This window comes from Enterococcus alishanensis (assembly GCF_019218635.1).
GTDB lineage: Bacteria > Bacillota > Bacilli > Lactobacillales > Enterococcaceae > Enterococcus_A > Enterococcus_A alishanensis.
The window spans coordinates 57,672-115,342 of the sequence record NZ_JAHUZB010000005.1 but is presented as its reverse complement, the minus strand read 5'-3'; the positions used below and the strand labels follow the sequence as shown (position 1 = coordinate 115,342).

60 protein-coding genes, 1 riboswitch and 2 other annotated features (2 of these 63 cut by a window edge) are annotated in these 57,671 nt (G+C 35.4%); of the genes, 49 read left to right on the top strand and 11 right to left on the bottom strand.

The features are described 5' to 3' along the window. The 7 genes from KUA55_RS13135 to KUA55_RS13105 all read left to right on the top strand — a co-directional run. Positions 1-812, top strand: the 3' portion of a protein-coding gene (locus KUA55_RS13135) for an ABC transporter ATP-binding protein (protein ID WP_218326837.1). 181 nt of this gene lie to the left of the window's left edge; the window shows 812 of its 993 coding nt (coding positions 182-993); its start codon lies off the left edge, out of view; it ends in the stop codon at positions 810-812. Next, positions 809-1,498 (top strand): TIGR04283 family arsenosugar biosynthesis glycosyltransferase, encoded by a 690-nt coding sequence (locus KUA55_RS13130; RefSeq protein WP_246601524.1) that lies wholly within the window; start codon positions 809-811, stop codon positions 1,496-1,498. The genes KUA55_RS13135 and KUA55_RS13130 overlap by 4 nt, the downstream gene beginning before the upstream one ends. Positions 1,499-1,500: 2 nt before the next feature. After that, complete coding sequence (locus KUA55_RS13125; RefSeq protein ID WP_218326836.1) at positions 1,501-2,502, top strand: phosphotransferase family protein; 1,002 nt, start codon at positions 1,501-1,503, stop codon at positions 2,500-2,502. Next, positions 2,495-3,154 (top strand): TIGR04282 family arsenosugar biosynthesis glycosyltransferase, encoded by a 660-nt coding sequence (locus KUA55_RS13120; RefSeq protein ID WP_218326835.1) that lies wholly within the window; start codon positions 2,495-2,497, stop codon positions 3,152-3,154. The genes KUA55_RS13125 and KUA55_RS13120 overlap by 8 nt, the downstream gene beginning before the upstream one ends. Further along, entirely contained in the window at positions 3,151-4,032 is an 882-nt protein-coding gene (locus tag KUA55_RS13115; RefSeq protein WP_218326834.1) for a nucleoside hydrolase, read from the top strand. The genes KUA55_RS13120 and KUA55_RS13115 overlap by 4 nt, the downstream gene beginning before the upstream one ends. 1 nt (position 4,033) lies before the next feature. Then, positions 4,034-4,711 (top strand): TVP38/TMEM64 family protein, encoded by a 678-nt coding sequence (locus KUA55_RS13110; protein WP_218326833.1) that lies wholly within the window; start codon positions 4,034-4,036, stop codon positions 4,709-4,711. Positions 4,712-4,798: 87 nt separating this feature from the next. After that, the gene (locus KUA55_RS13105; protein WP_218326832.1) at positions 4,799-5,812 is read left to right on the top strand and encodes a zinc-binding dehydrogenase; all 1,014 of its coding nucleotides are present in this window, start codon (positions 4,799-4,801) and stop codon (positions 5,810-5,812) included. 177 nt (positions 5,813-5,989) lie between these two features. Here the strand turns inward: KUA55_RS13105 and ahpF are convergent, their stop codons facing one another. The 4 genes from ahpF to proB all read right to left on the bottom strand — a co-directional run bounded on the left by ahpF (position 5,990) and on the right by proB (position 10,319). After that, positions 5,990-7,516, bottom strand: a complete 1,527-nt coding sequence (gene ahpF, locus KUA55_RS13100; RefSeq protein WP_218326831.1) for an alkyl hydroperoxide reductase subunit F — start codon at positions 7,514-7,516, stop codon at positions 5,990-5,992. A gap of 9 nt (positions 7,517-7,525) precedes the next feature. Next, on the bottom strand, positions 7,526-8,089 hold the full coding sequence (ahpC, locus tag KUA55_RS13095) for an alkyl hydroperoxide reductase subunit C (protein WP_218326830.1): 564 nt from the start codon (positions 8,087-8,089) through the stop codon (positions 7,526-7,528). 177 nt (positions 8,090-8,266) lie between these two features. Beyond that, positions 8,267-9,517, bottom strand: coding sequence for a glutamate-5-semialdehyde dehydrogenase (locus KUA55_RS13090; protein ID WP_218326829.1), 1,251 nt, complete (start codon positions 9,515-9,517; stop codon positions 8,267-8,269). After that, a complete protein-coding gene (proB, locus tag KUA55_RS13085) occupies positions 9,510-10,319 on the bottom strand; it encodes a glutamate 5-kinase (RefSeq protein ID WP_218326828.1) in 810 nt (269 codons plus the stop codon). Before proB ends, KUA55_RS13090 begins: the two co-directional genes overlap by 8 nt. 153 nt (positions 10,320-10,472) lie before the next feature. Between proB and KUA55_RS13080 the strand changes: the two genes are divergently transcribed. Together KUA55_RS13080 and KUA55_RS13075 are read left to right on the top strand one after the other, a co-directional pair. Beyond that, positions 10,473-11,165: an N-acetylmannosamine-6-phosphate 2-epimerase gene (locus tag KUA55_RS13080; protein WP_218326827.1), complete on the top strand. Its 693-nt coding sequence runs from the start codon at positions 10,473-10,475 to the stop codon at positions 11,163-11,165. A gap of 69 nt (positions 11,166-11,234) precedes the next feature. Continuing rightward, a complete protein-coding gene (locus KUA55_RS13075; RefSeq protein ID WP_218326826.1) occupies positions 11,235-11,948 on the top strand; it encodes a transaldolase in 714 nt (237 codons plus the stop codon). Between the two features lie 39 nt (positions 11,949-11,987). Here the strand turns inward: KUA55_RS13075 and KUA55_RS13070 are convergent, their stop codons facing one another. Beyond that, positions 11,988-13,175: a metal-dependent hydrolase family protein gene (locus tag KUA55_RS13070; RefSeq protein ID WP_218326825.1), complete on the bottom strand. Its 1,188-nt coding sequence runs from the start codon at positions 13,173-13,175 to the stop codon at positions 11,988-11,990. Positions 13,176-13,436: 261 nt separating this feature from the next. Between KUA55_RS13070 and KUA55_RS13065 the strand changes: the two genes are divergently transcribed. Together KUA55_RS13065 and KUA55_RS13060 are read left to right on the top strand one after the other, a co-directional pair. After that, positions 13,437-14,612, top strand: coding sequence for a double-cubane-cluster-containing anaerobic reductase (locus KUA55_RS13065; RefSeq protein WP_218326824.1), 1,176 nt, complete (start codon positions 13,437-13,439; stop codon positions 14,610-14,612). Then, positions 14,603-15,367, top strand: a complete 765-nt coding sequence (locus KUA55_RS13060; RefSeq protein ID WP_218326823.1) for an acyl-CoA dehydratase activase — start codon at positions 14,603-14,605, stop codon at positions 15,365-15,367. Before KUA55_RS13065 ends, KUA55_RS13060 begins: the two co-directional genes overlap by 10 nt. A gap of 29 nt (positions 15,368-15,396) precedes the next feature. Here KUA55_RS13060 and KUA55_RS13055 read toward each other — a convergent pair whose 3' ends face one another. Beyond that, a complete protein-coding gene (locus KUA55_RS13055) occupies positions 15,397-16,035 on the bottom strand; it encodes a DUF998 domain-containing protein (RefSeq protein ID WP_218326822.1) in 639 nt (212 codons plus the stop codon). A gap of 119 nt (positions 16,036-16,154) precedes the next feature. Between KUA55_RS13055 and KUA55_RS13050 the strand changes: the two genes are divergently transcribed. Together KUA55_RS13050 and KUA55_RS13045 are read left to right on the top strand one after the other, a co-directional pair. Continuing rightward, entirely contained in the window at positions 16,155-17,060 is a 906-nt protein-coding gene (locus tag KUA55_RS13050; protein WP_218326821.1) for an ABC transporter ATP-binding protein, read from the top strand. Next, positions 17,053-18,660 carry an ABC transporter permease gene (locus KUA55_RS13045; protein WP_218326820.1) on the top strand — a complete coding sequence of 536 codons (1,608 nt, stop codon included), beginning with the start codon at positions 17,053-17,055 and terminating at the stop codon, positions 18,658-18,660. The genes KUA55_RS13050 and KUA55_RS13045 overlap by 8 nt, the downstream gene beginning before the upstream one ends. 55 nt (positions 18,661-18,715) lie before the next feature. On the opposite strand, the gene KUA55_RS13040 is transcribed toward KUA55_RS13045, so the two are convergent. Next, a complete protein-coding gene (locus KUA55_RS13040) occupies positions 18,716-18,922 on the bottom strand; it encodes a hypothetical protein (protein ID WP_218326819.1) in 207 nt (68 codons plus the stop codon). Between the two features lie 290 nt (positions 18,923-19,212). Between KUA55_RS13040 and KUA55_RS13035 the strand changes: the two genes are divergently transcribed. From KUA55_RS13035 to rlmN, 17 genes are all read left to right on the top strand, one after another. Next, a complete protein-coding gene (locus tag KUA55_RS13035; protein ID WP_218326818.1) occupies positions 19,213-19,584 on the top strand; it encodes a DUF1033 family protein in 372 nt (123 codons plus the stop codon). Further along, the gene (locus KUA55_RS13030; protein ID WP_218326817.1) at positions 19,523-21,595 is read left to right on the top strand and encodes a DNA topoisomerase III; all 2,073 of its coding nucleotides are present in this window, start codon (positions 19,523-19,525) and stop codon (positions 21,593-21,595) included. Before KUA55_RS13035 ends, KUA55_RS13030 begins: the two co-directional genes overlap by 62 nt. Positions 21,596-21,747: 152 nt before the next feature. After that, on the top strand, positions 21,748-22,566 hold the full coding sequence (locus KUA55_RS13025) for a hypothetical protein (RefSeq protein ID WP_218326816.1): 819 nt from the start codon (positions 21,748-21,750) through the stop codon (positions 22,564-22,566). A 176-nt stretch (positions 22,567-22,742) separates the two neighbouring features. After that, complete coding sequence (locus tag KUA55_RS13020) at positions 22,743-25,418, top strand: sigma-54-dependent transcriptional regulator (protein ID WP_218326815.1); 2,676 nt, start codon at positions 22,743-22,745, stop codon at positions 25,416-25,418. Between the two features lie 115 nt (positions 25,419-25,533). Then, complete coding sequence (locus KUA55_RS13015) at positions 25,534-25,863, top strand: PTS sugar transporter subunit IIB (RefSeq protein WP_218326814.1); 330 nt, start codon at positions 25,534-25,536, stop codon at positions 25,861-25,863. Between the two features lie 21 nt (positions 25,864-25,884). Next, positions 25,885-26,202: a PTS lactose/cellobiose transporter subunit IIA gene (locus KUA55_RS13010; RefSeq protein ID WP_343214730.1), complete on the top strand. Its 318-nt coding sequence runs from the start codon at positions 25,885-25,887 to the stop codon at positions 26,200-26,202. A gap of 5 nt (positions 26,203-26,207) precedes the next feature. Next, the gene (locus tag KUA55_RS13005) at positions 26,208-27,341 is read left to right on the top strand and encodes a GNAT family N-acetyltransferase (RefSeq protein WP_218326812.1); all 1,134 of its coding nucleotides are present in this window, start codon (positions 26,208-26,210) and stop codon (positions 27,339-27,341) included. Between the two features lie 28 nt (positions 27,342-27,369). Beyond that, positions 27,370-28,620, top strand: a complete 1,251-nt coding sequence (locus KUA55_RS13000) for a PTS sugar transporter subunit IIC (RefSeq protein WP_218326811.1) — start codon at positions 27,370-27,372, stop codon at positions 28,618-28,620. 68 nt (positions 28,621-28,688) lie between these two features. Next, complete coding sequence (locus tag KUA55_RS12995; protein ID WP_218326810.1) at positions 28,689-30,077, top strand: glycoside hydrolase family 1 protein; 1,389 nt, start codon at positions 28,689-28,691, stop codon at positions 30,075-30,077. Between the two features lies 1 nt (position 30,078). Then, positions 30,079-31,170 (top strand): DUF871 domain-containing protein, encoded by a 1,092-nt coding sequence (locus KUA55_RS12990; RefSeq protein WP_218326809.1) that lies wholly within the window; start codon positions 30,079-30,081, stop codon positions 31,168-31,170. A gap of 79 nt (positions 31,171-31,249) precedes the next feature. Then, positions 31,250-31,476: a binding site (T-box leader), on the top strand. A gap of 157 nt (positions 31,477-31,633) precedes the next feature. Further along, on the top strand, positions 31,634-32,275 hold the full coding sequence (locus KUA55_RS12985) for an amino acid ABC transporter permease (protein ID WP_218326808.1): 642 nt from the start codon (positions 31,634-31,636) through the stop codon (positions 32,273-32,275). A 12-nt stretch (positions 32,276-32,287) separates the two neighbouring features. Further along, positions 32,288-32,920: an amino acid ABC transporter ATP-binding protein gene (locus KUA55_RS12980; protein WP_218326807.1), complete on the top strand. Its 633-nt coding sequence runs from the start codon at positions 32,288-32,290 to the stop codon at positions 32,918-32,920. Positions 32,921-32,949: 29 nt separating this feature from the next. Continuing rightward, complete coding sequence (locus KUA55_RS12975) at positions 32,950-33,786, top strand: amino acid ABC transporter substrate-binding protein (RefSeq protein ID WP_218326949.1); 837 nt, start codon at positions 32,950-32,952, stop codon at positions 33,784-33,786. Between the two features lie 75 nt (positions 33,787-33,861). Then, entirely contained in the window at positions 33,862-36,207 is a 2,346-nt protein-coding gene (locus KUA55_RS12970; protein WP_218326806.1) for a DNA translocase FtsK, read from the top strand. A gap of 125 nt (positions 36,208-36,332) precedes the next feature. Then, positions 36,333-36,653, top strand: coding sequence for a PadR family transcriptional regulator (locus KUA55_RS12965; protein ID WP_218326805.1), 321 nt, complete (start codon positions 36,333-36,335; stop codon positions 36,651-36,653). A 1-nt stretch (position 36,654) separates the two neighbouring features. Further along, positions 36,655-37,491 carry a DUF1129 family protein gene (locus tag KUA55_RS12960; protein WP_218326804.1) on the top strand — a complete coding sequence of 279 codons (837 nt, stop codon included), beginning with the start codon at positions 36,655-36,657 and terminating at the stop codon, positions 37,489-37,491. Positions 37,492-37,575: 84 nt separating this feature from the next. Continuing rightward, positions 37,576-38,646 (top strand): dual-specificity RNA methyltransferase RlmN, encoded by a 1,071-nt coding sequence (gene rlmN, locus KUA55_RS12955; RefSeq protein WP_218326803.1) that lies wholly within the window; start codon positions 37,576-37,578, stop codon positions 38,644-38,646. 84 nt (positions 38,647-38,730) lie between these two features. On the opposite strand, the gene KUA55_RS12950 is transcribed toward rlmN, so the two are convergent. The 4 genes from KUA55_RS12950 to KUA55_RS12935 form a co-directional block, all read right to left on the bottom strand. After that, a complete protein-coding gene (locus KUA55_RS12950; RefSeq protein ID WP_218326802.1) occupies positions 38,731-39,564 on the bottom strand; it encodes an NUDIX hydrolase in 834 nt (277 codons plus the stop codon). Between the two features lie 106 nt (positions 39,565-39,670). Then, complete coding sequence (locus KUA55_RS12945) at positions 39,671-40,705, bottom strand: peptidylprolyl isomerase (protein ID WP_218326801.1); 1,035 nt, start codon at positions 40,703-40,705, stop codon at positions 39,671-39,673. 195 nt (positions 40,706-40,900) lie between these two features. After that, positions 40,901-41,215: a YtxH domain-containing protein gene (locus KUA55_RS12940; protein WP_218326800.1), complete on the bottom strand. Its 315-nt coding sequence runs from the start codon at positions 41,213-41,215 to the stop codon at positions 40,901-40,903. Continuing rightward, on the bottom strand, positions 41,216-41,665 hold the full coding sequence (locus tag KUA55_RS12935; RefSeq protein WP_343214729.1) for an HIT family protein: 450 nt from the start codon (positions 41,663-41,665) through the stop codon (positions 41,216-41,218). 182 nt (positions 41,666-41,847) lie between these two features. On the opposite strand from KUA55_RS12935, the gene KUA55_RS12930 reads away from it, so the two are divergent. The 19 genes from KUA55_RS12930 to KUA55_RS12840 form a co-directional block, all read left to right on the top strand. Next, positions 41,848-42,585, top strand: a complete 738-nt coding sequence (locus tag KUA55_RS12930) for an ABC transporter ATP-binding protein (protein ID WP_218326798.1) — start codon at positions 41,848-41,850, stop codon at positions 42,583-42,585. Further along, positions 42,578-43,786, top strand: a complete 1,209-nt coding sequence (locus KUA55_RS12925) for an ABC transporter permease (protein WP_218326797.1) — start codon at positions 42,578-42,580, stop codon at positions 43,784-43,786. The genes KUA55_RS12930 and KUA55_RS12925 overlap by 8 nt, the downstream gene beginning before the upstream one ends. 2 nt (positions 43,787-43,788) lie before the next feature. After that, on the top strand, positions 43,789-44,658 hold the full coding sequence (dat, locus tag KUA55_RS12920) for a D-amino-acid transaminase (RefSeq protein ID WP_218326796.1): 870 nt from the start codon (positions 43,789-43,791) through the stop codon (positions 44,656-44,658). Positions 44,659-44,740: 82 nt separating this feature from the next. Beyond that, the gene (locus tag KUA55_RS12915) at positions 44,741-45,523 is read left to right on the top strand and encodes a phosphotransferase family protein (protein ID WP_218326795.1); all 783 of its coding nucleotides are present in this window, start codon (positions 44,741-44,743) and stop codon (positions 45,521-45,523) included. A 54-nt stretch (positions 45,524-45,577) separates the two neighbouring features. Then, entirely contained in the window at positions 45,578-46,231 is a 654-nt protein-coding gene (gene trmB, locus KUA55_RS12910; protein ID WP_218326794.1) for a tRNA (guanosine(46)-N7)-methyltransferase TrmB, read from the top strand. 51 nt (positions 46,232-46,282) lie between these two features. Next, positions 46,283-47,194, top strand: a complete 912-nt coding sequence (comGA, locus tag KUA55_RS12905) for a competence type IV pilus ATPase ComGA (protein ID WP_218326793.1) — start codon at positions 46,283-46,285, stop codon at positions 47,192-47,194. Then, a complete protein-coding gene (comGB, locus tag KUA55_RS12900; protein ID WP_246601522.1) occupies positions 47,175-48,182 on the top strand; it encodes a competence type IV pilus assembly protein ComGB in 1,008 nt (335 codons plus the stop codon). The genes comGA and comGB overlap by 20 nt, the downstream gene beginning before the upstream one ends. Next, complete coding sequence (gene comGC / locus KUA55_RS12895) at positions 48,182-48,451, top strand: competence type IV pilus major pilin ComGC (protein WP_218326792.1); 270 nt, start codon at positions 48,182-48,184, stop codon at positions 48,449-48,451. Before comGB ends, comGC begins: the two co-directional genes overlap by 1 nt. Then, positions 48,448-48,900 carry a competence type IV pilus minor pilin ComGD gene (comGD, locus tag KUA55_RS12890; RefSeq protein ID WP_218326791.1) on the top strand — a complete coding sequence of 151 codons (453 nt, stop codon included), beginning with the start codon at positions 48,448-48,450 and terminating at the stop codon, positions 48,898-48,900. The genes comGC and comGD overlap by 4 nt, the downstream gene beginning before the upstream one ends. Next, positions 48,887-49,150 (top strand): competence type IV pilus minor pilin ComGE, encoded by a 264-nt coding sequence (gene comGE, locus KUA55_RS12885; RefSeq protein ID WP_218326790.1) that lies wholly within the window; start codon positions 48,887-48,889, stop codon positions 49,148-49,150. The genes comGD and comGE overlap by 14 nt, the downstream gene beginning before the upstream one ends. Then, a complete protein-coding gene (gene comGF / locus KUA55_RS12880) occupies positions 49,137-49,589 on the top strand; it encodes a competence type IV pilus minor pilin ComGF (RefSeq protein WP_218326789.1) in 453 nt (150 codons plus the stop codon). The genes comGE and comGF overlap by 14 nt, the downstream gene beginning before the upstream one ends. After that, positions 49,573-49,851, top strand: coding sequence for a competence type IV pilus minor pilin ComGG (gene comGG / locus KUA55_RS12875; RefSeq protein WP_343214728.1), 279 nt, complete (start codon positions 49,573-49,575; stop codon positions 49,849-49,851). The genes comGF and comGG overlap by 17 nt, the downstream gene beginning before the upstream one ends. Before the next feature lie 133 nt (positions 49,852-49,984). Continuing rightward, complete coding sequence (locus KUA55_RS12870) at positions 49,985-50,992, top strand: class I SAM-dependent methyltransferase (protein WP_218326788.1); 1,008 nt, start codon at positions 49,985-49,987, stop codon at positions 50,990-50,992. A 28-nt stretch (positions 50,993-51,020) separates the two neighbouring features. Beyond that, entirely contained in the window at positions 51,021-52,217 is a 1,197-nt protein-coding gene (locus KUA55_RS12865; protein ID WP_218326787.1) for an acetate kinase, read from the top strand. A 153-nt stretch (positions 52,218-52,370) separates the two neighbouring features. Continuing rightward, positions 52,371-52,940, top strand: a complete 570-nt coding sequence (locus tag KUA55_RS12860) for an NAD(P)H-dependent oxidoreductase (RefSeq protein ID WP_218326786.1) — start codon at positions 52,371-52,373, stop codon at positions 52,938-52,940. Between the two features lie 40 nt (positions 52,941-52,980). Next, a riboswitch (Fluoride riboswitch) is annotated at positions 52,981-53,041 on the top strand. An 80-nt stretch (positions 53,042-53,121) separates the two neighbouring features. Continuing rightward, positions 53,122-54,399, top strand: coding sequence for a phosphopyruvate hydratase (eno, locus tag KUA55_RS12855; RefSeq protein ID WP_218326785.1), 1,278 nt, complete (start codon positions 53,122-53,124; stop codon positions 54,397-54,399). A 102-nt stretch (positions 54,400-54,501) separates the two neighbouring features. Further along, on the top strand, positions 54,502-55,353 hold the full coding sequence (locus KUA55_RS12850; RefSeq protein ID WP_218326784.1) for a DUF368 domain-containing protein: 852 nt from the start codon (positions 54,502-54,504) through the stop codon (positions 55,351-55,353). Between the two features lie 45 nt (positions 55,354-55,398). Next, positions 55,399-55,616: a binding site (T-box leader), on the top strand. Between the two features lie 57 nt (positions 55,617-55,673). Continuing rightward, positions 55,674-57,113 carry a proline--tRNA ligase gene (gene proS / locus KUA55_RS12845; protein ID WP_218326783.1) on the top strand — a complete coding sequence of 480 codons (1,440 nt, stop codon included), beginning with the start codon at positions 55,674-55,676 and terminating at the stop codon, positions 57,111-57,113. A gap of 179 nt (positions 57,114-57,292) precedes the next feature. Beyond that, positions 57,293-57,671, top strand: the 5' portion of a protein-coding gene (locus KUA55_RS12840; RefSeq protein ID WP_218326782.1) for a D-2-hydroxyacid dehydrogenase. Its footprint extends 581 nt past the window's final position; 379 of the gene's 960 nt are visible here — the first part of the coding sequence; its start codon is at positions 57,293-57,295; the stop codon falls past the right edge of the window.

Sequence of the window (57,671 nt, the reverse complement as noted above, 5' to 3'; positions counted from 1 at the left end):
TTGATGGGTTTAAACAAGAGGAAGTTCTTTTAGTTTTTCAAGATTTTTGGTTGTTTCCTCATATGACGGTGTTGGAAAATATTGCTTTTGGTTTAAAGGTTCGCCGTAAGGATAAGCAAGTGATTGCTGAGAAAGTGGCAGAGATGCTTCAGATTTTTGATTTAAAAGAGTTGGCAAAACAATACCCTAGCCAACTTTCAGGCGGACAAAAACAACGAGTAGCATTGGCACGCGCCTTAATTTTAGCACCGCGATTATTGTTATTAGATGAACCTTTTTCAAACTTAGATAGTCATTTACGTTTAAAGATGCGCGAGTACTTGCTGAAACTGCAAAAAGAATTTCAATTTAGCGTATTACTAGTTACTCATGATCAAGAAGAAGCTTTTTTATTATCGGACAAAATGGTGATCTTATTGGATCAGGAAGTGCAACAAATTGCCTCACCAAAAGAAATATATTATCAGCCAAAAAATAAAAAAGTAGCTAATTTTATCGGTGAGATGAACTATTTATCTGGAATGATTGATGGCAATATTTTTCAAATTGGTGATCAAGAGATTTTGTTGAAAAATGAAGCAAAAATAAAAGGAATCAGCGAAATTTTAATTCCTTATGCTAGCCAAGTTGATCTTGTTGAAGTTGGTGTTGAAGCAACTGTCGGAAAAGTATTCTGGCGACCAAATGGCTATCAAGTTACGTTCAGTGTAGCAGGACAATCGTTGATTTTGAATAATTTATCTGTGGAATTAAAAGCTGGACAAACAGTTTATTTAGAATTTCCTAGAGAGTTGCAGGTCATAGCCTTATGATGATTTCCATTATTATGCCGATCTTAAACGAAGCAGAAAATTTAAAAAGAATATTGCCTCAATTAAAACAAATTAAAAGCAGTTTACCCTATGAGCTTATTATAGTGGACGGTGGCAGCCAAGATGGGTCGCAAGAGATTGCTGGGAAATATGGGACAGTTTATCATTTCCAAGAAAAAAATCGTGGCGCACAATTACGCTATGGAGTCAGCCAAGCAAAAGGAGAAATCTTGTGGTTTTTACATGCTGATAGTTGGTTTGAAGAGGATTTAACTAATCTGTTTGAAAAGATGGTTTCAATCTTAAAACAACCGAATGTCAGTGCTGGTTTTTTCCGAATTACTTTTAAAGGAAAAGGTTGGTTCTATCGGTATTTAGGTTTTTCTTCTCACCTGAGAGCCTTACATTTAGGTCTAATTTTTGGCGATCAAGGAATGTTTATTAGTCGAGAAATTTATCATCAAGTAGGTGGCTTTGAAGCGATTCCTCTAATGGAAGATTTTGATTTAAGTCGCAAGCTAGCAAAAATTGGGAAATTTGTTCCGCTTGGTTTAAGGATTTTTTCTTCAGATCGCCGCTTTGAAGGACAAAAATTTCGTGTTCACGTTAAGATGCATTGGTATCAATGGCAATATCTACATGGAAAAACCCCTGAAGAATTAGTAAAAAAGTACTATAAGGAGTAAAAATGATTGAAAAAATAGCGGACTACTTAAAACAAAAAAAGCTACTTAATCGGTTAAAATTACAAGATGATTTTACAGTCACATTTTTAGCACAAGGAGAATACAATCAAAACTTTCTCATTTCAGATGGTCAAAGAAAATATGTGTTTCGATTGAATTATGGCAGTCAATTACAATTAACTAATCAAATTAGCTATGAATATCAAGCGTTAGAATGGTTAGAAAAATCTCAACGGACACCTAAGGTTTATTATGTGGATGATCAGCGACAAGATTTTTCACAAGGCTTATTAATTATGGCTTTTTTAGAGGGAGAACCATTAGATTATCGTAAAGATTTATTGACAGCAGCTGATATTTTTAGTGATATCCATCAATTAGCAATTGATACGACGGCAGAAAAGTATTTCGTCACCGAAAAGGAAAATATACTAGCTGCTCGAATTGAAGAATGCCAGGTTTTATTGAACCCCGTCTTTAAAAGCTCGGTAATCACTGAACGTGCAAAGCATCTTTTAGCCACAGCTTTGGAAGAAAATAAAAAAAATGTTCATCAACAGGATTTTTTTGATCAACAAAAATTATGGTCAGTTAATAACACAGAAGTTAATTCTCATAACTTTATTATTGGCGAAAAGGGTTATTTAATTGATTGGGAAAAACCAGTGATTAGTCATCCGGTACAAGATATCTCCCAATTTTTAGCCAGCACAACAACATTGTGGCGGAGTAATCTAAAACTGACTTTAACGGAAAAACAGGAGTTTTTAACTCGTTATCTAATGAGAACTTCTTTTGATCCAGCAGCCTTTTTTAAAGCGTTACAGATTTATCACCCTTATTTGATGTTACGGGCCTTATCTTGGTCGGCAATGGCGTATGATAATTATTTAACAGGCGACAAAGCGTTAAAAAATCAAGAGATCTTTGAAAAAGTCAGCCAATATTTAGAACCAGAATTCTTAGCAAAGGCATTGAGAGAAGATGTGCTAAAAGATGAATAAAAAAGCTTATATTTTATTTACCCGCATTCCCACGGTTGGAAAAGTGAAAACACGTTTAGCAAAAACGCTTGGCGACCAGTTTGCTACCGAAGTACAGGCGGTGATGTTAGAAGATTTGTACCAACACTTTTCTGATCTGTCTAAATCAGGAATTGATCTTTTTATTGCCTATTCTGATGAACAGGCACCGGAAGCTTTTCTAAAACAATTACCGCCAAGTAGTCATAGTTTCTTACAATCAGGAAAGACTATCGGCGAACGAATGTGGCGAGCGATGAATCATGTTTTTGCTTTAGGTTATGAAAAAGTTATTTTAACAGGTAGTGATTTACCAGAGCTTTCAAAAGAATTAATTGAACAAGCCTTTAAACAATTAAAAGAAGTTGTGATTGGCCCGTCAAAAGATGGAGGTTACTATTTAATAGGTAGCTGCCGTAATGTTGACTTAAAGCCTATTTTTTTAAGTGATTTACAGTGGGGAAGGAACTCAGTTTTAGCGGAAACCTTACTTTTATTGAAGAATTATCAAGTGAGTCAAGTGGAAGCTTTACAAGATATTGACGAAGAAAAAGATCTACGGGAAGTCAGCCGAAGTTTAAGTAAAGCTAGTCAATTGAAAAAATGGCTAGTTGAAAATGGAGAAAATAAATGAAAAAAATTATTCTAGACTGTGACAACACTTTTGGCATGGACCAGAAGGATGTAGATGATGGTTTGACTATTCTTTACCTATTAGGACAAAAAAATCTAAAGCTTTTAGGGGTAACATTAAGTCATGGCAATGGGAGTTATGCTGAAGTATTATCAGCTACTCAAAATTTTATTCAATTGCTTGAATTGAAAATAGATATTTATCCTGGCCATCAGCAAATTGAAAAAAATCAAGCTGCGCAATTTTTAGTGGATTCTGTGAATCATTCACCAAATGAAGTGACTATTTTAGCCATCGGTGCTCTAACTAATTTAGCGCAAGCTGCTACAATCGATCCAACTTTTTTTAGTAAAGTAAAAGAAATTGTTTTAATGGGCGGAATTACTCAAGATTTAATCATCTATGGACATCAAGTGAATGAATTAAATTTTTCAGTTGATGCGAAAAGTACTGACGTGGTTTTGCATGCTAAAACACCACTGACAATTATGAACGGCCATATGACAGCCGGCGCTTTCTTTTCTTTGACTGAAAAAAATCAGTTACTTGAAGAAATCGCACCATATACTAGTCAAGCTGCCCAAAAATGGCTAGCTGATACTATCTCAAGTTGGGTGAGTGTAAATCAACACTTTACTGGAGTTGCTGGCTTCTGTAACTGGGATATGACAACAGCGATTTATTTAAATCATCCTGAATTGTTTTCAACTGAAAGCTATTATTTAGCAGAAAACTTAACTGAGTTAACAAAAGGGAAATTAACCTTTGCTGAGCATTCTGATTATCCAATTGTTATGCCAGCAAAAATTTTAGATTTAAAACGGTTTAATCAATTGATGATTCGAGGAATTGTGAAGGGGTTAAAAAAAGAGGGATAAAATGAAAAAAATTCTATTGTTTATAGCAGCCTTAATAATTGTCGGTGTTTTGGCACAACAATTTGGTTGGGTGCATTTTTTAACTGATGTTCAAAGTTTACGGCAAGTGTTAGAAGATTTTGGTTGGTGGGGCTATCTTATTTTTATTTTATTATCAATATTAGTCGCGGTTTTTTTATTGCCGGGACAATTTTTGGCAATTGTCGGTGGATTGGTTTATGGGGGTTTTTTAGGGGGGGCACTAACTGTGATTGGTGCCTCGATTGGCGCAACAATCTCCTTTATTTTAGGTAAATATATTGCTCGGGACTATGTGTTAAAAAAATTTGGTAACAGTGAGACCTTTAAAAAAATTGAAAAAGGCGTAAAAGAAAACGGGGTTTCTTTTTTAATTTTTACACGTTTGGTGCCAGTTTTTCCTTATGCGATTCAAAGCTACGCCTATGCGATGACTCCTATGACGGTAAAAAAATTTAGTCTCATTTCTTTTTTAACAATGTTACCAGCTAGTTTTATCTACGCCTTCATGGCCTCCGAAATTGCTACAAAAGGTGTTTCTATTAAATTACTATTTGAATTTACGATTGCGGGTATATTATTGGCTTTACTGGCATATTTACCAAAAAAATTCAGTCATAAAATCAATCGTTTAACTAAAGAATATAAAAAAAACGATTAAAAGATGGAGACTTTTATTTGCTAAAAATTTACGGTAAAATAAGGATGTTATCGGAAATGTTGTCATAGATGGTTAGGAGCGTTTAAGATGATCTCAGAAGCTATTGCTTTTCAAAAGAAATTTTCTTTAGCTGAAGGCAATCAATTTGAACAATATCAAATTTTGATGCCGAAGTTGAATGAAAGAGATTTATTAGTAAAAACGGTTGCGATTTCTATTACCCAAATTGATACGGTCTTAAGAGAAAAAATCAAGGGGCCAAATCGACCTTATGTTTTAGGTTTTGGCGGTGTCGGGGTGATTACTAGAAAAGGAAGCGAAGATATTCCTTTTAGCATTGGTGATCGGATTCTTTATGTCAACAAAGTAGGAAAATATGGGAGTTACAGTGATTTTCAGGTAATTGATAGTCGATCAGCGGTGAAATTACCAGAAGATTTTAGCAGCGAGGATGGCGCAGCTTTTTCTTACTGTTTTTTACTGGCTTACCATGCGTTATTCGATAAGTTTAATTTAATTCCAGAAAAAAACAAAAATCAAGGGAAGATACTGATTGTAAATCCATCAGGTGGCGTTGGATCGATTGCAATTCAACTAGCAAAGTGGTCTGGTTTAGAAGTAATCGCTGCAATTAATGAAAGCAACTCAAAAATTTGGATTGAAAAAATGGGTGCAAAAATTGTGATTAACCAACAAAATAATCTATCTAGCGAACTAAGAAAAGTTGAAGTCGATCACGTGGACTATGCGCTACATATTAGTACAGACAATAATAAAATTAAACAAACCTTTGATTTTATGGGAGACAAGGGCGATTTAGTGGCAGTGACCGTCACGAAAGATAAAAAAAATCCTAAACCAGATGCTCAATTGAAAGTTATCAATGCTGAAGAATATTTTGCTGAGTCAGCTAAAGAAGTTGAAAAAATAAGCGAAAATCAAAAACATTTGCAATTTTTATTAGACTTGTGGGCAAAAGAGGAAATTCAATCAATTATCACGGCACAAGTCAGTGAATTCACACCTAAAGTTATTTTTGGGGCACATAAATTAATCGAAACCAATCCCAATTTCAGACATATTGTGGTTTCCAACAAGTGAGAGAGTGAAAGCTTTATCTTTTTTGAGCTTGGAATGTTTTAAAAAGGATAACTAACTGTTCAATAGGTTGATTTATTTTAAATTGGCATTCAGAAATAATTTTGACATTTTAAGAGAAATATACTTTTAAAAATTAAAATGGTGCGACTAGTTGATTTAGACTAATCGCACCATTTTTTAGTTTCTAATTGAGTAATCGAAGGCTCCTAGGGCGGCTGTAGCACCAGACCCCATCGAGATAATAATTTGCTTGTAAGCACTGTCAGTGCAGTCACCTGCAGCAAAAACACCAGGAATATTTGTTGCTCCTTGTCTATCTACAATAATTTCCCCTCGAGAGTTTAAATTGACACTATCTGTTAACCATTCGGTATTTGGCATCAAACCAATTAAAATAAATACGCCAGCAACATTAATAGTAGTCTCTTTTTCGGTTGCTCGATCAACATATGTCAAAGCTTCAACTTGATCGGTACCAGTAATTTCTTTAGTAGCTGCATTTAGGATTACTGTGACATTGGTTAATGTTGCTAATTTTTGCTGTAAAATTTGGTCAGCTTTTAATTCAGGTAGAAATTCAATGACATAGACATGCTTAGCTAATCCAGCCAAATCTATAGCTGCTTCAATTCCTGAATTCCCGCCGCCAATTACAGCCACATCTTTCCCTTTAAATAAAGGTCCATCACAATGTGGACAATAAGCAATTCCTTTATTTTTGAATTCTTTTTCACCAGGAACGTTGATACTACGCCAACGAGCTCCAGTTGCTAAGATAGCAGTCTTTGATTTCAAAACAGCACCGTTTTCTAATTCAACTTCAATCAGTTCGTTGCGGCGAATATCTTTTGCTCTTTGACCTTTCATAATATCGACTTCGTATTGATTAACATGTTCCTCTACTTGATGCATCAGTTGTGGTCCTTCTGTATAAGGTGTACCAATCATGTTTTCAATTCCTAAAGTTTCCAATACTTGTCCACCAAAAGTGTCAACGACCATGCCAGTTTTAATTCCTTTTCTAGCAGCATAAATAGCTGCACTACCACCAGCTGGCCCACCACCGACAACTAAGACATCAAAAATATCTTTATTTTCAAATTGATCTGCAGATAAAGGACCAACAACTTTTTCAAGAATTTGTTCAATCGTCATGCGACCGCTGGAAAATTCTTCACCGTTTAAGAAGACTGTTGGAACAGCCATCACCTTTTTCTGATCAACTTCGTCTTGGTACATACTACCTTCAATCATAGTGTGAGAAATATGAGGATTTAAGACACTCATAATGTTTAAAGCTTGAACGACGTCTGGACAATTATGGCAAGTTAAACTGACATAAGTTTCGAAATGTGCTGATTTTGTCACTTCTTTTATCTTATCAATAATAGGTGATTCGACTTTAGGCGGTCGTCCACTAACTTGCAATAAAGCCAAGATGAAAGAAGTAAATTCATGTCCCATTGGTAAACCGGCAAATGCGATGCCACTTTTACCATCAACAGGATTAATTTCGAAGCTAGGTGTTCGTTCCAAAATAACTTTTTCTAGTGTAATTTTATCAGATAGTTCAAGGACTTCATTTAAAAATTCAGCTACTTTTTTTGAATTGTCATCTTCAGCTAGACTGGCACTGAAAATAATATCAGCTTCCATCAATTCTAAATATTGTTTTAGTTGTGCTCTGGTTTCGTTATCTAACATTGCATACTCCTAAATTTTTCCGACTAAGTCAAAACTAGGTTTTAGCGTTTCGCCATCTTCTTTCCATTTAGCAGGGCAAACTTCGCCTGGGTGAGAACGCACATACTGTCCAGCTCGGATTTTGTCTACTAGGATACTTGCGTCACGGCCGATACCATCTGCATTAATTTCAACAGCTTGAACAATACCGTCTGGATCAATGATAAAAGTTCCTCTTTGGGCTAAGCCTTGTTCTTCATCTAAAACATCGAAAGCACGAGCAATTTGATGAGAAGGATCACCAATCATTGTATATTTAATTTTTCCAATAGCATCTGAAGTGTCATGCCAAGCTTTGTGGGTAAAATGCGTATCAGTTGAGCATGAATAAACTTCTACTCCTAAGCCTTGTAAAGTATCATATTGTTCTTGTAAATCCTCTAATTCAGTTGGACAAACAAATGTAAAGTCAGCAGGATAAAAACATAAAACAGTCCATTTACCTTTAAAATCTTCATTTGTTACTTCACCAAATTCACCATTGTGATAAGTTTGGGCTTTAAATTCTGCGATTTCTTTTCCGATTAGTGACATGTACATACCTCCGTGTTGTTATTGAGAAAATCTTCTCTAATTGAAAATGATTAATAAAAAAGATTGGGAAAACTAAATGAATTTTCCTCTCAATCTATAATTATTATAAACAAAAAAGAGTAATCATGTAAAGATATTTTTAAACAAAAAAATTGATGTCCGAAGACACCAATTGATTTATTCTCTAATTTGTCCATTCCCATAAATTATATATTTGGACGACGTTAAGGCCAATAAGCCCATTGGTCCTCTGGCGTGAAGTTTTTGCGTAGAGATCCCAATCTCAGCACCAAAACCAAACATAAAGCCGTCAGTGAAACGAGTAGAAGCATTGACGTAGACAGCAGCAGCGTCAACTTCATTTAAAAACCTTTGGCTGGCTTGATAACTGTCAGTCACAATTGCTTCAGAATGTTTTGTGTTGTAATGATTAATATGATTAATGGCTTCATCTAAAGATGAAACTACACGAATTGCTAAAATATAATCTAAAAATTCCGTCTGCCAATCTGCTTCAGTTGCAAGTTGTCCATCAGAAAAATATTGTATGGCTGTCTCATCGGCATGAACTTCCACTGCATTTTTTTTCAATTCAACAGCTAACAATGGTAGAAAATCATCAGCAACTTCTGTATGAACTAAAATGGTTTCAATCGCATTGCAAACTGATGGACGTTGTGCCTTGGCATTAATCACGATTTGGACTGCCATTTCTAAATCAGCAGCGTGATCAACATAAACGTGATTATTTCCGGTACCAGTTTCGATTACTGGCACTGTTGCTGTTTGTTTTACTCGTTGAATCAGACGATCACTGCCACGAGGAATTAACACATCTAAATAATCTGTCAATTGCATCATTTGATTGGCAACTTCATGACTTGTATCTGAAACAAACTGAATGGCTTCTTTCGGTAAGTCACAAGCTAGCAATGTTTCTTGCAAAATATCGACTAAGGTTTGGTTAGAATAAAAAGCTTCCTTACCACCACGTAAAATGACACAATTACCTGTTTTAAAACATAAACTTGCCGCATCTGTTGTAACATTTGGGCGAGATTCAAAAATAATACCGATTACACCTAGAGCCACACGTTTTTGACCAATCGTTAAGCCTTCTGGTGTTTGCCACATTTTTTCGACTTCACCGATCGGGTCTGTCAAAGCCGCAACTTGTTCGATGCCAATCGCCATATCTTCAATCCGCTCTGCGGTTAACTTCAAACGGTCGATCATCGTTGGTCGAATGCCGTATTCAGGAGCTTTTTCCAAATCTTTTTGATTAGCTGCTAAAATCCGTGGAACATTATTGCGTAAAAATTCAGCCATTTTTAATAAAGCAGTATTTTTTTCAGGAGTTGATAAATTTCCTAGTTGTCGACTGACTTTTTGCGCTGCTTGACCTAAGTTGGTCATTAAATTACTCATGTGCATCCTCCTTAAATAACGTGCCCACTTCATTTCCAGCTAAAATATCAAAAATAATTCTAGGCGGTTTTCCATTAGCTAAAACCATAGCGCTTTGAGATTTTAAGATCCGTTCAGCGGCTTTTAGTTTGCTCACCATACCACCAGTACCAAAGGAGCTGACTGTGCCACCTGCTTTGGCCATCACTGCTTCGTCAATTTTATTGATACTTTTATATAGAACAGCTTTTTTATTTGTATAAGGGTTTGCTGAATAAAATCCATCAATATCTGACAACATGATTAATAAATCTGCTTCGATAATTTCAGCAACAATCGCAGATAATTGGTCATTGTCACCAAATTTTGTACTGTGATCCATCTCGTCAACTGCGACAGTATCATTTTCATTAATTATTGGAATAATACTCATCTTTAAAAGTTCTTCCAATGTATTAATGACATTTTTGCGACTTTCGGGAAACTCGACAATATCTCTGGTCATTAAAACTTGCGCGGTTTGCTGATTGTAAGCAAAAAAGCGTTGATTGTAATAATGCATTAATTCAAATTGTCCAACAGCAGCAATTGCTTGTTGCGCTGGAATCTCACTTGGTCGTTTTGATATTTGTAGTTTGTCTAAACCTACGCCAATTGCTCCCGATGAGACTAAAATAATTTCTTTGCCTTGATTAGTTAAGTCGGTCAAAACAAAAGCTAATTGATCTATCCCAGAAAAATTTACTTTGCCATTAGGATGAATCAGAGAGCTGGTCCCGATTTTTATAACGATTCTTTTGACATCTTTTAAAAATGTTCTCATACTTTCACCTCAAAATTGTGCCACCAGTTTTAAGAGTGTGATTTTTATTGTACAGGATTTTAATTTAATTTTCACTACTTTGTTATTATTTTTTTTAAAATTTATAGTCCTAACTAAGATGAACAGGTAAAATATAGGAAAAAGAGGTGACCTATGGAAGCGAAAAAATTTTTAGAAATAATCCAACAGGGTCTGATTGTTTCTTGTCAGGCTTTGCCGGGAGAACCGTTATATACTGAAGCTGGCAATATTATGCCTTATTTGGCTTTAGCGGCAAAAGAAGCCGGAGCAGTGGGGATTCGTGCCAATTCAGGTAGAGATATTTTACAAATTAAAGAACTGGTCGATTTACCGATGATTGGAATTATAAAAAGAGATTATCCGCCAGAAGCACCATTTATCACAGCGACTATGGTGGAAGTAGATCAGTTAGTGGAAACCGGGGTTGAAGTAATTGCGCTAGATGCGACTTTACGTAAACGGCATGATGGAAAAACGATTCAACAATTTATTAAGGAAATCAAAACAAAATATCCACAGCAATTATTAATGGCAGATATTGATACTTTTGCAGCAGGCATGAACGCTTATCAAGCTGGTGTGGATTTTGTGGGGACAACTTTGGCTGGTTATACCGCGGAAACGACTGGGCAAAAAGGACCAGCGATTGAATTAATGCAACAGCTGATTGCAGAAAAGATTCCCGTCATTGCTGAGGGACAAATTCACACACCAGACGAGGCTAAGCAGATTCAAGCACTGGGAGTTGCTGGAATTGTCGTCGGTGGGGCGATCACACGACCAAAAGAAATCGCAAAAAGATTTATCGATGCATTAGAAAGTTAACAAAATAATTTTCAAATGGTTATAAAAGCGTTATCATAAACTTGTAGAAAATGAAAGGAGTTTCCATTTATGACCAACCCATTTAAAATTGCGATTTACTCTGACGGTGCCCAGTTAGAAAAGATGAAAGCCAGCTTAACAACTGGTTTTGTTTCAGGATTCACAACGAATCCTTCACTAATGAAGGCAGCTGGTATTACTGATTATTGGGCATTTGCCAAAGAAGCGGTAGCAACATTTCCTGATTCTCCCTTATCTTTTGAAGTTTTTGCTGATGATTCAGCGACTATGAAGAAAGAAGCGTTGAAGTTAACTGAACTAGGTGAAAATGTTTTTGTAAAAATTCCGGTCTTGAATACAGCAGGAGAAAGTTCTGGCCCACTAATCAAAGAACTATCAGAAGCGGGTGTTCAATTAAATATTACAGCGATTACTACCACCGCACAAGTTAAGGATGCGGTTGAAAACTTTGCCGCAAATACAACTAATTTGGTGTCAATTTTTGTTGGTCGCTTAAATGATGTAGGGATTGATACAACTGCTTTTGTAAAAGAAAGCCGTAAACTATGTGATACTAAACCAGGTTCACTATTATTGTGGGCTTCTACTCGGGAAGTCTGGAATATTTTTGAAGCTGAAAAACAAGACTGTGATATTATTACAGTGCCACCTGGAATTATTGATAAGCTGGCAAAACTTGGAACCACTGCTGAAGAAGTTGCCTTAGATACAGTCAAAACTTTCCAAAAAGATATTGATGATTTAGGCTTTTCAATTTTATAAAAAATAAGCAGATCGAATAATTTCGATCTGCTTATTTATTTACTGGACAGCTTTTCCTTTTTTATAAACTTTTTTTGCTTGTTGTAACACTGTAATATCTGTTAAAGGATTGTTGTCTAAGATGATAAAATCGGCAAGTTTTCCAACTGCAATTGAGCCAGCATGATCATTTATTTTTAGTAAAGCGGCAGCGTTAATTGTCGCAGCCTGTAAAGCTTGTAAAGTTGTTAAGTGAGAATTAGCTACTAATAATTCTAACTCCTTAGTTGTTTGATTATTGAAATTATTGTAGGCCGTTCCAGAATCAGTTCCTAGGACAATCTTTACACCAGCTTGAGCTGCTTTTTCAATACTTTCAATATGGGCTGCTTGAATTTCTCGTGATTTTTTTATCATAAAATCTGGTAAATTAGTGGCGTATTTTTCCATTGACCAAGGTGCACTTAGGGTCGGTACTAGAAATGTATCATGTCTAAGTAATAGATCAATCGCTTCATCATCTAAATAAACGCCGTGTTCGATTGAATCTACACCAGCTCGAATCGCATTTTTTATTCCTTCGTTTCCTTGGGCATGGGCGGCAGCAGTTTTTCCTTTATGGTGGGCTTCTTCAATGGCTGCTCGCATTTCTATTTCAGTCAGTTGAACATCTTCTGGCCGTTCGCCGCTGAATGAGACGCCACCAGTAGCCATTAATTTAATATTGTCGACGCCTTTTTTTAAAAGAATACGGGCATATTTTCTCGTTTCATCGGGACCATCCACTTCGTAACTACCCTTATATAAATGTCCGCCAGTCATTGCCAAAGACTTTCCTGAAGCAATGATTCCTGGAGCGTCGGTTAAGTCACCTTGTCTTTCTAACTTTGCTAATTCGATATCAATATCAAACGTTGAACCAACATCGCGAATATAAGTCACACCATCTCGTAAAATTTGGGAAAGGTTTCTGAGTGCCATAAAAGTCGAAGCGGCGGCAGTGGATTCATCTGCGCCTAATTTTGAAATTTTTTCATATGGATCAGCAACAATATGCGTATGGGCATTGATTAACCCTGGGATGACAAATTTTCCAGCTAAGTCTACTTCTGTGTCAAACTGAGTGGATGGTTCCGCCGATACGTGATAGAAGTTACCTGTTTTTTCATCAACAATGAAATTTTTCTTTTCAAAAGAATCGTTGTCACCAATAAAAACTTGGGCATTTTTGTATAAAGTTTTAGTCATAAGAGGACTCCATTCGTTAAATTTTAATCATATTATAATCTTTAAGAAGCCTGATGGGTAGTCTTTTTCTGCCAAATTTAATTTGCGATGGTGTTTGTGATTGGTTATACTAATCATTGAGAACGTTTGCAAAAAAAGGGGGGAGGATATTATGCTGCGTCGATGACAAGTAAAAAACTTAGAGGCTCTAAGCAAAAAAATATCTTTCTTCCTAACTAGTCAGGTTTCTAGTGAGGCGGAAAACTAGAGGAGATTTGACTGATGAAATTAAAAACAGAATTGCCAGAGATCTTTGATGAATTTGGAGAAGCTCGTAAAAACGGTTTTATGACAGTGAAAGAATTGAAAGAAACAGGTCAACCCGTGGTGGGTGTGTATTGTACCTTTATGCCAGAGGAATTGGTCTTAGCTAGCGGAGCGGTTCAAATAAGTTTGTGCTCTACTTCAGATGAAACAATTGGAGCAGCTGAAGAAGATTTACCACGAAATCTTTGTCCATTAATTAAATCTAGCTATGGTTTTGGCAAAACCGATAAGTGTCCTTATTTTTATTTTTCAGACTTGGTTGTGGGGGAAACGACTTGTGATGGAAAGAAAAAAATGTATGAATACATGGCCGATTTTAAAGATACCTATTTGATGCAACTACCACACAATCGTGATAGCGATGCTAGCAAACAATTATGGTATTCAGAAATTAAAAGCTTCAAAGAAAAATTGGAAGATTTTTTTGGTGTAGAAATTACCGAAGAAAAAATTCATGAAGCAATTCTATTAAAAAACCGTGAGCGCAAAGCCAAACAAAATTTTTATCGTTTGGGTCAATTGAATCCACCTGCGATTACTGGAAGCGAGATTTTCCAAGTGATGTATGGTTCCCAGTATAAATTTGATAAAGAAGAAGTCATTGAGATGTTAGAAACAACGACTGCAAAAGTAAAAGAAAAATACGAAAACGGGGAAAGTTTAACTAAAAAGCCACGAATCCTAGTAACAGGTTCCCCAATGGGCGGAGTTACCGAAAAAGTGATTCGAGCGATTGAGGAAAATGGTGGTATTGTAGTGGGGTACGAAAATTGTACAGTAGCAAAAGCAGTTGAACGGCTAGTCGATGAAAATGAACAAGATGTTTATCAAGCCTTAACCGATAAATACATTAATATCGGCTGTGCTTGTATGTCTAACAATCAGCCCCGTAAGGAATTATTGAGCCAAATGATTGATGATTACCAAGTAGATGGAGTGATCGATATGGTGCTCCAAAATTGCATTCCATTTTCTGTTGAATCATCTCGGATGAAACGCTACTTAAATGATGAAAAACAAACACCTTATCTTTATCTGGAAACCGATTATTCAACCTCCGATATCGAGCAAATCAATACGCGGGTGACTGCTTTTATTGAGATGTTGGAAGAAGAACAAGTATGGATATAATTGGTTTAGATTCTGGTTCGACAACGACAAAAGGTGTATTGTTTTCCGATCATCAATTAATTGATCAATATTTATTGCCTACCGCAGGAAACCCCAGAGCTGCGATGGCTGAAGTGGTAGCTTATTTGTCCGATAATCATGATTTAAAAGAATTTAAATTAGTGACAACTGGCTATGGCAGAAAATTAATTGACAGTGATTTAGCGGTGACTGAAATTACCTGTCATGGAAAAGGTGCTGAATATATCGCCCCTGGAGTGAAAGAAGTAATTGATATCGGTGGTCAGGATTGTAAAACCATTTCTTTGAATGGAAAAGGCTCAGTCGTAGAATTTAACATGAATGATCGCTGTGCTGCCGGAACTGGTCGTTTTGTTGAAGTAATGATGAGAACTTTAGGCGAGGAAATTACGATCATTGACCAGTTTGTTGAAAATGCGCAACCGGTAAAAATCAATAGCATGTGTACGGTTTTTGCTGAATCAGAAGTGATTGGTTTGATTGCAAAAGGTGAAGAACGAGAAGATATTGCCTTAGGTGTTTTGCATTCGATTGCTAAAAGAATTAGCAGTCAATATTCTAAATTACGACCAAAAATAGGTGAAGAAATTTTATTTACCGGAGGTTTGTCTCATAGTCGAGCATTTTCTGAAGTATTATCAGAATATGTTCATGCACCAGTAAACACCAATCCGTTATCCCAATATGCGGGAGCGATTGGTGCAGCTCAAATTGGTTTAAAAAAACTAAGTTAAAAAAGCGGGTCTTATAAAAAAGACCTGCTTTATTTTTGCCGAATTTGAATCAAAGCCATAGCAATCGCTGGCAAGTATAAAAAAATCAATGAAAGTCTTTGCCATAGACCATGTGTGGAGACTAAATACTTTCCAACAATCGGTAAATAGTAAGAAGCAAATAGAATTAAAGTAATGATTGCGCCAACCAAACAAATAATAAAAAATAATACTGGAAAAAGATTACCAATAATATATGCTCGTCCAGCTAAAATTAACGGAACAAGTAGCATCCCAATCATAGCAATAGCCGTAAAGCCTGCGTGAAGTAGATAAGTAGGGTTGCGAAAGTTTTCAGCAGCCGGATCTAATTGGATTAAGCTAGATAAAATACAATCACCAATGCCATAAAGAGCAATTGCAGCAGCTAAAATTTTGGCGAACAAACTAGATTCCAGACTGAAAAATTGATAGATACCAATACTAGATAAAACAAATAGACTACCTGTTATAATTGAACCGTGGTTAAATATCTGCTGTACTGGACTAGATTTTTCTCCTAGTTGACTAATCAGCATCGTTTTTTGATTAAATCCGGGATAAGCACTGCCCAATAAATAAGGTAAAGAAAAATCTCCTAGACAAGCCAGTAATAAAAAATAAGGGGATAAAGTTTTTAGTAGATGCATATGAACAGTCCTTTCCTAATTCATTTTACCTAAATTTATAGCAATTGAAAATAATAAAGTGATAGATTGACCAAGCGATCAAAGGAGCGTATCTTTTGAAATAAAGAGGAGTGAACAAAATGCCAGCAGTAATTGAACTAAATCAAATAAGCAAAAAATTTGGGAAATTCGAAGCATTGAAAGATGTGAGCTTTACTTTAAATCAAGGGGAAGTAATGGGCTTTATTGGACCTAATGGCGCTGGTAAATCTACCACTATTCGAATTTTATTAGGAATGTTAAAGAAAACTAGTGGTGAGGCGACTATTTTTGGTGAAGATGTCTGGCATGAAGATACTAAAATACATCAACGGATTGCTTATGTGCCTGGGGATGTCTATCTATGGCCAAACTTAACTGGTGGAGAAATCATTGATTTATTATTGCGTCTAAACAATCAAGAACGGAATCAAAAAACAGCTGAATTAATTGACCTTTTTCAGTTAGATCCTAAGAAAAAAGCCCGCTCTTATTCGAAAGGCAATCGTCAAAAAGTTGCTTTAATAGCAGCTTTATCCCAAGAAGCTGATTTATATATTTTTGATGAGCCCACTTCTGGATTGGATCCCTTGAATGAAAAAACTTTTCAAAATGAAGTAATGAAATTAAAAGCGGCGGGGAAAAGTATCTTGCTTTCCAGTCATATTTTGTCAGAAGTCGAAAAAATGTGTGACCACATTACGATTATTCGTGAAGGTGAAATTATTGAATCTGGAGATTTAGCCAGTATGCGACATTTAACTTTCTTACAAATTACGGTGGAAACAAAAGAAAGTCTGGCTGATTTGAAAGATTTTACAGGTGTAGAAAAAATTTCTATTAACGAAGATGACAGAAAAGCGGTGCTATCTGTTAATAATGATCAACTCAATTTAGTGTTAGCAGAATTAACTAAAAAAGAAATTATCACTATCACAACGGCACCACCTACATTAGAAGATTTATTCCTGCAGTATTATCGAAAAGCAGGTGAATCTGATGACTAATGGAAGTCACACGATTTATTTATTGAAAGCCAATATACGTCAAAACTTATTTAGACATCTATTGTGGTTGGTTATTTTAGTAGGGATGTTTGCGGCAATGGCTGGACAGTTTAATAATTTATTCGGGACGACAGCCGAAATAACAACAATTATGACGACTTTGAAAACACCCGCGCTGGTTAGTTTATTTGGTGAAGTAACAGCCACAAAACCTTATACCACTGCCGATGTTTTTTCTTCGGAAATGGTAATCTTTATGGGAATGTTTATGATATTCATGAATATTTCGCTAGCAGTCAGAAATACTCGAAGTCAGGAAGATTCTGGGTTGTTGGAAATGATTCGATCACGAAAGGTCGGCCGAGTTGCGCCAATTTATGCCACATTGATTGAAATACTTATAATAAACAGTTTGATGGGTGGTTTATTCATTTTAAGTTTAGCAGTTGGGAAATTAAATGGGGCGACAATTGCTGGTGATGTGTTGATGGGGGTTAGTTTTGCAGTTATTGGTATTTTATTTGGTTGTATCAGTATTTTTTTAGCACAATTAACTAGTAGTAGTCGAGGAGCATATTTTTTTAGCTATGGTTTATTCGGTATTTTTTATTTACTGCGGATGCTGACTGATATGACAAACCCTAAATATACTTGGCTTTCACCAGTCGGCTGGATTCAAAAGACCGAAATTTATACTAATAATAATTGGCTACCAATTTTTGTGATGGTGTTTAGTAGTTTCATCTGTTTATTTGCTGGAATAAAAATTGCTAGTAGGAGAGATATTGGTAGTGGTATTTTTACACCTCATTCGGGTCGAAGTCAGGCTAGTTGGTTTTTAAATTCGCCTCTTCGGTTACTTTTAAAAATTGAACGAAATAGTATGCTTGGCTGGATGCTAGGGGGTCTTATTTTAGGTGCAGCTTATGGCTCGGTATTTAATTCCATTGGCGATATTATTGGAACGAATCCTACCTATAAAAAGATTTTAGGTGTTTCTGCAATCAATGATGCTAATCGGGATTTATTGCTTAATTATTTAAATATGTTGGCGTTGTTTTTCGTGGCAATTGCAGCAATCAGTGGTTTAATTGTGATATTTCGATTGAATAGTGATGAAAAAAAAGGCTATTTAGAAATTTTACATTCAAAAGCGATAAGTAAAACAAAATTAGCCAATAGTTATTTTTTAATCGGGATTGGATTGAGTAGTTGTGTCTTTATTTTAACTTTAAGTGGCGCTTTTTTTATTGGGAATGCCACCATATCTGAACCTTTAGCGCTTAAATATTTTTGGCAGATGTTAATCGGCTATTTACCAACGGTTTTATTTTTTATTGGAATTGGCATTTTCTTCTGCGGTGTAGCTCCTAAGTTATCATTAATTGCTTGGTTGTATCTATTAGCTGGTTTATTAATGAAAATGTTTGGTCCATTATTAAATCTTTCAGAAAAATTTGAGAATTTCTCTCCTTTAGGTTGGATGGGGAAAATTCCAGTGGAAGAAGTTAATTATCCTTTAACCGTTGGATTATTGGCGGCATTTCTAGTGATGATTACATTAAGCTTAATTGCTTATAATAAACGAGATGTGATTTAGATTTGCAATAAAAAGCAGTGGCAAAAGTAAGTATGCTTTTGCCACTGTTTTGTCGTTATAATAATAAAAATAAACTGTCCTCAAGCACTACACCAAAAAAAATTACCAGTGAGTCTACTAAAAGGACACCCATATTAGTGCCAAACATAATAGCTAGACGTTCTAGTTGGTCAATAATTTTTTTCTCTTTGAAATAGACTTTAAATAAATAAATATTTGCACCATATAAAATGATGGTAGCACAAATAATTCCCCAAATCATTTTAAATCCCTCCTAATCTCCTTCCTACTTATTGTACCTCTAGATGCTCTTTTTTGGAAACGTTTCATCAAAAAATATTTTGGATTAATAGTTGAATATAAAGGTAAAAAAATCATAATTTTTATGAAAAATGAATAATAAGAGCTATATTTTTTAGCAAGTGATCTATGATATAATTGATGGAAACGCAAGAATTCAAGGTTTTTTAACTGATTTTGTACTTTTCAAACAGATTTCTTGAAATTTTATTTTAAGGTGCTTATGATGAAGGTGGAAAGAAGGGATTTTTTATGTTCCAAGTTTACACTTTACATGGCGACAATGAACCGTGGTGGTTCTTTGAAGATTGGGAAGCTGATGCGACGGATCTGAAAGCTTTCGATACTTTTGAAGAAGCAGAAGGATATTATTACCAACAATTTGAAACTTTAAATTCAGATTATACATATCATAATAAAAAAAATAATTTTTTAAGTGCATTTTGGGATGAATCAGATGAACGTTGGTGTGAAGAGTGTGATGACTTTTTACAACAATATTGGGGACTTGCGTTGTTAGAAAACAAACAGCCAGTTAAACTGGAAGAACGGAAGGAACTTTATGAAACAACTAATTCTAGCGGAAAAGCCAAGTGTTGCAAGAGATCTCAGCAAAGTGCTTAACGCGAATCAAAAACATAAAAACTATTTCGAAGGTGACAAGGTAATTGTTACTTGGGCATTAGGACATTTACTTAGTCTAAAAATGCCAGAGGATTTGAAACCTGAATGGAAAACGTGGCAAATGGATACTTTGCCCATGATTCCCAAATACATTGGTATTAAACCATTACCAAAAACCCGTGGACAATTAAAAACCATCGGACAACTAGCTAAACGCAAAGACATTTCTGAAGCGGTCATCGCTACTGATGCCGGTCGAGAAGGCGAACTAGTTGCTCGATGGATTTTAGAGTACGTAAAATTTGATAAACCTGTGAAACGACTTTGGATTTCATCGCAAACCAATAAAGCAATTAAAGAAGGTTTCTCTAAGTTAAAACCAGCTAAAGAGTATGATAACCTTTATCAATCAGCTTTGGCTCGCTCAAAAGCCGATTGGTTGGTGGGTCTAAATGTGACTCGTGCATTGACAGTTAAATATGAAGATAATTTATCTGCCGGTAGGGTACAAACCCCTACGTTAGCTTTGGTGCGGCAACAAGAAAAGAAAATCGAGAAATTTCGACCACAAAATTATTTTGTGATTTCTTTGGACGTTGCTGGTCAAACAGCTAAATTAAATCAAAAAAACCCTTATGGCATCACTGAACGTGAAGACGCTGAAAAACTTGTAAAAAAAATGAGTCAGCAAAAAGGACAAGTCACCAGTATCACTGAAAAAGAAAAAACTGAGCCTGCTCCCTTGCCATATGATTTAACGGAAATTCAAAGAGAAGCCAATAGCCGTTATCAATATTCAGCTAAAAAAACATTGTCATTGGTTCAAAGTTTATATGAAGTTCATAAAATAGTGACTTATCCGCGTACCGATAGCAAATACTTAACGCAAGATATGAAGGCAACTATGAAGGAACGGTTGCAAGCCATTAGTGACTTTTCTCCTGAAGTAAAAACCTACATTAAAAATGGTGGCAAAGTGATTCAAAATAAAGTTTTTCAAGATAGTAAAGTAACGGATCATCATGCTTTAATTCCGACAGAACAACGACCTCGTTATGAAAAACTATCCAATGATGAACAGCGGATTTACACGATGATTGTTGAAAGATTTTTGGGATTATTTGCCGAGGCTCATAAAGAAAGCCAGCAAAAAGTAACGGTCGCTTTTGGAGAAGAAACGTTTACTTTCAGACAAAATAAAGTGTTGGTGGCTGGTTGGAAAAAAAGTGAAGCAGACAAACCAGCTATTTCTTGGCAAAAGGATCAACGTATTCAACCAAATTTTACGGTAGAAAAAGCATTGACTTCACCGCCGAAACCCTTGAGTGAAGGAACTTTGTTGGCAAATATGGAAAAACATAGTCTGGGCACACCGGCAACACGCGCTGAGATCATCGAAAAATTGATTAAATCAGAACTAATGGAACGAACAAATAATGGCTTACAAGTTTCTCCTAAAGGTAAACAATTGCTAGAATTGGTCAATCCCGCATTAGTAACGCCAGAATTAACTGAAAAATGGGAACGGCAATTAGAAGCAATCGCGAATGGGAAATTTTCTAGCCAATCCTTTATTAAAGAAATTGAAAAAGATACCGCATCCTTAGTTAACGAAGTGAAACAAAGCACTAAGAAGTATCAAGATTTTTCAATTACAACTAAAAAATGTCCAGTCTGCGGCTCTAGTTTAAGAGAAAAGAATACGCGAGACGGAAAAATTTATATTTGTACCAATCCTGAATGTGATTACCGTCGTCGCAAAGATCCTAAAGTTTCCAACCATCGCTGTCCACAATGTCATCGTAAAATGGAAATTATCGATGGAAAAAATGGTGCTTACTTCCGTTGTAAATATGATGGTACCACTGAAAAAATGTTAGACAAAAAAGCCCGTAGCAAAAAAATGACCAAGCATGAAGAACGTCGTTTGTTGAATAAAGTTAACCAAGAAGCTGAACCACAAGAAAGTGCGTTGGCTCAAGCGTTGAAAGCAGCGATGGAGAAAGATTAATTGATAACCAGCAAAATCTCAAAATGATTTTGCTGGTTTTTTTGTAAAAAATAGTATAATTATTATTTTTATTAAATAAAATATATTTTACATAAGTTTATTGTGTATAATTAATAAGGAGAGATTTTAATTTTATTATAGGAGGATTTATTATGAAAAAGAAATGGTTAGGGTTGATTGCTGGGGCAGGTTTATTTTTGTTTGTTGGATGCGGTGGAAATCAAGAAACAACAGAGGATACACCTGTCACGAATGATTCTGAACAAGTATCAGTAAATCAAGACGAACAGGCCGAAAAAGATGCAAAAACTTTGTTAAACTTTTTATATCAGGGGAAACGGTCTGAACAGCTGAGAGATGTAACGAATCAAAGTGCAGATAGTATTGACTCTTATTTAGTTAGTGAACTATCGAAAAAACAGGATGAAATGTTTGCTGAAAATGAAAATCGAGATGACTATTATTTAGTGATTGATGATTCAAATTATTATGCTTCAGATATTGTAAAAGACTATGCAGAGGCTTATTTAAAACAAACAAAAAGAATATCCTTCGATATTCAAAATGTAAATATTTCAGGAGATGAAGCCATAGTGGTAGCTTCTTATTATCCAATTGCTGGACTGCAAGAAGCCAATCCGATTGGGGCTGCTCGGACTGAACTATTTGGAGGAATCGATGAAGATACTTTTATTCGTAAATCTCAAAATAAAGATTTAAAAACTATTAAATCTTTAATTACTTTAAAACTGTATGCAATCTATTATGGGGAATTAGATTATGATGCAGAAAAAGTATTAAGTCCGGTTGAGTTGGAATTTACATTGACGAAAAAAGGTGATCATTTCATGGCCAATGATGATGTCATTTACCAACTAGTAAAAGAATCTCGAATTAGCACATATCAAGATAACTCATCTGATTCTGAGACGACAGAATCCTTAATTGAAGAAAGTGCTAGTGAGTACTAAATAAAGATAAACTAGCAATCATCAGAGACTGAACAATTTAAATTGTTCAGTCTCTTTTTTGATAAAGTTGGAAGTACAAAATTATACAGCGAAATGAAAACGATTTCCAAAAACTGGAATTTTGTTTTTTTATAGCGTATAATGATTTTGGTTTATACCAATTGAGAGGTGTTTGAATGAAAGCAAAAGAACAAGTGTTGGCTTTTTTGAAAGATCATCCGCAAGAATTTACAGCGCAACAATTAGCCGATGAATTAAAAAGCGACCGCACCAATATTAGTCGTTACTTAAATGAATTGACTAAATCTGGTGATGTTAAAAAAATTGATGGTCGGCCAGTCAAATTTCAAGTAATTATCAAGGCAAATGAAGAAAATATTACTTTTGAGAACTTAATTGGTCGTGATGATTCACTAAAAAGTCAAATTCAAAAATCAAAAGCGGCAATTTTATACCCGCCTCGGGGTTTACATACAATTATTTTTGGAGAAACAGGTACGGGGAAAACAATGTTTGCTGAATGCATGTATCATTTTGCAGTTTCCTCCAAAGTCTTACAACCTAGTGCCCCCTTTATTACTTTTAATTGTGCTGACTATGCTCAAAATCCGCAACTGTTATTCGGTCATATCTTTGGTGTGACAAAAGGTGCCTTCACTGGTGCTGAAGAAACGAGAGATGGTTTAGTGGCACAGGCAGACGGAGGTATTTTATTTCTAGATGAAATTCATCGACTACCACCAGAAGGTCAAGAAATGTTGTTCACTTTTATTGATAAAGGTGTCTATCGACCACTAGGTGCCAATGAAGAACAAAATGCCTCTGTTCAGATTATCGGTGCCACAACAGAAACGAGTGCTAGTTTTTTATCCACTTTTAATCGGCGGATTCCTATGCAAATTGAATTACCGCCATTAAGAGAACGATCGATAGACGAACGTTTAGCGATTATCAAAACTTTTTTACAACAAGAAGCCAATCGTTTAAATGAAGAAATTGCCATTGATAAAAGAAGCTTGCTAGGATTTTTATTATATCCAGCTGAAGGGAATATTGGGCAACTAAAACGAGATTTGAAACTGGTTTGTGCCAAAGCTTTCCTTCATTATCAAGCCAATGATGGTCATGAAAAATTGATGGTTACCGAAGAAGATTTACCGTTAAATGTTCAAAAAGGTTTGTTGTATATGAAAGATGTTCCCGATACTTTAGGCCCTTTAATGGATAATAAAAATCTATATTTAAATTTAAAACCAGGAACAGAAGAAGTTGTCTGGCGACAAGATCCCACTAAAGATATGGAGGTCTATCATTCGATTACTTATAAATTGGACAAATTGGGTCGGGAAAACCTTTCAGAAATTGATTTAGAAAGATTGATTAGTCAAGATGTGGATCGCTACTTTGAAAATTATGTGGAAGAATTATCTCATGCTAACATTTATCGGGAAATCATATCTGATGATTTATGGCAATTGACCAATCAACTATATGAAATGGCCGCAAAAAAATTAGATCGTAACTATGATGAAAAAGTCCGTTTTGCCTTTGCGTTACACATTAGTTCAACAATTGAACGAATTCGCGCTGGCCAATTCATCAGCCATCCTAATCTAAACGAGGTTCGCCGAAAGTATTCTAAAGAATTTCAATTAGCTATTGAATTTTCTATCCAAATTGAAGAAGCCTATAATGTTGAAATTTCTATGGATGAAATTGGATTTATCACTATGTTTTTAACCCAGGATGTACGAGAGAAAAATGCTTTTCAACAAAAACAAGTTGGCGTCTTTGTGGTGATGCATGGACGTTCAACTGCTTCAAGTATGTTAGAAACAGTCCAAGAATTACTGGGTACCAATGCTGGTGTTGCTTTTAATATGCCATTAACGATGAATACTTCTGAAATGTATCGTCAAATCAACTATTATTTAGCTCAAGAAAAGGCCAACTATTCAGAAGGCATTATTTTATTAACAGACATGGGCTCACCTAATAATTTCGGAAATTTAATTTATCATGAAATAGGTATTCGTACTCGAGTAATTTCAATGGCTTCTACGATGTTGGTTTTGGAATCTTTGCGTTTAGCAACGTTAGGACGCAGTTTGGAAGAAATTTATCATAGTGTGATGACGATGTTTATCAACATGGTTCAACTAGAAGAAACACCTGAAAAAGATGGGCATAAAGTAATTGTAGTGGCTTGCTTTACTGGAGAAGGTGTGTCGAAGCGCTTAAATCAAGTGGTTAGTCAAATTGTTGATCCAAAAGAGTTTGAAATTATTCAGCTGCAATCTTTGGAGCGAGAAAGTTTCAAGCATCGCTTAGATCAATTAGTGACCCATAAAAATATTGTGGCTATTGTGGGGACGTTGGAGATTCAATATCAGCATATTCCTTTTTTCCCAGCCTTAAATATGTTTCAACGAGAAAAAATCATTGAATTTCAAAATTTTTTAGGAAGTGATGTGGCTCTTCCACAAATGGCGGAATCTTTGACCCAAGACTTTTCAGCTGAAATTGACACGCAAAAGCTTTTTTTACAAATCGATGATGCGCTGCAAAATATCCGAAAAAGCCAAGCAATGATTATAGAGAATAATGTCTTACAGGCTTTACTTATTCATATCGCTTTTTTAGTTGATAAGATAAAAAAAGATGAACCACGACCAGCTTTTAAGGAAGTAAAATATTTCCATCTGCAAAATCAAAAGCTGTTTGAAACAGTAAAAAATGAACTTCAAAAAATCAGTGATAATTTTGAAATTCGTTTCAATGAAGATGATTTAGCTTATATTGTAAAAACACTTTTAGATAATCAAATTGAACTAGGATTGCACACTGTGTAATCCTTTTTCTTTTGTGTGTAAATCAAAAAGCTGGTTAAATCAAGGGATTTCACAGTAAATAGTTGGCACGCAAATTGCTTTTATAAAGATGAATACAAATTAAGGAGTGACAAATATGAAAAGAATTATGTTAGTTTGTTCGGCGGGCATGTCAACGAGTTTATTAGTAACAAAAATGGAAAAAGCTGCTGCCGATCAAGGAATTGAAACGGATATTTTCGCAGTCTCTGCCTCAGAAGCTGATGACAAAATTGAAGATAAAGCAAATCCTATTGATGTTTTGTTATTAGGACCGCAAGTTCGTTTTATGAAAGGGCAATTTGAACAAAAATTAGCCGGTACAAATGTCCCATTAGACATTATTGATATGAAAGATTACGGCATGATGAATGGCGAAGCAGTATTGCAAACAGCGATTAATTTGATTGAAGATAAAGATAAGTAAGGAGTGATTTTTATGGCAGAAATGAGTCAGGAACAATTAGAAGCAGCCATGGGATTAATTATTAATTCTGGAAATGCAAAAAGTGATGCAATGGAAGCAATCCAAGCTGCTAAATCTGGTGATTTTGGATTAGCTGATGAAAAATTAGCGACTGCTAGTCAATCATTAGTTGAAGCCCATCATGCCCAAACTAATTTATTAAAAGAAGAAGCTAGTGGTAATAATATGACCGTGACATTATTAGCCGTTCACAGTCAAGATCATTTGATGACTAGTATGACTTTTAATGATTTAGCTAAAGAAGTAATTGATATTTATCGTCGCCTTGATGCGGAGTGATTTAAATGAAACTGAGCTCGACAACTGAAAATAAACAAGCAATCACAAAATTAATTGAATACGCCTTCAATAAACAAACACCGATTATTGAGGATTCGTTATTTTTAAGTCGTTATCAGCACAGTGATGTTTATGGTACTTATTTTAAACATCAATTAACGAGTATGGTGATGAGCAATCATTTCAAAGCCAAATTTTTTGGTTCAACAATTAAGATGGCCGGGATTGGATATGTAGCTAGTTTGCCAGAATATCGTGGCACTGGCGGGATTAAGGATATCATGAGTGAGTTACTGACGGATTTAAAACAAGAGGGCTTCATTATTAGCCAGTTGGCCCCTTTTTCTGAAAACTTTTATCGCAAATTCGGTTATGAAAATACTAGTTGGCAAAAAAGATATCAAATTCCGGCGGCTGCCTTCAATCATCTTGAAGATGAAAAAACCGGATCAATAGTCAGAGACAGTTGGGAAAGCTTAAAACCAGAAATTTTATCATTGTATCAACAGGCATTAACTTTTCAAGAAGTCGGCACTGTCGTGCGAGAAATGTGGTGGTGGGAACGGCTCAATCAATATTATCAAGGAAGATTTTATGCTGTTTGTTACGACGACTCTGGACAGCGAGCTGGTTATTTAATTTATCGTTTGCAAAAAGAAACTTTTATCGTTGATGAGTTGGTTTATCAGAACAATTTTGCTTTGCGGAAATTATTAACTTATTTAAAAGCCCATACCGCTTCTTTTAGTCAGTTTACTTATGACACCTCAACAAGCGAAATTTTAGAGAACTGTTTCAATGAACAACAAGAAATCCAAATTCAAATAAAACCTTATATGATGAGTCGCATTATCGACTTTTCTAGTTTGCTAAAAATTTTACCAATAGAAGAAAAAGCTATTATTTTTGAAGTCAGCAGTGATGACTATTGTCCAGAAAATATTGGTTGCTTTAGAAAAACTGGAGAAACAGTCGAAAAAGTTACTGGGGAGAGCGATATCAAAGCTTCGATTGAAGCATGGAGTGAGTTACTTCTAGGAAGAATGACTCTACAAGAAGGAATTTTATTAGAAAAAATTGAAGTATCTAAGGAAATTAATATTCCTAAGGGTCAGCAAAGTTTTTATGATTATTTTTAAAAGAAGGAAAAAATAGGAGGAATTGTACATGAATGCATTTATCGATTTTATGGAGAAACACTTTATTCCCGTAGCATCAAAAATTGGTGCTCAGCGTCATTTAGTAGCGATCAGAGACGCTTTTATGGTGACTATGCCACTAATGATTTTAGGATCTTTCGGGGTATTAATTAATAATTTACCGATTCCTGGCTTTCAAGAATTTATGACTAATATTTTTGGAGGAGAAGCTTGGAAAGGTTTTGGTGGTGCAGTTTGGAACGGAACATTCGGTGTTCTTTCAGTCTTTATTGCTTTTCTAGTCGCTTATAATTTAGCACATACTTATGGAAAAGATGCTGTGGCAACTGGAGTTGTTTCAGTCGCAACTTTCTTTACACTGGGTGCAGCTTTAACAGGAATGAATTCAAGCGGTTTGTTCGTTGCATTAATTGTAGGTATTTTAGTAGCAGAAATCTTCACACGTTTAGTTGGTAATCCAAAATTAATTGTGAAGATGCCTGATGGTGTACCGCCAGCAGTTGCTCGAGCTTTTGCTTCATTATTCCCAGCGATGATTACGATTTCAATTTTTGGTTTAATTACAGCAATTCTTGCTGGCTTTGGGATTGAAGATATGTTTGCATCATTCTATGAGCTCGTTCAAGAACCATTTATGGGCTTAGCAAACTCTTATCCTTCAGCATTATTAATTGCTTTTATTACACCATTCTTATGGTTCTTTGGTTTACATGGTGCCAACATGATCGATCCTTTTATGCAAACAATTAATGCACCAGCAATTGAAGCAAATGCAAACGCAATTGCAAAAGGTTTGGACGCTCCTTACATTGTAAACAAACCATTTATCGATTCATTTGTAAACTTAGGTGGTACAGGGGTAACTTTAGGTTTAGTAATCGCGATTTATTTAGTCGGTCGTAAAAATAAACAGTTGATGGTCGTAAATAACTTGGCAGCAGCACCTGGACTTTTCAATATCAATGAACCTTTACTATTTGGTTTCCCAATTGTCTTGAACCCAATTATGTTTATTCCATTTATTTTAGCACCAATGATTACAGTAACGATTGCTTATTTTGCAACTAGTACTGGTTTAGTACCACCAGCAACAGCGATTGCTCCTTGGGTAACACCGCCAATTATCGGTGGCGCATTGGTAACGGGAAGTATTTCTGGTGGGATTTTAGCAGCAATTAACTTAATTATCTCAGTTGTTATTTACATTCCATTTATTATTATGATTAATATTCAAGAAGCCCGTAAAGCAAATATTTAAAAAATAAAAAAGGATTTGCCGGTAGCAATACTGTTGCGAATCTTTTTTTTAATCAAAGGAGAAAAGCAATGAAAAAATTCCCGAAAAATTTCTGGTGGGGTGCTGCTACATCTGGCCCACAAAGTGAAGGTCGTTTCCATAAGAAGCACGCCAATGTTTTTGACTATCATTATCAAATAGAACCAGAAAAATTTTATAATCAAGTCGGACCAGATACAGCTTCTAATTTTTACAATGATTATGCCAATGATTTAGCTTTAATGAGCAGTATTGGCATGAATAGTTTACGGACAAGTATTCAATGGAGTCGTTTAATTGATGATTTAGAATTAAATACCGTAAATAAAGATGCTGTAAGTTTTTATAATAATGTCATTGATACAATGCTGGCAAAAGGACTTACTCCAGTGATGAATTTACATCATTTTGATTTGCCAGTAGAGCTGTATGATAAATATGGTGGCTGGGAAAGTAAAAAGGTCGTCGATTTATATGTTGGTTTTGCGACAAAGTGTTTTGAATTATTTGGTGATCGGGTGAAATATTGGACGACTCATAATGAACCGATGGTAGTCGTTGAAGGGGAATATCTTTTCCAATTTCATTATCCCAATGTTGTTGATGGAAAAAAAGCCGTTCAAGTAGCCTATAATTTAAACTTAGCATCAGCTAAAGCAATTGCCGCTTTTAAAAAATTAAATCTTACTGATGCGCAAATTGGAACGGTTTTGAATTTGACGCCGACTTATGCTGCAAGTGATAAACCAGAAGATTTGGAAGCCGCTAGAATTGCCGAGCTTTGGAACAATAAAATGTTTTTAGAACCAGCAATATTCGGTCATTTTCCGGCTGAGTTGGAAGCATTATTGGAAAAAGACCAAGTAATTTGGGAAACTTCAGCTGAAGAAGCTGAAATTATTAAAAATAATACTATCGACTTTTTAGGTGTCAATTATTATCATCCTAACCGAGTAAAAGCACCAGATGTTGCACCAGATTCAGTGGGTGAATGGATGCCAGATCGTTATTACGATAATTTTGATATGCCGGGAAGAAGAGTCAATCTTGATCGTGGATGGGAAATTTACCCTGAAGCAATTTATGATATTGCTCTGAATATCAAAGAAAATTATGGCAATATTCCTTGGTATGTTTCGGAAAATGGAATGGGCGTTTCTAATGAAGAACGTTTCAAAAATGCAGATGGTGTGATTCAAGATGATTATCGAATTGACTTTTTGACAGAGCATTTAAGTTATTTACATCAAGGAATTGAAGCAGGCTCAAATTGCTTTGGTTATCATATGTGGACACCAATTGATTGTTGGTCTTGGTTAAATGCCTATAAAAATCGTTATGGTTTTATTTCTAATAATATTCATACGCAAGAAAAAACAATCAAAAAATCTGGCTATTGGTTTAAAGCCGTAGCTGAAAGAAATGGTTTGGAGGATTAATATGAAACGAGAAATCGGAATTTCTTTATATCCTGATCACAGTGACGCTAAAAAAGACCGTGAATATATTCAAAAGGCGGCAGACTTAGGTTATTCTCGCATCTTTATGAGTATGCTGGAAGTAACTGAAGGAAAAGAAAAAGTTGCTGAGAAATTTAAAGGGATTATTGGATTTGCTAAAGCTCAAGGATTTGAGACGATTTTAGATATTGCGCCGTCAATTTTTGATGAATTACAGATTTCATATGATGATCTAAGCTTTTTTGCGGAACTTGGTGCAGATGGCATTCGATTGGATGAAGGCTTTGATGGCAATAAAGAAAGTATGTTGAGTTTTAATCCCTTTGGTTTAGCGATTGAGTTAAATATGAGTAATAATGTTGCTTATTTAGAAAATATTTTATCTTACGAAGCCAACCGACCATTTATTTATGGTTGTCATAATTTTTATCCGCAAAAAGGTTCTGCTTTACCCTATGATTTTTTTATTAGTTGTAGCCAACGATTTAAGCGTCAAGGGATAAAAACGGCCGCTTTTATTACGAGTCATCAAGGAACGCTGGGACCATGGGATGTAAATGATGGTTTGCCAACTTTAGAAATGCATCGAGAATTACCAATTGATTTACAAGCCCGCCATATGTTTGCGACAGGATTAATTGATTGTGTGATTATTGGAAATGCCTATGCAAGTGATGAAGAGTTAGAAAAAGTTGCGGTAGTCAATCGTTATAAATTAAGTTTAACTATTGATTTTGAAAAAGATACGAGTGAATTAGAAAAGCTAATTGTCGCAGATCCAGCGCACTTTAGACGGGGAGATATCTCAGCTGAAGCGGTGCGTTCAACTATGCCGCGAGTAAAATATAAAAATGAGAACAATCCACCGCATGACAATCAATTTGAGTTTCAAGTTGGTGATGTGGTGATTGGTAACGATGATTTTGGTAAATATAAAAATGAAATGCAAATTGTTTTAACGCCTCACAGTGATCCAAGAAAAAATTTAGTTGGGAAAATTCCTCAAGAAGAGCATATTTTATTAGAATTTTTACGTCCTTGGAGCAAATTTCAGCTAGTATCTGAAAACTAACTGGGAATTAAATTAAAAAAAGATGAACTTTTCAATTGACAAAGTGTCTCTCTCGGTGTAAATTTATACCTAACTTATAGAATTGACATTGAAAAGAAGAGTAACGATTGATTGTTTAAAGAGAGTTTCTGGTTGGTGGAAAGAAACAGCAAGTTAATTGTGAACCACATCTTGGAGTCGATTGGCTGAAAATTAAGTAGGCGAATCCGGGAATGCCCGTTACAGCTGCGGTCATGTTGACCAATGGAGTGTGTTGCTGTGAAGCAACACAAAAAAAAGGTGGAACCACGTTTATACGTCCTTTAGCTATGATAGCTAAAGGACTTTTTTATTTCTCCAAACAACATAACCGGTAGAGGTTTTTCTCGTGAGAGAAAAACGAATCTGAGGTGGAATCACGTCTATACGTCCTCTGACAAGTTAATTGTCAGGGGCTTTTTTTATGTCTATGGGAGGAAAGCAAATGAATTATTTAATTGATGTGATGCCACAACTTTTAGCTGGTGCAACAACAACAGTAAAACTATTTTTATATACAATTGTTGGTTCGTTACCTTTAGGAATTATTTTGGCTTTTGGATTAGTTAGTCGCTTCAAACCGTTGCAATGGATTATTCAACTTTATGTTTGGGTGATGCGGGGCACGCCACTTCTTTTACAATTAATTTTAGTTTTTTACGGATTACCGATTATCGGAATTGTATTTGATCGTTTCCCAGCAGCATTATTTGCATTTATTTTAAACTATGCAGCTTATTATGCGGAAATTTTCCGTGGAGGGATTCAGTCAGTACCGGTTGGTCAATATGAGGCCGCGCGTGTAATTGGTTTAACGCCAGGCCAAACCATTACTAAAATTGTTATTCCACAGGTTACAAAAATCGTGTTGCCATCTGTTGGAAATGAAGTGATTAGTTTAGTTAAAGATACTTCATTAGTTTATGTTTTAGGTTTATCTGATGTCATGCGAGCCGGACGGATTGCGATGGAACGAGACACAACTTTGATGCCATTGATTGGTGTAGCTATCATTTATTTAGTTATGACCGGTATTACAACATTAATCATGAAGCAATTAGAACGACGGATGAATTATTATCGTTAGGAAGGTGAGAAAATGATTGAATTAAAAGATATTAACAAGTCTTATGGTAATAAAAAAGTGATTGATCATTTAGATCTAATTATTCCCGATGGACAAATTTTAGCCATTGTCGGACCTTCTGGTGGAGGAAAAACAACCTTATTAAGAACTTTAGCAGGCTTAGAAACAGCTGAAAGCGGCACATTTTTGTTGGATGGTCAGCCCTTTGATCCTAGCGATACGAAACAAGATCAAGTGGTGGGCGTTGTGTTTCAAGATTTTCAATTATTTCCCCATTTAAGTGTCTTAGATAATATTACAATTGGTCCACGTTTGGTTTTAAAAGAAGACAAAGAAACTTATCTAAAAAAAGCTCGTAATTTAGCTAGTTTATTAGGGATTGAAGAATTGTTAGATAATTATCCTTTCCAATTATCAGGGGGACAAAAACAACGCTTAGCAATTGCACGGGCGATGGCAATGGATCCTAGGGTTTTGGCGTATGATGAACCAACTAGTGCGCTAGATCCAGAATTACGGCAACAAGTGGAAAAACTAATTTTAGATTTAAAAGCTGATGGGGTCACACAAATTGTGGTAACTCATGATTTAGTTTTCGCAGAAAATATTGCTGACGAATTATTGAAGGTAGAGCCAATTTCATAAGTGATTCAAAAAATAGAAAAAATGGAGGAATTAAAATGAAAAAATTTTTATTCGGGTTTTTAGCGGTAATTAGTATGGTCACTTTAGCAGCTTGTGGATCAAGTAATGATTCAACTAGTGATTCAACAGATAGTTGGAAAACAATTGAAGAAAACAAAAAAGTAGTGATTGGTTTAGATGATACTTTTGTACCAATGGGATTTAAAGATGATGATGGAAAAATTGTTGGTTTCGATGTGGACTTAGCAAAAGCCGTATTTGATGAATATGGTATTACTGCTGAATTTCAACCAATTGAATGGTCTATGAAGGAAAATGAATTGCAAAACGGGACGATTGATTTGATTTGGAATGGTTACACTGTAACCGATTCACGTAAGAAGAAAGTTTCGTTCTCACAACCTTATTTAACTAATGAACAAGTCTTAGTAACTAAAAAGTCTAGTAACATTACAAGTGATGCAGACATGAAAGACAAAGTACTAGGAGCGCAAGAAGGGTCTTCTGGTTATGAAGGTTTTACTAGAGAGCCAGAAAAATTAATGGATATCGTAAAAGACAATGATGCGACTCTATATGCTGGTTTTAATGAAGCGTTTATCGATTTAAAAAATGATCGGATTGATGGCTTACTGATTGACCGTGTATATGCAGATTATTTCTTAAAACAAGATGGCACGATGGATGATTACAATATTTTCAATGCTGGTTTTAATGAAGAAGATTTTGCTGTTGGTGCAAGAAAAGGTGACAAAGAATTAGTTGATAAAATCAATGAAGGCTTTGACAAAATTCAAAAAGATGGCAAATTTGCTGAAATCACCCAAAAATGGTTTGGTGAGGAATTGAGTATGCCAGAAAAATAATCTTAAAAAGGGCGAACAAAACTTTTGTTCGCCTTCTTTTTTTTGTATAATGGGTAAGATGAAAAGAGGGATGACATGGCGCAAAAAAAGCGTAAAAAAAGAAAGACGACTAAAAAACAAAAACAGCTACAGGAACAACGATTAATTATTGTTATAGGACTAATTTTTATCTTATTAGCTGTCTTTGCGTTATTCCATTTAGGGTTTCTAGGGAACTTAATGGCCAACGTCCTACGGATAATTGGTGGGAATACTTACCCAGTTTTAGCAACAGCACTAATCATATATGGACTCTTGTTAGTTTTTAAAAATAATAAATTAAAAATCACCAAAGGGCGTCGCTGGTTAGGGATGCTAGTGTTTTATTTAGGTATTTTATTGTTCTTACAAGCGAGATTATTTGCTAATGTCGGGCAAGAACCAAATATTTTTGAAACCACGTGGGAGATTTTGAGACAGGATTTTGTTGCTAATCAAATTACTCAAAACGTTGGTGGTGGAATGATTGGCGCTAGCTTATATAGTTTAACTTATTTTCTGGTTTCCCAATGGGGCAGTTATTTAATTGCCGTTTTATTTTGGCTAGTAGGGATTTATTTATTTACAATGGTGAAATTAGAGAATGTCTTAGACTTTTTCAGTAACACCGGAGCAGTGCTTCAAGAAAAATTTGCTGAATCGGATGAGAAAAAGGGCTTAAGACAGGCCAAACGAGCCGAAAAAAAAGCTGAGAAGCAGAAAGAACAAGCTGAAAAAAAAGCTGCTGAAGCGGAGAAAAAAAATCGTGTAAGACCATTATCTGAAGGTGAGAAGCTAGCTAAAGCCAGTAAAGAAGAACCAGAAGAGCCGGTTTATGAACAATTACGAATTCCCATCGAAGGCTTTCAAGAAAATATCGAAAAATCAGTACCACAGCCTAAGCCGGAAGAAGAAACAACTGATATCGGTGATTTAGAATTTGAAATCAGTGCCGAGCCGGAGGATCATGATTATCAATTGCCACCGGTAACTTTACTGGATCAAATTCCACCAGCTGATCAAAGTGATGAATACAAACGAATCGAAGAAAATATTGATGTGTTAGAAAAAACATTTGATAGCTTTGGCGTAGATGCTAAAGTTGTGCGGGCTTCTTTAGGACCAGCCGTGACCAAATTTGAGATTCAACCGGCTGTCGGTGTAAAAGTTAGTAAAATTGTTGGCTTAACCGATGATATCGCTCTATCTTTAGCTGCCAAAGATGTCCGGATGGAAGCGCCGATTCCTGGAAAATCTTTAATTGGTATTGAAGTACCAAACAGCACTGTCAGCACTGTTTCCTTTAGAGAAATCATCGAAGCACAACCGAACCATCCAGATAAATTATTAGAAGTACCACTAGGAAGAGATATTTCGGGGATTGTACGGACAGCTGATTTAACGAAAATGCCCCATTTACTGATTGCAGGTTCTACTGGTAGTGGTAAGTCAGTTGCGATTAACGGAATTATCACAAGTATTTTAATGCGAGCAAAACCAAATGAAGTTAAACTAATGATGATTGATCCGAAAATGGTGGAATTAAATGTCTATAATGGTATTCCTCATTTATTAACACCTGTTGTAACTAATCCGCGAAAAGCAGCACAAGCACTGCAAAAAGTGGTGCAAGAAATGGAAGAACGGTATGAAAAATTTGCCGCAACAGGCGTCAGAAATATTTCCGGCTTTAATGAGTTAGTAATTCAAAAAAATCTGGAAGACGGACAAAATCGCCCTATCTTACCATTTATTGTTGTCATTGTTGATGAGTTAGCCGATTTAATGATGGTGGCTAGTAATGAAGTGGAAGATGCTATTACTCGTTTGGCTCAAATGGCACGAGCGGCAGGAATTCATATGATTTTGGCAACACAACGTCCAAGTGTTGATGTTATCACCGGAATTATTAAAGCCAATGTGCCATCAAGAATTGCTTTTGCGGTTTCTTCAGGAACCGATTCAAGAACAATTATTGATAGTAATGGAGCAGAAAAATTATTAGGTCGGGGTGATATGTTATTCTTACCGATGGGAGAAAATAAACCGATTCGTGTGCAAGGTGCATTTATTTCTGATCACGAAGTGGAACAAATTGTTGAGTTTGTGACTGACCAACAAGAAGCCCATTATGAAGAAAAAATGATGCCAACAGAAGAAGTAACCTCGTCACCTAATGAAGTTCCGCAAGATGAACTTTATGAAGAAGCCAAAGCATTGGTGATTGAAATGCAAACGGCAAGTATTTCACTGTTACAAAGACGATTTAGAATTGGATACAATCGTGCGGCCAGAATTGTTGATGAATTAGAAGCCAATCAAGTTATCGGTCCATCAACGGGTAGCAAACCACGAGAAGTTTATGTGGAAAAAATTGAAGAAGAACCAACCATCGAAGAATAGCTGAGGAAATCATTTTCCTCAGTTTTTTCTTTGAAAAAAATTAGCTAGTGAGCTTTACAAACTAGTTGAATTTCTTTATACTTTAAAACAGCTAGTAAGTAATACAAATTAGTTAGGAAGATTAGATGAAAAAAACTCAATTACTAAAAGGTGTTTTGGCTGGTTGTGTTTTAAAAATTATTTCTGAGAAAGAAATTTATGGCTATGAACTGGTTCAAATATTACAACGAAAAGGTTTTACTAGTATAGTGGGGGGCACAATTTATCCGTTATTACAAAAATTGGAAAAACAAGAATTAATCGTCGCAACTTTTAAATCCTCGCCAGAAGGACCTGATCGTAAATATTTTAAAATCACAACAAGTGGCGAAAACGCACTGAAAGAATTTGAACTTGAATGGCAGGAATTGGTTACAAATGTCGCGAATTTATGGGAGGACAAATAAAGTGAAGCAAGTGGAACAATACCGCAAGCAAAGAGAAGAGCTAGAAAAACAAATCAAACCGGAAAATCGGATGTATTACAAAAATTTGACAAGTTATACAATGTTTGCTGGATTTACTCATGATGAGACAGAATTAGAGGAGCAATTATTGATGATTTTAAATGATATTATCAAAGCTCAAGAGGATGGTATTTCGGCAGAGAAATATTTTGGTAAAAATCCACAAGAATCAGCAGATCAGATTATTGCGAATCTCTCAAAGAGTTCGTTTAAAGATCGCAGTACGCTAGTTATGATTATCGTAGGGATTGTTTGGATTTGTAAATTCATTGCCGATGTGAATCAAGATAGTGTGATGCAAATAAACTGGCTGACTTATTTATTGGAAGGTGCATTTTCAGTTGGGTTTATTTTTATTGTTTTCAAATTTTTCCAAAAAATGGTGTATCAAGAAAATCGTTGGTTAAAAGATCAAAGAGTTCAATTTGCTATATTATTTTTAGTGATCGTAGCTTGGTTAGCGGCAAGTATCTCAATGGCAATCTTTATGCCAATGTTTTATCCGATCACGATTCCTTTCCCATTTGATCTTGTCATTATCGGTGTATTGATGTTGGCGGCTTTGATCTTTGTTTTAAGATTAAAAGAATCAGTTTTTTATTCAATGATATTTTTATTTGAAGCCTTGGGTATCTTAGGGATTTTACAACGTCTATCAGCGAATGGGATTATTGCCAAAGTTCCTGCATCAGTGACTTTATTTTTCTTGATGGCGGCCTATATGATTTATACTTTTTGGACGATTCGAGAAACGCGAAAATTAAAAAGAAAAAATTGAGTTTTTGAAAAATTTTAACCAAGTAATTGTTTTATCCTGTGAAATCAGTTATAGTATGAATCGACTATTTTAGGAGGACTTTACTTGAAACCATCAATTTACGGCTTACGCAAAGAAAATTTAATCGATTGGTTGGCAGAACACGGTGAAAAAAAATTCCGGGCCACCCAAATTTGGGAATGGCTCTATCAAAAACGAGTAACTGCATTCGACCAAATGACTAATCTATCAAAATCGATGATTGCTTTATTAGAAGAAAATTTTATGATTAATCCTTTGAAACAAATGGTAGTGCAAGAAGCAAGTGACGGTACTGTTAAGTATCTGTTTGAACTACCAGATAAAAATATGATTGAAACAGTGTTAATGCGCCAAGAATACGGATTGTCTGTTTGCGTAACAACGCAAGTTGGCTGTAGTATTGGCTGCTCATTTTGCGCGTCAGGTTTATTGAAAAAAAACCGTGATTTAACTGCAGGTGAAATTGTCGCACAAATCATGCTAGTGCAACATTATTTTGATGAACGAGGTTTAGATGAACGAGTATCTCACGTAGTAGTAATGGGGATTGGCGAACCTTTTGATAATTATGACAATGTGATGGACTTTATTCACGTGATTAATGATGCCAAAGGTTTAGCGATTGGCGCTCGTCACATTACTGTTTCCACATCAGGTTTGGCACCAAAAATTAGACAATTTGCTGATAATGGCCTACAAATTAATTTAGCTATTTCTTTACATGCGCCAAATAATCAAGTACGAACATCTATGATGCGAATTAATAAACAATATCCGATTGAAAGATTAATGGATGCGATTGATTATTATTTGGATAAAACCAATCGTCGCATTACCTTTGAATATATTATGCTATCTGGGGTAAATGATCATGTTGAACACGCCAAAGAATTAGCCGACTTGTTAAAAGACAAGAAGAAATTAGTTTACGTTAATTTGATTCCTTATAATCCAGTAAGTGAGCATGACCAATATTCTCGTAGTGGGAAAGCGGATGTCTTGAAGTTTTATGATGTCTTAAAGAAAAATGGGATCAATTGTGTGATTCGTAAAGAACATGGAACCGATATTGATGCCGCTTGTGGACAATTACGTAGTAAGCAAATGAAAAAAACTAAAAAAGTAACTGCTTAGCCTTGAGGAATTTTTCTCAAGGTTTTTTTATATAAAAAGCGAAAGACAGAAAATAGCAAGCTATCTAATGTCTTTCGCTCTTATTTAAGTAGCAGTTTCTTCTCCGACTTGATCTTTTAACCGATAAATTTTTGACGGGCGACCGATCCCCACAGGTCTTTCCCCAATTTCATCGAAAAACTGTAACATGGCTTTTTTAAAATTGGAATGATCCATCGTACGATAATCAATGCCCATAAATTTAGCAAAGACTTTGCGGGCTTCAGTAATAGTAAATTCATCACCTAAAACTTGCAAAATTAATGGGTCATGATCCATCTTGTTAGCCACGCGGTTAAATGCTTTACAAATAATTTGGTTATGGTCAAAGGCGAGAGTATCTTTTCCTAAAGAATCGCCAGTTTTTAAATCAATTTCGATGGAAATATCATCGCTAGTTAAGAAGATATTATTGCCAATTCTTTCCATGTTAAACCAGCGAGCATCTTGGGTATCATCTCCAGCTTGTAAAGGAACTTGCCCTAAAAAAGCAATGTAGCTGACGGTAATTACCCAGCCGCGAGGATCACGATTTGGTGAGGAAAAAGTGTGTAATTGTTCGACATTTTTCCGACCTATCGTTAGGCCTGTCTCTTCCTGAGTTTCTCTGCGGACACTGTCATTTGTTGATTCATTGCGCTCAATAAATCCACCAGGCAAAGCCCAAGAATTACGATAAGGGTTTCCTCGTCGTTGAATTAAAAGAACTTTCAATTGATCTTCGACTTTGTTATAGCCGATACTGACAACATCTACCGTCACCGATGGTTTGTCGTATTCAGGATGGTCTTGTTCTTTATACCATGCCAAAAATTCTTCTTCAGAGGCAACATGCTCGTAGTAATCCTTTTCAGCTGCTTTGGAAGAAAATTCTTTCATATTGGTTCACCTATCTTTTAAAAGTATTATGTACTTTATTGTAGCATGAAAAAATAAAAAAAGGGAATCCCCATAGGAATTCCCTTGAAATGTTATCTTGTTTTAATTATTCAGCGGCTGAACTATCAGTAGCGGCTGTACTTTCGCTGGTTGCTGTACTTGATTCAGTTGTACTTTCAGCAGTTGAACTTTCACTTTCTGAAGTGGATGAAGATTTTTTCTTAGAAGATGATTCTGATGTACTGCTTGAAGTTTCTAAGAAGTCAGACAATACGCTGCTGAAACCATCATCTTCAATCTTCACATTTGCTTTTTTCAATTCTTTACGAATGACTTTAGTAGTAAAAGTAGAATCGCTTGTTTTTGTTGCGCGGGCAATTTTACGTAATTCTTTTTTGTATTTGTCCATGTCGTTGCCTTTAGAACTTTGTTTTTCCATTTTCACAATGTAGTAGCTAGTTGAATAGGTAGAAGAATCAGTTGATGAAATCACATCTGATACTTGATCATTTTCAAGACTGAAAGCTGCTGTTTTTACTTCATCTGGCACAGTTGTAGATTGTGAATCAAATTTAATTTTGCCACCATCTTCAGCCGTAGTAGTATCTTCTGATTTACTTTTCGCTTCTTCAGCAAAATCAGCGCCGCCATCAACTGCTGCCTTGATTTCATTGGCATCATCTTCGCTACTTACTTTAATGATTCGAGCAGTAACTTCTGGATGGAATGACTCCCAAGCAGTTTTTAAATCTTTGTCGGTTAACTTAACATTTGCATTTAAGCCTTTTTGGAAGGCCAATGATTGTCTTAAGTAATCTTTATAAGTACTCTTAGTGTAGCCAGCTGATTTTAACTGACTCTCAAAAGTTGAACCATATTGTTTTTCTTGGCTCTTGTATTCTTTGTCGACTGCTTTATCAGAAACTTCATCTCCATAAGCATTTTCAAATACTTTATAGATAATCATGTTACGGACCAAAGTTTGGTTAGTCGATTCTTTTTTCGCTTCATCGTAAAAATCTTCTACAGTGATTTTTCCGCCTTTCATTGTAGCGATGTCTGCGTTTGAACCGCCAGAACAAGCTGCTAAAACGACTGTACTTAGTAAGCCGACTGCGGCTAAAAGAACTTTTTTCTTCATAAAATTTTGACAACTCCTGTATTTATAATTTATATGTGTAATTATTTCCTTAATCACTATACCACAAGCAAATTTGGAAAATAAAGGTTTTTACAATAGTTTTCAACAATATTCATAATTTAGACACATTTGCTTTAAATATAGAAGCAAATCAAAAAAACAAGCGAACTTTTTTCATAAAGTCCGCTCTCATTGCTAATCGATCGAAAGATGATCGATGGTTTCTTGAATTTGTTTGATGCGTGGTTCTGCTTGAAAATTAAAATCCTCAATATCTTTTTTTACCCCAGAAGTAAATTCTGGTACTAAGGCATCAAAGGTTGTCTTCAAATCAATCACGGCCGTCCGAAAGTTTTTCAGGCTTTCATTCAATTCATCTGTTCGTTGTACGATGTCACGAACATCATCAATCATTTTTTCTTGGGTCTTACTACCTTTTCTTGGTGCTAATAACAAGCCAACTGCTGAGCCCACACCGACACCAAAAAGAATTCCTTTAAAAAAGCTCATTTATTTCACCTGCTCCTTAATAGCGTTAGCAATTGCAGTCATTTCTTCTGTCGAATATTTGCCAGTATGATCACCAAAATGAATCGAAAAGTCATCCTTCTTCGAATAGCGTGGGATCAGGTGAATGTGGGAATGGAAGACAGATTGGTAAGCTAATTCTTTATTATTATTCATAATGTTTAGGCCTTCCATCTCAGGAAAAGCTTTCTCGATTGCTTTGGCAATTTTAGGAATACGAGCAAAAACTTTTGCTGCCAAGTCTTCTTCGTATTCAAAAATATCTGCAACGTGTTCTTTCGGTACAACTAAGGTATGGCCTTTAGTTACTTGAGAAATATCTAAAAAGGCATAAACCTTTTCGTCTTCATAGACTCTATAGCTAGGAATCTCTTGATTAATAATTTTACAAAATATACAATTTTCCATTCTAGCACCTTCTTTTGAATTGATTAGTTTTACTTTACCATAAGTTATACTTTCTGGGTATGTTTCCAAAGCTTTCGCGTGAAAAAGTAAAAGACTTTGGTATAATTGACAAGAAAGAAATGGCAACTATCTTTAATATATGATAAAGACAAAGTTAAATCAGACTTAAATAGCCAAAAAGTCTGAAATTTAGGAGGAATTTTTCAATGAGTTTAGCGATTCAGCAAGTGACTGGTGGTTACGGTCATCTACCAGTTTTAAAAAATATCAGTTTCGATGTAGATAACGGGGAAATGATTGGTTTAATCGGTCTTAATGGTGCTGGTAAATCAACAACTATTAAAAATATTATTGGATTACTGACGCCAACGAAAGGTTCGATTACAGTCGATGATTTGACGCTACAGACATCACCGGAGGATTATCGAAAAAAAATTGGTTATATTCCAGAGACACCCTCTTTATATGAAGAATTAACTTTACGAGAGCACATCGAAGTAACTGCTATGGCTTACGATATTTCAAAGGATATCGCTTTTGAACGAGCAGAAAAATTGTTGAAAACCTTTCGTTTAGAAAACCGAATGGAGTGGTTTCCAACCAATTTTTCAAAAGGAATGAAACAAAAAGTGATGGTTTTATGTGCATTCTTAATTCAACCAAGTCTTTATATTATCGATGAACCTTTTTTAGGATTGGATCCGTTAGCGATTAATGCATTATTAGAATTAATGGTGGAAATGAAAAATGCAGGCGCGGCAATTTTGATGTCTACCCATATTTTGGCAACCGCAGAAAAATATTGCGACCGTTTTGTGGTTTTACATGAGGGTGAAGTCCGCGCACAAGGTACTTTGGCTGAATTACAGCAAGATTTTAAAATGCCAGAAGCTTCTTTGGATGAAATCTACATTGCTTTAACAAAGGAGCAGGCTCATGGATAACTTTTTTAAAGAGCGCTTGGCTCGTCATCAAAAAAAGATGATGCGTTATATGCGCTATGTTTTAAATGACCATTTTGTTTTGGTTTGCTTATTTTTAGTCGGTGGTTTAGGTTTCTATTATTCAAATTTATTAAAACAATTGCCAGCTGATTTTATATGGAGTTTGCCAATTGTAGGAGTGGTTTGGTGGTTTATTTTACCCTTTGGTAGTTTAGCTACATTAGTTGAACCAGCGGATATGACTTTTTTATTACCGAAAGAAACTGAAATGACTGGCTATTTAAATAAATCTTTGCGTCATTCATTGCCTTTTCCTTTTTTAGTAGAAGGATTAATATGTGGCGCGCTTATGCCACTAGTTGTTTTAGCACAAAATAGTTCTTTCAATCGATTTTTCCCATATTTAATTATGCTGTGGGTATTGAAATATAGTCTTTTAACGATTGAAAAATTTGCTAGCTATCAAGAGACAGCAAGTTTAGTCAAAAAAATAAAAATCGGCTGGTTTTTGTTAAGTGGTGGAATTATTTTTGTTAGTTTATATATTGGTGCTATCATTGGTATGATTACTGCATTAGCATTAATGGCTGGACTGATTGGTTGGTTAAATGGTCATCACAGATTATTAGATTGGACCTTTCTAATTAATCGTGAAAATCAGCGATTACATCGAATTTATCAATTCATTAATCTATTTACCGATGTACCAGAAATTGAAGCTAAGGTGAAACGTCGTCGTTATCTGGATCCTTTTTTAAGCAAGATTTCTTTCAAACAAGAAAATACGTATTTGTATTTATTTGCTAGAAGAGCTTTTCGTGGTTCGGAAATAAGTGGGTTGTTTCTACGTCTAATCGTCTTGGGTAGCGTAATTATTTTCTCGTTAAATGATTTTATTTTCTCCGCCGGGGTTAGTGCTTTATTTATCTATTTAATTGGTTTTCAGCTGATACCTTTGTATGGTCAGTTTGATTATGTAACGTTGACACAATTATATCCAGTAGCGAAAAAAACCAAAGAAAAAGCTCTACAAAAATTAATTGCTGTCTTGTTAGCGACAGGTGCGGTTATTTTTAGTTTGTGTACTTTAGGGCGAATTAGTTTGTTAGAAAGTGCCTTAGTTTTTGGGATATTAGTGATTGAGATTACTGTCTTTAGTTTGATTTATTTACCAATTCGAGTGAAAAAAATGGAGGCTTAGTTATGAAAGTTTTGTGGAATGAAGAAATTGTTGATGAAACAGAGGTACAGATTGATTTAGAGGATCGCGGCTATCAGTTTGGCGATGGCTTATATGAGGTCATTCGGATTTATGACGGTCAATTTTTTATGGAAAAAGAACATTTAGATCGATTGTGGGCGTGTGCAGATAAAATTCGTTTAACTTTGCCTTTTGAACGTGCAGAATTTAGTCACCGTCTACACCGTTTTGCTGAAGAAGTTGGGATTAAAGAAGGACGTTTATATTTCCAAGTGACTCGCGGTGTTTGCAAGCCTCGTCTGCATGATTTTCCTGATCCTAAGGAAGTCAAGGCTGTATTGACTGCTGACATTCAACCAGCAAGTCGACCTTTAGTGAAACAAAAAAATGGGATTCATTGTGGTTTTGTAGCTGATAAACGTTGGCTTCATTGTGATATCAAATCAATTAGTTTGTTAGGAAATATTATGGCGTTAGATGAAGCCAAGCAAAAAGGTTTTGAAGATGCAGTTTTAGAACGAGATGGTATAGTAACAGAAGCTTCTGCATCAAATTTATGGATGGTCAAAAATCAAAAATTATTTACTCATCCTGATGGTGAATTGGTACTGCCTGGGATTACTAAAATAAAATTACGAGAAATTGCTCAAGCTTTAAATATCGAGTTAATTGAAGAACCATTTACGACCACAGAATTGTTACAAGCAGATGAATGTTTCAAAACCAGTTCTGTGGCAGAAATTATGCCAATCGTTTCGATTGATCATCAAAAGATTGGTACAGGTGAAGTTGGTACGATAACCAATCGTTTGCTAAAGGCTTACAGCGAGGTTATCAAAATGACTGTGCAAGAAAATAAAAGCGAAATCTAAAAAAACGAACGTATATGCCCTTGACGAAGTGAGTTCAGGTGGCTAGAATAAGGATTACTGTTAATTGTTAGGGGGGACAAGGATGGAATTTCAGTTAGATAGCGACTGGCGTTTGCAACCGATAAAAGGTGATACTGGAAAAACTTATATTGGTTACAAAGCAGACGAACGAGTTTTTATCAAACAGAATACAACGCCAATGCTGGCTGCCTTGTCACAAGAAGGAATTGCACCAAAATTAGTTTGGATTAAAAGAACTGGCAATGGCGATACGTTAACTGCCCAAGAATGGTTAGATGGTCGTCTTTTAGAAGCCGATGAAATTACACAACGTAATGATGTAATTGATGTTTTGTATCATTTGCATCATTCTGAATCATTAAAAACTATGTTAAAAAAAATCGGCGGCCAACAAGTTTCACCAGAGCAACTATTAGCATCCTATGAAGCCGATTTACCAAATGAGTTGAAGGAAAACGAATTTGTAGAAAAAGTCCATGGTTATTTAACTACTCATCTACCAAAATATCCGAAAAAGAAATATACTGTTGTCCATGGTGATGTCAATCATCGAAATTGGCTAGTTTGTCGAAATTATTTATATTTGGTGGACTGGGATTCAGTTATGTTTGCTGATCCGGCTTTAGACATTGGTACTATTTTAGGGAATTACGTTCCGCTTTCTAGTTGGGGAACATGGCTCCTGAGATATGGGATTCAACCAACTGATGCCAATATTGAACGGGTGTATTGGTATGCTTTAATGAGCATTCTACTTGAAATTTCTCGCTTTTATATGCGAGGAGAAATCCATCATATGAATCGAACAATTTTACAATTAAAACGTATTTTTGCCGGAAGCTGAACATCTTAGTTCAGCTTTTGTTGTGAATAACGATATGAAATTAGGAGGAACAAGATGCGTGTTAGAAATCGTCCTGGAGCTGCTGAGTTAGTTGCAGCTCATCCAGAATATATCCCAAATGAGCCAAAAAAATTAAAAGGCCATTGGCAAGAACGATTCAAGAATAGTAACCTTATTCAGATTGAAATTGGAACTGGAAAAGGTCAATTTATTGTGGGGATGGCAAAAGCACACCCAGAAATAAATTATATCGGGATTGAAATGCAGTTAAGTGTGGTGTCTTTAGCGCTAGATAAATTAATTGCAGAAGAGTTACCAAATTTACAACTGTTGCATGTTGACGGATCTGATTTAACAGATTATTTTGCCGAAAATGAAGTAGATCAAATTTATTTAAATTTTTCCGATCCATGGCCTAAAAAAAAGCATGAAAAACGCCGCTTAACTTTTAAAACATTTCTAGCAATTGACGAAGAAATTTTAAAACCTAACGGAGAAATTCATTTTAAAACTGACAATCAAGGATTATTTGAATACTCGTTAAGTAGCTTTTCTAAATACGGCATGGTGATTGAACAAGTGTGGTTGGATTTACATCAATCAGATTATCAAGGCAACATTATGACAGAATATGAAGAGAAGTTTTCCAATAAGGGCCAACCGATTTATCGAGTAGAAGCGCGATTTATTTCCAAAGCGAGAGACTAAATTTTAGTTTTCTCGCTTTTTTTTGCGTATTTTTTTATAGAGGTGAAGCAAATGTCAGTTGAACTTTATTCAGATGAATTGATTGCTTATGGTACAGATAACCAAATGCAAGATTTTTACATTAAACCTGGTAACGACTATTATGAAATTTATTTTCGCAAAGGTCCTTTTTATTTTAATCGAGAAAAAATTTCTCTAGATCAAGGCAAACAATTAATTAGTCGCTTTAAATACATTGGTGAAATGGACGTAAGTGAGCATCGTAAAACACAATTTGGGGCAACTACTTATCCTTTATTGAAGGGTCCGCAGCGCTTACGGTTGTCTAGTGTCGGCGATTATCGTCAAAGGGAAAGTTTAGTGATTCGCTTTTTGCATACTTTTGGGGTGAGCCAAGAAAATTATTGTGTGCCGGAACAATTAACGATCATCCAACAACAAATTGCCGGTCGCGGTTTATTTTTATTTAGTGGACCAGTTGGCTCAGGAAAGACCACTTTAATGTATAAACTAGCCCAAGAAATGGAGGGACAGGTGATTACGATTGAAGATCCAGTAGAGATCGAAGTGGATCATTTTCTACAGCTTCAAATTAATGACAAAATCAATCAAGACTACGATGAATTAATCAAACTATCCTTGCGACACCATCCAGATATTTTAATTATTGGAGAAATTCGCGATACTAAAACGATTCAGGCAGCTGTTCGTGCCGCTTTGACAGGACATTGTGTTTTTGCCACGATTCACGCCAAAGATTTAGCAGGAGCAACTGCCCGTGCATATGAATTGGGTGGGGAAACCGATCTGTTAAAAGAGGTGTTAAAAGGAGTTGTTTATCAGGAATTATTGCCAATAGCAACAAATGAAGTCGGCTTAATGTTGGCTTATGAGTTTTTAAACACTGGCGTTGCTGCATCTTGGGTGGAAGGACTGAAAGCTTTTGAAACAAAAAATGACTAAAAAAGATCAAAAAAAATTTGTTCTACTTTTAGGAGAATTATTGAACAATGGCTTTAGTCTGTCTCAGGCCTTAGGTTTTTTTCAAACAGGTAAATTGTTTGATTCTAAGTTAATTACAAGAGTCGAGGCAGATTTAAGTGCTGGTGAATCACTGGCGAGTATATTAAATCAATTATCTTATAGTAAAGATCAACTTTTACAACTAGAATTGGCTCAAATTCATGGCGATTTACCTGCTACATTGATTGGTATTGGTCAACAAATGGATTTACTAGAAAAACAGCGAAACAATTTTATTAAAGCAATTTCTTATCCACTATTATTATTACTTTTCTTAGTTTTGATTCTTTTAAGTATGCGTTTTTTCTTATTACCTGAGTTATTGGCTAGTGGCATGATTCAACAAGGTAGTCTAGCAGTCTTATTTATTCATGATTTTCCAATATTGATTTTCGTTATTATATTTTGTGGCTTTTGCTTTACATTATATTTTAGACAGAACAGAAAAAAACAAAGTTATTTAGCCCGTTATACTAGATTATCGAAATTTCCGCTAATTGGTAGTTTGCATCGAGATTATTACTCAGCATATTTTGCTTTAGAGTGGGGGAAATTATTTAATCAAGGTTTGGAACTAATTCAAATCATTCAATGTTTATTGGTAACCGATCGTGATTCGCTGATGAAAGATTTAGCCGAAGATTTACAAACTGCTTTAAATAACGGCCAGTCGTTACCGGAACAAATAAAAAAATATCCGTTTTTGACACAAGAATTTAGTCAAATCATATTGCAAGGACAAGCCCGTGGAAATTTAGGTAAGGAATTATTGATTTATAGTGAAATTATTTGGCAACGGTTATTTAGTCGTATTGAATGGATGATTTCCTGGTTGCAGCCACTAATTTTTTTGTTTGTTGCTGTGTTGATTGTCAGTATTTATGTGGCTATGTTATTACCTATAACTAGCGGATTGGAGGGTTTTTAGTGAAAAGAATACAAAAAGGCTTTACGCTTTTAGAAATGTTGGTTGTTTTATTTGTGATCAGTCTATTATTGTTACTGTTTGTACCAAAAATCATGGAGCAACGAAAAATGGCTGAGGAAAAAAATAATGCTGCGGTTGTAAAAGTAGTGGAAACACAAATTCAGTTATATGAAATGGAACATGATGGTCAGAGTCCCAGCGAAGGTGATTTGGTCCCTAATTATGTGGATGCTAAGCAGTACAAAATTTATCAGGAAAATAAGAAATGATTAAGCGTCAAGGTTTTACTTTATTTGAGATGTTACTGGTTTTATTTGTTGTAACCAGCTTTGTCTTGTTACCAACTTTAGCGATTGGAAAATGGCATAGTAAGCTCACACAAAATTTCTTTTTTTATCGGATTGAAAAATCCCTTTTACATTTTCAACAATTGGCCATTACCCAGGGAACTCGATCATCCGTTTATCTTTCCAAAGAGAACCAAGAACTCATTTTCATGATTGCCAACGATCCAGAAGCTAAAAAAAATATCAGTTTACCCGAGGATATTCGGTTATTAAATAATAGCTATACCATCTATTTTAAAAGCGGTACAGGAAACATTTCAATTTCTAAAAGTCCCGGCAGTTTTTCGAATATTATTTTTAAACAATTAAGCACGGATAAACAAATCATTTATCAATTCATGCTAGGAAGTGGACGTTTTGAAAGGAAGTAAGGGTTATATTTTAATAGAAAGTGTCGTTGCTTTAGGGATTCTTTGTGTAATTGTCTTTGGTTATTTGGATTTATCAGTCAAGCTTCAGATAAATCAAGAATCTCAAATGCAGCAGTTGGCAGATTATCGCAGTCTTTATATGGCGAGTCGTCGTTTGCGTATTACCGGAGAGGTAGGAGATGACAATGTCCAAGGTTCAGCAGAGAATTGTTGGGTGGAAAAAGGGACAGCTAAGATTGGCAAAGAATAAAGGATTCACTTTGATAGAATGTTTAGTGGCACTTTTGATGTTGAGCGGTTTATTACTTTTAATCAGTGGCTTGTTTAAGCATGTCCAACAAACTGAAAAAGTTGTCTCCAGTCATAACGAAAGAGAATGGCAAGTTTTTTTGTTACAGCTGGAAAATGAATTGGAAGAAGTTGAAATTAATCGTGTTGAGAGAAATCAAATTTTGGGAATGGAGGAAGAAAAGAGCGTCAAAATTTATTTGGTAAATAAAAAAATCGCCAAAAGTAAAAATAATGGTCATCAGCCATTACTGACTGACGTAAAAAAATTCACTTGCCAACAAGAAGGAGCGGAGATATTCTTTGAAGTCACATTTACAGACAATTTGGTCAAAAAGGACAGTTACATCATATCCCGGAGGTATTCTGCTGACGGTGATGCTGGTGCTTTTCTTGTTTAGTTTTTTAGCTTTACAATTACTAACTAGTTACCAAGAAACGATAGATTTTAATCATCAAAGTCAAAAACTGTATCAAGGAAAAACGGCAAAAGAATTATTTTTAATTGATTATCCTAATTTGCCACAAGAAAGTGGAGAATGGCCTTTTAATCTGGGGGAACTTGTTTATCATAGGAACGGACAAAAACTAGTAATCGTAGTAAAATTAAAAGACAAACAATATCTTTTTTACGAGGCTGTATCGAATAATGCAGAAAATTAGTATAGTCTGTTTAACAGATTAAACAGGAAAGAAACTTTTATTTAACAATCAAGAAAGCGATTGATATTTTTTGAAAACTCAGCTAAAATAAAACAGGTATCGAAGGTGTTATATATTTTTTGTGAGGTGTAAGATGGATACAGAAAAAATTGAGCAGGCTTTTGCTTTGATGGAAAGCACAATTTCTCAGTTGCAACAAGGATTAGACACTTCTTTTTTTGACGCCTATATCGAAAATGCAGAGAATTTGGTAGACAATGCCAAAGTCCGAATAGTGGACGGCCAACCTAATGCAGAAATTGTTTCGCAGGTTGAAAAAGTTTATCAAGAAATTTTAGCGTTGGATTTAAGTAGTGAGGAATGGCGTAAGTTAAGTCAATTATTATTGTTAAAAGGTGCTAGAGGGGAACAATTACAACCTAATCATCAGTTAACACCTGATAGTATTGGGTTTTTATTTGTGTTTCTGATTGAGCAGTTAACAAAAAATAAAGCAGAAAACTTGCGGGTGCTAGATGTTGCCGTTGGTATGGGAAATTTATTGTTAACTATTTTGATTAATCTACAATTAGCACAGTACAATGTACATGGTATTGGGGTCGATATTGATGAAACTTTATTGGCTATCGCAGCTTCTGACAGTTTGTTAAGCGAAACTGAGTTGGAATTATTTCATCAAGATAGCTTGCAAGACTTATTGGTGGACCCAGTTGATTTTGCTGTGGCAGATTTGCCCGTTGGATTTTATCCACACGATGAAAAGGCAGCATCATTTATCACTCATGCCACGAAAGATCACAGTTATGCCCATCATCTATTGTTAGAACAAGGGATGAATTATGTGAAAGACAATGGCTATGGTTTGTTTTTAGTTCCAAGTAACTTTTTGGAGGCAGAACAAGGCCCATTGTTACAGAAATGGCTGAAAGAGAAAGTTTATTTACAAGGTATTATCCAATTACCAGATGAATTATTCCAGTCAGTCCATTCAAGAAAAAGTATTGTTATATTGCAAAAACCAGGAGCGTTAGCAGAACAAGCCAAAAAAGTCTTGTTGGTAAAATTACCTACGCTAAAAGATCCTGCCAAAGTGTCACAATTTTTCAGCGAATTCGAGGAATGGAAATCCTCTAATTTATAGTAAAAAAACAAAGGAGAGTTTACTTAAAATGTCAAAGACAATTGCAATCAATGCCGGAAGTTCTAGTTTGAAATGGCAGTTATACCAAATGCCTGAGGAAACCGTAATCGCCAAAGGAATCGTCGAAAGAATTGGAATCAATGATTCAATCTTCACAATCAAATATGGCGAAGGTGAAAAATTTAATCAAACACTAGATATTAAAGATCATGAAATTGCTGTTCAAATGCTGTTAGATAAACTAATTGATTTAAAAATCATTGGTTCATTTGATGAAATTACTGGCGTTGGCCACCGTGTCGTAGCAGGTGGAGAATACTTTAAAGATTCAGTCGTAATTGACGACGATGTCTTAGCAAAAATCGAAGAATTAAGTGAATTTGCTCCATTACACAACCCAGCCAATGCAATGGGAATCAAAGCTTTCAGAAATATTTTACCAAACATTACAAGTGTGGCTGTGTTTGATACATCATTCCACGCAACAATGCCTAAAGTAAATTATATGTACAGCTTGCCAAAAGAATATTATGAAAAATACGCTGCTCGTAAATATGGTTTCCACGGAACAAGCCATCGTTATGTGTCCGAAAGAGCGGCAGAATTATTAGGCAAACCTTTGGCAGAAACTAAAATTATCACAGCACATATCGGAAATGGTGGTTCAATCGCTGCTGTTTTAGGTGGAAAATCTGTCGACACTTCAATGGGCTTCACGCCACTTGCAGGTTTAACAATGGGAACTCGTTCTGGTGATGTGGATGCTTCTCTATTACCATACATTATGGAAAAAGAAGGCATTGCTAACATTAACGAAATGATCGATATCTTAAATAAAAAATCTGGTGTTTTAGGAATTACTGGTTTATCAAGTGATATGCGTGATATCGAAGATGCATACGCTGAAGGAAATGAAGATGCCATTTTAGCAATGGAAATTTATACTGATCGGATTCGTAAATATATTGCGCAATATATTTCAGTAATGGATGGTGTAGATGCAATCGTCTTTACTGCTGGCGTTGGTGAAAATGCTGACTTAGTTCGCGACATGGTTATAGCAAATATGTCTTGGTTTGGTGTTGAAATCGACAAAGAATTAAACAAAAAAATCCATGGTAAAGAAGCAGAAATCTCAACAGCTGACTCTCGTGTAAAAGTTTACGTGATTCCGACTGATGAAGAAGTAATGATTGCCCGCGACGTAGAACGTTTAAGCAAATAAGCAACGAATCATTCAATATTGTATTTAAGAGTGTTAAACTGAAATAAAGTTTAACACTCTTTTTTTGCAAAATTAGTATTATATAAATGAAAAAAATTTTAAATTGTGAACAGGCTTTTATCAAAATATTCCCATTATGTAGGAGGCGTCATGATGACAACCACAATCTTAATTGATCATCCTTATCAAAAAAGTTTTAATCACCAAATCAAAGAAAATTTAATCAGCCATTTAATCACTGATAAAAAAGATTATCAAGTAATTGACCTAAAAGCTGATCGGTTTAATCCTGTTATGACAGAAAATGAGTTGGCTGTTTATCAAGCAGGAAAAGTATTAGATCCATTGATTGAAAAATACATGGAAATATTGAAAGATACGCAGCAGTTAATAATTATTTTTCCTGTTTGGTGGTATGCTACACCAGCAAGTTTGAAAGGTTTTTTAGATAAGATTTTGCTAAATCAATTTGCTTTTTATGATGAAGGAAATGGGATTCAGCCGCTATTGAAGATTGATTCAGCAGTTGTATTTTCAACATCAGAACAATCGACTGAAAGTCTGAAAGAACGTTGCAATGATAGTTATCGTCACCAGCTGATTACTACGCTAAAGGATGTGGGTGTGAAAAAAGTAGCTTGGCATCATTTGGATTTAATTGGTACGATTTCTTCAGAGGAACGGCAAGAATTCCTGAATCGTGCCTACAAAAATTTAAAATAGTTATTATTTGATTGTTTTTTGAAATAAGTGTATATTTTTATTTAATCAAAGGGATGGTGTTCCCCTATAACCGCTGCAAAGCTGATGACACCTATTGCAAGTTAAGTTTTTTTGTCTGCTTACAAAAAAATTTACCTTTCGATAGGTGTTTTTTTGTTTGCAAAAATAAGGAGGAATTATTATGTCAACAGTTATTGAAAATGTAAAAGCTCGGGAAATTTTTGATTCAAGAGGAAATCCAACTGTCGAAGTCGATATTATATTAACAGATGGGACATTAGGTCGTGCTGAAGTTCCTAGCGGTGCCTCAACTGGGGATCGTGAAGCAGTTGAATTAAGAGATGGCGGTAGTCGCTTGCAAGGTAAAGGTGTGTTAAAAGCCGTAGATAATGTAAATACAGAAATTAAAAATGCTTTGATCGGTAAAAGACCTTTTGATCAAGCTGTAATTGACCAAATTATGATTGATCTGGATGGAACGGATAACAAAAGTCGTTTAGGTGCTAATGCGATTTTAGGGGTATCAATGGCAGTAGCTAGAGCTGCCGCAGCGAGCAAAAACATTCCTCTATATCGTTATTTAGGTGGAGTAGATTTAGAACTACCACAACCTTTTTTTAACGTAATTAATGGTGGGGTTCACGCAGATTCAGGAATTGATGTGCAAGAATTTCTAATTACGCCAGTAAAACGTGAAAGCTTTCGCGATGGTGTGGAAAAAATTGCTAATATTTATCATACTTTGAAAGCTATTTTAGCTAATAATGGTTATGAAACGGCAGTTGGTGATGAAGGTGGCTTTGCTCCTAAATTACCCTCAACTGAAGTAGCTATTGAAACATTGATTGAAGCAATTGAAACGGCTGGCTATACACCAATTGAAGAAATTGCCATAGCGATTGATCCAGCATCCAGTGAATTTTACGATGATGCTAGCAAAAAATACAAATTCGAAGGCAAAGAATTATCTTCTGCTGAAATGTTAACTTATTACCAAAATCTAGTTGCAAAATACCCAATTATTATTTCAATAGAAGATGGTTTTTCTGAACATGACTGGGACGGTTTTAAATTAATGACGGAGGCAATGAAAGATAAAATTCAATTAGTTGCCGATGACATATTTGTCACCAATCCGAAGATTTTTGCAGACGGAATTAAAAATGATATTGCCAATTCTATTTTAATTAAATTAAATCAAATTGGAACAGTATCTGAATCAATCGAAACGATTCGGATGGCACGGGAAAATGGCTATACTACTATGATTTCTCATCGTTCTGGCGAAACAGGAGATACATTTATTGCTGATTTTGCCGTGGCTTTGAGTGCTGGCCAAATCAAAACGGGTTCAATGGCCCGTAGTGAACGCGTAGAAAAATACAATCAATTCTTACGGATAGAAGAAGAACTTGAAGGACAAGCTAAACTAGCTCATTTTCCTAAAGAAAGCTTATAGAATTTTATAAAAAAATTAAACCAACTAAAAAATAACTTGTCTCCTCCTTTCTTTATCGTTAAACTATTTTAGATGACGAAGAGAGAAGGAGATTTTTATTAAATGGAAAAGCAGGCACGGTCTGAAAAAAATGTAGGTAGTTGGATATTACGTTTTGTTAAAGGGATGTTTATCGGTTCAGGTTTTATTTTACCGGGAATCAGTGGCGGGGCATTGGCGGCAGTTTTTGGTATTTATGAACGAATTATTTCTTTTTTAGCCCATATAACGCGAAATTTTAAAGAAAATGTTTTATTTTTTATTCCAGTAGGTTTAGGTGGCTTGACTGGGGTTTTTGTTTTATCTTTTGCGGTCAGTTTTTTACTTGGTTCCTTTGAGACTATTATGCTATGGTTTTTTGTGGGTTGTATTATTGGAACTGTGCCGGCATTGTGGAAAGAAGCGGGGAAAAAAGGTCGCGATACGAAAGATATGATTATTTTAGTCGTGAGTTTTGTAGTTGGCTTTTTATTTTTATGGCAAGGCTCTAGCTTATTTGGTGAAGTGGATCAAAACTTTTTCACTTGGATGATTGCTGGCGGCTTGATTGGTTTAGGTTTAATTGTACCTGGACTGAGCCCTTCAAACTTTTTAGTTTATATGGGGATGTATAAAGCGATGGCTGATGGTTTTAAGACAATTGATTTAGGCGTGATTATTCCGATTGGTATTGGTGGATTAGTCGTGGTACTAAGTCTATCTAAAGTAATGGATTGGGTTTTTGCGAGATACTATGCACCGATGTTCCATTTTATTCTAGGAATTGTTTTTGCATCGACAGTAATGATTGTACCGACAGATTATGCAGGATTTAGCTTTTTGGCCTTCTTTGCCTGTGGTGTATTGTGTATTTTAGGTGCTGGTTTAGGCTGGTGGATGAGCCGTTTAGAAGAGCGTTATGTTCCTGAAGATTAAAAAAATTTTATTTTTCTCTTGCAATTTTAAATAAATCTAGTTAGTATAAGAACAAGCATTTGGATTAGTAATAAATTTTTACGGTAGCAGAGAGTTGATTCACCGGCTGAAAGATCAACACACCCACTGAAATTTATGAACCTACCAAAGAAGCCTATTGTGAAAACAATACGTGACTCTAGCGTTAATAGAGCTGAAAGTTGGATCAAATAAGTTTTGATCAAGCAAGGTGGTACCGCGAAATTATCCGTTTCGTCCTTACATTTACGTGAGGACGGAGCGGTTTTTTTATTGGCAATTTTATTTTAGGAGGAGACAATATGTCAGATTTACAAAGAGAAGATTTTTCAAAATGGTATTTGCAAACTATCCAAAAAGCTGATTTGATGGATTATTCACCTGTTCGAGGATGTATCATTTTTAAACCAGATGGTTTTGAATTGTGGCAGCATATCCAAGATGATTTCAACAAATATTTACGGACGCAAGATATCCGCAATGTTTATTTTCCAATGTTGATTCCTAAACATTTCTTAGAAAAAGAAGAAGAACACGTGGAAGGTTTTGCACCAGAACTACCATGGTTAACTCGTGTTGGTGATGAAGAATTAGAAGAACATTATGCGTTACGTCCAACTTCTGAAACGTTAATTGGTGATGCTTTTTCTAATTGGGTGAATTCTTATCGTGATTTACCATTAGAAATTAATCAATGGGCCAATGTTTTCCGTTGGGAAAAGAAAACTATGCCATTTTTACGGACCTCTGAATTTTTATGGCAAGAAGGTCATACAGCTCACGAAACTGAAGAAGATGCGCGTCGTCGGACAATGTCAATTTTAGAAGCTTATGCAACTTTGATTGAAGACACGTTGGCTATTCCAGTTTATCGTGGTCAAAAAACACCAGCTGAACGATTTGCTGGTGCGGTGGATACTTATTCTGTTGAAGCAATGATGCGAGATGGTAAAGCAGTTCAAGCAGGAACGTCACACTATTTAGGTCAAAATTTTGCGGAAGCTTTTGATATTAAATTCTTAAATCGTAATAACGAACATGATTTTGTTTATACAACATCATGGGGTATTTCTACTCGTTTAATTGGCGCATTAATCATGGTTCATGGAGATGAGCAAGGCTTGGTATTACCACCAAAAGTGGCACCAACTCAAGTTATTTTAGTTCCAGTTGGTCCTTGGCAAAAAAATCCAGCAATCTTAGATAAATTAAAAGAAATCAAAGCACAATTACAAGATACAGGATTACGTGTGAGAATTGATGAAACTGATAATACACCAGGTTATAAATTTAATGAGTGGGAATTAAAAGGTGCACCATTACGAGTAGAATTTGGTCCTAGAGATTTAGAAAATAATCAAGTTGTCGTGAAAATGCGTGATTTGGCCGACAAAGAGTCAGTTTCTCTAAATGAGTTAACAAATTACGTAACAGAACAATTAGATATTATGCAAAAACGGTTATTTGAAAGTGCTAATGTTCGTTATGCTGAAAATGAGCATACTGATGTAGATACTTTAGATGAATTAAAAGCCCACATTGAAAAATCTAAGACAGCTGGTGAAACACCAGGATTTGTGTTAATTGGTTGGGATGGGACAGAAGAAACCGAAGCCAAAATTAAAGAAGAAACTGGCTTTACAACACGAAATATTCCATTCAATCCACCAGTTGAAAAAACGGTTGATATCGTTTCTGGCAAACCAGCGAAACATACGGTTTGGATTGCTCGGGCGTATTAATAAATCTGTCGCTTAAAAATACTAAATGATGAACATCGCTAGAATACGGAAATCAGCCACCAGTTAGCAGATGTGAAGAGTTTTTAACAGGAAAGGTAATTTTAAGCTAGGAAAAAGAGTTTGAGCCGAGTGCTTTAAACTCTTTTTTTGTTATAATAAACCAAAAAAGAGGTTTGAGTATGAAAATTATTGTATTAGATGGCCATGGACTAAATCCAGGCGACTTAAGTTGGGCCGGCTTTGAAAAATTAGGTGAGGTGACGATTTATGATCGCACACCACAAAATGAGCAAACTATTTTAGAGCGAATCGGGGATGCAGAAATAGTCCTAGTAAATAAAGTGATTTTATCTGCAGAAGTGATTGAAAAAGCCTCTCATTTAAAGTACATTGGCGTCAACGCCACAGGATTTAATGTGGTAGACATTGAGGCCGCACGCAAGAGAAATATTCCAGTGACCAATATTCCGACTTACGGAACAGATGCTGTCGCACAATTTACTTTTGCTTTATTATTGGAGATTGCAAGTCGTGTAGGTTTACATGATCATTCCGTTC

Excerpts from the sequence above, each read along its gene's own strand:
- KUA55_RS13130 (WP_246601524.1), top strand. The coding sequence starts at position 809 with ATGATGATTTCCATTATTATGCCGATCTTAAACGAAGCAGAAAATTTA.
- KUA55_RS13125 (WP_218326836.1), top strand. The coding sequence starts at position 1,501 with ATGATTGAAAAAATAGCGGACTACTTAAAACAAAAAAAGCTACTTAAT.
- KUA55_RS13120 (WP_218326835.1), top strand. The coding sequence starts at position 2,495 with ATGAATAAAAAAGCTTATATTTTATTTACCCGCATTCCCACGGTTGGA.
- KUA55_RS13115 (WP_218326834.1), top strand. The coding sequence starts at position 3,151 with ATGAAAAAAATTATTCTAGACTGTGACAACACTTTTGGCATGGACCAG.
- KUA55_RS13110 (WP_218326833.1), top strand. The coding sequence starts at position 4,034 with ATGAAAAAAATTCTATTGTTTATAGCAGCCTTAATAATTGTCGGTGTT.
- KUA55_RS13105 (WP_218326832.1), top strand. The coding sequence starts at position 4,799 with ATGATCTCAGAAGCTATTGCTTTTCAAAAGAAATTTTCTTTAGCTGAA.
- ahpF (WP_218326831.1), bottom strand. The coding sequence starts at position 7,516 with ATGTTAGATAACGAAACCAGAGCACAACTAAAACAATATTTAGAATTG.
- ahpC (WP_218326830.1), bottom strand. The coding sequence starts at position 8,089 with ATGTCACTAATCGGAAAAGAAATCGCAGAATTTAAAGCCCAAACTTAT.
- KUA55_RS13090 (WP_218326829.1), bottom strand. The coding sequence starts at position 9,517 with ATGAGTAATTTAATGACCAACTTAGGTCAAGCAGCGCAAAAAGTCAGT.
- proB (WP_218326828.1), bottom strand. The coding sequence starts at position 10,319 with ATGAGAACATTTTTAAAAGATGTCAAAAGAATCGTTATAAAAATCGGG.
- KUA55_RS13080 (WP_218326827.1), top strand. The coding sequence starts at position 10,473 with ATGGAAGCGAAAAAATTTTTAGAAATAATCCAACAGGGTCTGATTGTT.
- KUA55_RS13075 (WP_218326826.1), top strand. The coding sequence starts at position 11,235 with ATGACCAACCCATTTAAAATTGCGATTTACTCTGACGGTGCCCAGTTA.
- KUA55_RS13070 (WP_218326825.1), bottom strand. The coding sequence starts at position 13,175 with ATGACTAAAACTTTATACAAAAATGCCCAAGTTTTTATTGGTGACAAC.
- KUA55_RS13065 (WP_218326824.1), top strand. The coding sequence starts at position 13,437 with ATGAAATTAAAAACAGAATTGCCAGAGATCTTTGATGAATTTGGAGAA.
- KUA55_RS13060 (WP_218326823.1), top strand. The coding sequence starts at position 14,603 with ATGGATATAATTGGTTTAGATTCTGGTTCGACAACGACAAAAGGTGTA.
- KUA55_RS13055 (WP_218326822.1), bottom strand. The coding sequence starts at position 16,035 with ATGCATCTACTAAAAACTTTATCCCCTTATTTTTTATTACTGGCTTGT.
- KUA55_RS13050 (WP_218326821.1), top strand. The coding sequence starts at position 16,155 with ATGCCAGCAGTAATTGAACTAAATCAAATAAGCAAAAAATTTGGGAAA.
- KUA55_RS13045 (WP_218326820.1), top strand. The coding sequence starts at position 17,053 with ATGACTAATGGAAGTCACACGATTTATTTATTGAAAGCCAATATACGT.
- KUA55_RS13040 (WP_218326819.1), bottom strand. The coding sequence starts at position 18,922 with ATGATTTGGGGAATTATTTGTGCTACCATCATTTTATATGGTGCAAAT.
- KUA55_RS13035 (WP_218326818.1), top strand. The coding sequence starts at position 19,213 with ATGTTCCAAGTTTACACTTTACATGGCGACAATGAACCGTGGTGGTTC.
- KUA55_RS13030 (WP_218326817.1), top strand. The coding sequence starts at position 19,523 with ATGAAACAACTAATTCTAGCGGAAAAGCCAAGTGTTGCAAGAGATCTC.
- KUA55_RS13025 (WP_218326816.1), top strand. The coding sequence starts at position 21,748 with ATGAAAAAGAAATGGTTAGGGTTGATTGCTGGGGCAGGTTTATTTTTG.
- KUA55_RS13020 (WP_218326815.1), top strand. The coding sequence starts at position 22,743 with ATGAAAGCAAAAGAACAAGTGTTGGCTTTTTTGAAAGATCATCCGCAA.
- KUA55_RS13015 (WP_218326814.1), top strand. The coding sequence starts at position 25,534 with ATGAAAAGAATTATGTTAGTTTGTTCGGCGGGCATGTCAACGAGTTTA.
- KUA55_RS13010 (WP_343214730.1), top strand. The coding sequence starts at position 25,885 with ATGAGTCAGGAACAATTAGAAGCAGCCATGGGATTAATTATTAATTCT.
- KUA55_RS13005 (WP_218326812.1), top strand. The coding sequence starts at position 26,208 with ATGAAACTGAGCTCGACAACTGAAAATAAACAAGCAATCACAAAATTA.
- KUA55_RS13000 (WP_218326811.1), top strand. The coding sequence starts at position 27,370 with ATGAATGCATTTATCGATTTTATGGAGAAACACTTTATTCCCGTAGCA.
- KUA55_RS12995 (WP_218326810.1), top strand. The coding sequence starts at position 28,689 with ATGAAAAAATTCCCGAAAAATTTCTGGTGGGGTGCTGCTACATCTGGC.
- KUA55_RS12990 (WP_218326809.1), top strand. The coding sequence starts at position 30,079 with ATGAAACGAGAAATCGGAATTTCTTTATATCCTGATCACAGTGACGCT.
- KUA55_RS12985 (WP_218326808.1), top strand. The coding sequence starts at position 31,634 with ATGAATTATTTAATTGATGTGATGCCACAACTTTTAGCTGGTGCAACA.
- KUA55_RS12980 (WP_218326807.1), top strand. The coding sequence starts at position 32,288 with ATGATTGAATTAAAAGATATTAACAAGTCTTATGGTAATAAAAAAGTG.
- KUA55_RS12970 (WP_218326806.1), top strand. The coding sequence starts at position 33,862 with ATGGCGCAAAAAAAGCGTAAAAAAAGAAAGACGACTAAAAAACAAAAA.
- KUA55_RS12965 (WP_218326805.1), top strand. The coding sequence starts at position 36,333 with ATGAAAAAAACTCAATTACTAAAAGGTGTTTTGGCTGGTTGTGTTTTA.
- KUA55_RS12950 (WP_218326802.1), bottom strand. The coding sequence starts at position 39,564 with ATGAAAGAATTTTCTTCCAAAGCAGCTGAAAAGGATTACTACGAGCAT.
- KUA55_RS12945 (WP_218326801.1), bottom strand. The coding sequence starts at position 40,705 with ATGAAGAAAAAAGTTCTTTTAGCCGCAGTCGGCTTACTAAGTACAGTC.
- KUA55_RS12940 (WP_218326800.1), bottom strand. The coding sequence starts at position 41,215 with ATGAGCTTTTTTAAAGGAATTCTTTTTGGTGTCGGTGTGGGCTCAGCA.
- KUA55_RS12930 (WP_218326798.1), top strand. The coding sequence starts at position 41,848 with ATGAGTTTAGCGATTCAGCAAGTGACTGGTGGTTACGGTCATCTACCA.
- KUA55_RS12925 (WP_218326797.1), top strand. The coding sequence starts at position 42,578 with ATGGATAACTTTTTTAAAGAGCGCTTGGCTCGTCATCAAAAAAAGATG.
- dat (WP_218326796.1), top strand. The coding sequence starts at position 43,789 with ATGAAAGTTTTGTGGAATGAAGAAATTGTTGATGAAACAGAGGTACAG.
- KUA55_RS12915 (WP_218326795.1), top strand. The coding sequence starts at position 44,741 with ATGGAATTTCAGTTAGATAGCGACTGGCGTTTGCAACCGATAAAAGGT.
- trmB (WP_218326794.1), top strand. The coding sequence starts at position 45,578 with ATGCGTGTTAGAAATCGTCCTGGAGCTGCTGAGTTAGTTGCAGCTCAT.
- comGA (WP_218326793.1), top strand. The coding sequence starts at position 46,283 with ATGTCAGTTGAACTTTATTCAGATGAATTGATTGCTTATGGTACAGAT.
- comGD (WP_218326791.1), top strand. The coding sequence starts at position 48,448 with ATGATTAAGCGTCAAGGTTTTACTTTATTTGAGATGTTACTGGTTTTA.
- KUA55_RS12870 (WP_218326788.1), top strand. The coding sequence starts at position 49,985 with ATGGATACAGAAAAAATTGAGCAGGCTTTTGCTTTGATGGAAAGCACA.
- KUA55_RS12865 (WP_218326787.1), top strand. The coding sequence starts at position 51,021 with ATGTCAAAGACAATTGCAATCAATGCCGGAAGTTCTAGTTTGAAATGG.
- KUA55_RS12860 (WP_218326786.1), top strand. The coding sequence starts at position 52,371 with ATGACAACCACAATCTTAATTGATCATCCTTATCAAAAAAGTTTTAAT.
- eno (WP_218326785.1), top strand. The coding sequence starts at position 53,122 with ATGTCAACAGTTATTGAAAATGTAAAAGCTCGGGAAATTTTTGATTCA.
- KUA55_RS12850 (WP_218326784.1), top strand. The coding sequence starts at position 54,502 with ATGGAAAAGCAGGCACGGTCTGAAAAAAATGTAGGTAGTTGGATATTA.
- proS (WP_218326783.1), top strand. The coding sequence starts at position 55,674 with ATGTCAGATTTACAAAGAGAAGATTTTTCAAAATGGTATTTGCAAACT.